The sequence below is a fragment of the Salinispora vitiensis genome, assembly GCF_000378825.1.
Classification (GTDB): Bacteria; Actinomycetota; Actinomycetes; order Mycobacteriales; family Micromonosporaceae; genus Micromonospora; species Micromonospora vitiensis.
This window is the reverse complement of record NZ_KB900388.1, coordinates 4,959,465-5,007,264: the sequence shown is the minus strand read 5'-3', so window position 1 is coordinate 5,007,264 and position 47,800 is coordinate 4,959,465. Positions and strand designations below refer to the sequence as shown.

At 71.0% G+C, this 47,800-nt stretch carries 38 protein-coding genes (1 of these 38 running past the window's edge); 13 read left to right on the top strand and 25 right to left on the bottom strand.

What is annotated here, in order from left to right:
• Positions 1-101 precede the first annotated feature (101 nt).
• From SALPAC2_RS0123630 to sigB, 3 genes are all read left to right on the top strand, one after another.
• The gene (locus SALPAC2_RS0123630) at positions 102-3,875 is read left to right on the top strand and encodes a S8 family peptidase (protein WP_033775321.1); all 3,774 of its coding nucleotides are present in this window, start codon (positions 102-104) and stop codon (positions 3,873-3,875) included.
• A gap of 137 nt (positions 3,876-4,012) precedes the next feature.
• Positions 4,013-4,987 (top strand): hypothetical protein, encoded by a 975-nt coding sequence (locus SALPAC2_RS0123625; RefSeq protein ID WP_018219099.1) that lies wholly within the window; start codon positions 4,013-4,015, stop codon positions 4,985-4,987.
• A gap of 133 nt (positions 4,988-5,120) precedes the next feature.
• Positions 5,121-6,119 (top strand): RNA polymerase sigma factor SigB, encoded by a 999-nt coding sequence (sigB, locus tag SALPAC2_RS0123620; RefSeq protein ID WP_018219098.1) that lies wholly within the window; start codon positions 5,121-5,123, stop codon positions 6,117-6,119.
• Between the two features lie 50 nt (positions 6,120-6,169).
• Here the strand turns inward: sigB and SALPAC2_RS0123615 are convergent, their stop codons facing one another.
• The 3 genes from SALPAC2_RS0123615 to SALPAC2_RS0123605 form a co-directional block, all read right to left on the bottom strand.
• On the bottom strand, positions 6,170-8,761 hold the full coding sequence (locus tag SALPAC2_RS0123615) for a bifunctional acetate--CoA ligase family protein/GNAT family N-acetyltransferase (protein ID WP_080637021.1): 2,592 nt from the start codon (positions 8,759-8,761) through the stop codon (positions 6,170-6,172).
• Between the two features lie 56 nt (positions 8,762-8,817).
• Positions 8,818-9,999 carry an acetoin utilization protein AcuC gene (locus SALPAC2_RS0123610; RefSeq protein WP_018219096.1) on the bottom strand — a complete coding sequence of 394 codons (1,182 nt, stop codon included), beginning with the start codon at positions 9,997-9,999 and terminating at the stop codon, positions 8,818-8,820.
• Between the two features lie 147 nt (positions 10,000-10,146).
• Entirely contained in the window at positions 10,147-11,013 is an 867-nt protein-coding gene (locus tag SALPAC2_RS0123605; protein WP_018219095.1) for a sulfurtransferase, read from the bottom strand.
• A 40-nt stretch (positions 11,014-11,053) separates the two neighbouring features.
• Here SALPAC2_RS0123605 and SALPAC2_RS0123600 point away from each other — a divergent pair, with 40 nt between their 5' ends.
• Positions 11,054-11,986, top strand: coding sequence for a LysR family transcriptional regulator (locus SALPAC2_RS0123600; protein ID WP_018219094.1), 933 nt, complete (start codon positions 11,054-11,056; stop codon positions 11,984-11,986).
• Positions 11,983-12,903 (top strand): serine hydrolase, encoded by a 921-nt coding sequence (locus tag SALPAC2_RS0123595; RefSeq protein ID WP_018219093.1) that lies wholly within the window; start codon positions 11,983-11,985, stop codon positions 12,901-12,903. Before SALPAC2_RS0123600 ends, SALPAC2_RS0123595 begins: the two co-directional genes overlap by 4 nt.
• Here the strand turns inward: SALPAC2_RS0123595 and bla are convergent.
• A complete protein-coding gene (bla, locus tag SALPAC2_RS0123590) occupies positions 12,900-13,820 on the bottom strand; it encodes a class A beta-lactamase (protein ID WP_018219092.1) in 921 nt (306 codons plus the stop codon). The genes SALPAC2_RS0123595 and bla overlap by 4 nt on opposite strands.
• 351 nt (positions 13,821-14,171) lie before the next feature.
• Between bla and SALPAC2_RS0123580 the strand changes: the two genes are divergently transcribed.
• On the top strand, positions 14,172-14,870 hold the full coding sequence (locus SALPAC2_RS0123580; protein WP_018219090.1) for a metal-dependent transcriptional regulator: 699 nt from the start codon (positions 14,172-14,174) through the stop codon (positions 14,868-14,870).
• A gap of 41 nt (positions 14,871-14,911) precedes the next feature.
• Here the strand turns inward: SALPAC2_RS0123580 and SALPAC2_RS0123575 are convergent, their stop codons facing one another.
• The 4 genes from SALPAC2_RS0123575 to nrdR all read right to left on the bottom strand — a co-directional run bounded on the left by SALPAC2_RS0123575 (position 14,912) and on the right by nrdR (position 19,770).
• On the bottom strand, positions 14,912-15,151 hold the full coding sequence (locus SALPAC2_RS0123575; protein ID WP_033661977.1) for a DUF5522 domain-containing protein: 240 nt from the start codon (positions 15,149-15,151) through the stop codon (positions 14,912-14,914).
• Positions 15,152-15,201: 50 nt separating this feature from the next.
• Entirely contained in the window at positions 15,202-16,140 is a 939-nt protein-coding gene (locus SALPAC2_RS0123570) for a DUF2332 domain-containing protein (protein WP_026185079.1), read from the bottom strand.
• A 102-nt stretch (positions 16,141-16,242) separates the two neighbouring features.
• Positions 16,243-19,134, bottom strand: coding sequence for a vitamin B12-dependent ribonucleotide reductase (locus tag SALPAC2_RS0123565; protein ID WP_018219087.1), 2,892 nt, complete (start codon positions 19,132-19,134; stop codon positions 16,243-16,245).
• A gap of 171 nt (positions 19,135-19,305) precedes the next feature.
• Entirely contained in the window at positions 19,306-19,770 is a 465-nt protein-coding gene (gene nrdR, locus SALPAC2_RS0123560; RefSeq protein ID WP_018219086.1) for a transcriptional regulator NrdR, read from the bottom strand.
• A 568-nt stretch (positions 19,771-20,338) separates the two neighbouring features.
• Here nrdR and lexA point away from each other — a divergent pair.
• Positions 20,339-21,124, top strand: coding sequence for a transcriptional repressor LexA (lexA, locus tag SALPAC2_RS0123555; protein WP_018219085.1), 786 nt, complete (start codon positions 20,339-20,341; stop codon positions 21,122-21,124).
• Positions 21,125-21,149: 25 nt separating this feature from the next.
• Here lexA and SALPAC2_RS0123550 read toward each other — a convergent pair whose 3' ends face one another.
• Together SALPAC2_RS0123550 and hflX are read right to left on the bottom strand one after the other, a co-directional pair.
• On the bottom strand, positions 21,150-22,754 hold the full coding sequence (locus SALPAC2_RS0123550; RefSeq protein WP_018219084.1) for an SMP-30/gluconolactonase/LRE family protein: 1,605 nt from the start codon (positions 22,752-22,754) through the stop codon (positions 21,150-21,152).
• A gap of 48 nt (positions 22,755-22,802) precedes the next feature.
• Entirely contained in the window at positions 22,803-24,272 is a 1,470-nt protein-coding gene (hflX, locus tag SALPAC2_RS0123545; protein WP_018219083.1) for a GTPase HflX, read from the bottom strand.
• A 174-nt stretch (positions 24,273-24,446) separates the two neighbouring features.
• On the opposite strand from hflX, the gene SALPAC2_RS0123540 reads away from it, so the two are divergent.
• A complete protein-coding gene (locus tag SALPAC2_RS0123540) occupies positions 24,447-25,958 on the top strand; it encodes an NAD-dependent malic enzyme (RefSeq protein WP_026185077.1) in 1,512 nt (503 codons plus the stop codon).
• 126 nt (positions 25,959-26,084) lie between these two features.
• Here SALPAC2_RS0123540 and SALPAC2_RS0123535 read toward each other — a convergent pair whose 3' ends face one another.
• The 4 genes from SALPAC2_RS0123535 to SALPAC2_RS0123520 form a co-directional block, all read right to left on the bottom strand.
• Positions 26,085-27,218 (bottom strand): FAD-dependent monooxygenase, encoded by a 1,134-nt coding sequence (locus SALPAC2_RS0123535; protein ID WP_018219081.1) that lies wholly within the window; start codon positions 27,216-27,218, stop codon positions 26,085-26,087.
• A gap of 98 nt (positions 27,219-27,316) precedes the next feature.
• Positions 27,317-28,159, bottom strand: a complete 843-nt coding sequence (gene dapF / locus SALPAC2_RS0123530) for a diaminopimelate epimerase (protein ID WP_018219080.1) — start codon at positions 28,157-28,159, stop codon at positions 27,317-27,319.
• 7 nt (positions 28,160-28,166) lie between these two features.
• Positions 28,167-29,150, bottom strand: a complete 984-nt coding sequence (gene miaA, locus SALPAC2_RS0123525; RefSeq protein ID WP_026185076.1) for a tRNA (adenosine(37)-N6)-dimethylallyltransferase MiaA — start codon at positions 29,148-29,150, stop codon at positions 28,167-28,169.
• Positions 29,123-29,959 carry a class III extradiol dioxygenase subunit B-like domain-containing protein gene (locus SALPAC2_RS0123520; protein ID WP_018219078.1) on the bottom strand — a complete coding sequence of 279 codons (837 nt, stop codon included), beginning with the start codon at positions 29,957-29,959 and terminating at the stop codon, positions 29,123-29,125. Before SALPAC2_RS0123520 ends, miaA begins: the two co-directional genes overlap by 28 nt.
• 271 nt (positions 29,960-30,230) lie before the next feature.
• On the opposite strand from SALPAC2_RS0123520, the gene SALPAC2_RS0123515 reads away from it, so the two are divergent.
• Positions 30,231-31,439 (top strand): DUF349 domain-containing protein, encoded by a 1,209-nt coding sequence (locus tag SALPAC2_RS0123515; RefSeq protein WP_018219077.1) that lies wholly within the window; start codon positions 30,231-30,233, stop codon positions 31,437-31,439.
• Positions 31,440-31,603: 164 nt separating this feature from the next.
• Here SALPAC2_RS0123515 and miaB read toward each other — a convergent pair whose 3' ends face one another.
• From miaB to SALPAC2_RS0123500, 3 genes are all read right to left on the bottom strand, one after another.
• Entirely contained in the window at positions 31,604-33,103 is a 1,500-nt protein-coding gene (gene miaB, locus SALPAC2_RS0123510) for a tRNA (N6-isopentenyl adenosine(37)-C2)-methylthiotransferase MiaB (protein WP_018219076.1), read from the bottom strand.
• 53 nt (positions 33,104-33,156) lie between these two features.
• On the bottom strand, positions 33,157-34,038 hold the full coding sequence (locus tag SALPAC2_RS0123505) for an LLM class flavin-dependent oxidoreductase (protein WP_018219075.1): 882 nt from the start codon (positions 34,036-34,038) through the stop codon (positions 33,157-33,159).
• Positions 34,039-34,295: 257 nt separating this feature from the next.
• Positions 34,296-34,775: a hypothetical protein gene (locus SALPAC2_RS0123500; RefSeq protein ID WP_018219074.1), complete on the bottom strand. Its 480-nt coding sequence runs from the start codon at positions 34,773-34,775 to the stop codon at positions 34,296-34,298.
• A 365-nt stretch (positions 34,776-35,140) separates the two neighbouring features.
• Here SALPAC2_RS0123500 and SALPAC2_RS0123495 point away from each other — a divergent pair, with 365 nt between their 5' ends.
• The 4 genes from SALPAC2_RS0123495 (at position 35,141) to SALPAC2_RS0123480 (ending at position 38,452) form a co-directional block, all read left to right on the top strand.
• Entirely contained in the window at positions 35,141-35,896 is a 756-nt protein-coding gene (locus tag SALPAC2_RS0123495; RefSeq protein ID WP_018219073.1) for an amino acid ABC transporter ATP-binding protein, read from the top strand.
• 55 nt (positions 35,897-35,951) lie between these two features.
• Positions 35,952-36,800, top strand: a complete 849-nt coding sequence (locus SALPAC2_RS0123490; RefSeq protein ID WP_018219072.1) for a glutamate ABC transporter substrate-binding protein — start codon at positions 35,952-35,954, stop codon at positions 36,798-36,800.
• Between the two features lie 81 nt (positions 36,801-36,881).
• The gene (locus SALPAC2_RS0123485) at positions 36,882-37,556 is read left to right on the top strand and encodes an amino acid ABC transporter permease (protein ID WP_018219071.1); all 675 of its coding nucleotides are present in this window, start codon (positions 36,882-36,884) and stop codon (positions 37,554-37,556) included.
• A complete protein-coding gene (locus SALPAC2_RS0123480; RefSeq protein ID WP_018219070.1) occupies positions 37,556-38,452 on the top strand; it encodes an amino acid ABC transporter permease in 897 nt (298 codons plus the stop codon). The genes SALPAC2_RS0123485 and SALPAC2_RS0123480 overlap by 1 nt, the downstream gene beginning before the upstream one ends.
• A 261-nt stretch (positions 38,453-38,713) precedes the next feature.
• Here SALPAC2_RS0123480 and rny read toward each other — a convergent pair whose 3' ends face one another.
• The 8 genes from rny to SALPAC2_RS0123440 all read right to left on the bottom strand — a co-directional run.
• Positions 38,714-40,480, bottom strand: coding sequence for a ribonuclease Y (gene rny, locus SALPAC2_RS0123475; RefSeq protein ID WP_018219069.1), 1,767 nt, complete (start codon positions 40,478-40,480; stop codon positions 38,714-38,716).
• Between the two features lie 488 nt (positions 40,481-40,968).
• Positions 40,969-41,628 carry a regulatory protein RecX gene (locus SALPAC2_RS0123470; protein ID WP_018219068.1) on the bottom strand — a complete coding sequence of 220 codons (660 nt, stop codon included), beginning with the start codon at positions 41,626-41,628 and terminating at the stop codon, positions 40,969-40,971.
• Positions 41,629-41,638: 10 nt separating this feature from the next.
• Positions 41,639-42,685: a recombinase RecA gene (gene recA / locus SALPAC2_RS0123465; RefSeq protein WP_033661976.1), complete on the bottom strand. Its 1,047-nt coding sequence runs from the start codon at positions 42,683-42,685 to the stop codon at positions 41,639-41,641.
• Between the two features lie 181 nt (positions 42,686-42,866).
• Complete coding sequence (locus SALPAC2_RS0123460) at positions 42,867-43,067, bottom strand: DUF3046 domain-containing protein (RefSeq protein WP_018219066.1); 201 nt, start codon at positions 43,065-43,067, stop codon at positions 42,867-42,869.
• A complete protein-coding gene (locus SALPAC2_RS0123455; protein ID WP_018219065.1) occupies positions 43,058-44,506 on the bottom strand; it encodes an MFS transporter in 1,449 nt (482 codons plus the stop codon). Before SALPAC2_RS0123455 ends, SALPAC2_RS0123460 begins: the two co-directional genes overlap by 10 nt.
• 90 nt (positions 44,507-44,596) lie before the next feature.
• On the bottom strand, positions 44,597-44,866 hold the full coding sequence (locus tag SALPAC2_RS0123450) for a type II toxin-antitoxin system prevent-host-death family antitoxin (protein ID WP_018219064.1): 270 nt from the start codon (positions 44,864-44,866) through the stop codon (positions 44,597-44,599).
• A gap of 93 nt (positions 44,867-44,959) precedes the next feature.
• Entirely contained in the window at positions 44,960-47,221 is a 2,262-nt protein-coding gene (locus SALPAC2_RS0123445; protein ID WP_018219063.1) for an MMPL family transporter, read from the bottom strand.
• Positions 47,222-47,272: 51 nt separating this feature from the next.
• A protein-coding gene (locus tag SALPAC2_RS0123440) for an LmeA family phospholipid-binding protein (protein ID WP_018219062.1) crosses the window boundary here: on the bottom strand, positions 47,273-47,800 show its 3' portion. 261 nt of this gene lie beyond the right edge of the window; 528 of the gene's 789 nt are visible here — the last part of the coding sequence; the start codon falls outside the window, past its right edge; it ends in the stop codon at positions 47,273-47,275.

Below are 47,800 nucleotides of genomic sequence, written 5' to 3'. Positions count from 1 at the left end.
CCCCCATCGACTACGAACGATCAGAGACCCGCGCCCTGAAGGCCCAGGCCGCATAACGGAGCCCTCCACGATTCCAGGGGATTGACAGTGGAGGTACGCACATGTCTTATTCTTCAACCCCTTTCGCTGCTGGCGGATCACCGCGACGACTACTCGCCGCAGCCCTGGCCGCCGGGATGATCGCAACCGCAATCACCACGATCGATCCGAACGCCGCAACCGCCGACTCACCCTCGTCAGCCGCAGACCCGGGCACGAACATCGACACGCACCCGGTCGCCACACCGGGCGTCGCCCCGGAGGCGCACACCGTCACCCTGGTCACCGGCGACGTCGTCACCGTCCGCACCTTCCCCGACGGCAGAACCATCGCCGAGGTCGACCAGCCCGACGACACCACCGGCGGCTTCAGCATCCGAGAACACGGCGACGACCTCTACGTCCTACCCGACGAAGCCAAACCACTGCTCGCCGACGACCGACTCGACCAGCGACTGTTCAACGTCACCGACCTCATCGACATGGGCTACGACGACGCCCACACCAGTGAACTACCGCTGATCGCCACCTACCCCGACACCAGCACCCGCACCACCGCCGCACCGGCCGGCGCCACCCTCACCCACGACCTACCCGCCATCAACGGCCACGCCCTCACCACCAACAAGAAAGACACCCGCACCCTCTGGACCACCCTCACCACCAAGGCCACCACCTCCGGCTCCGGGTCCGGTTCCGACGCGATCCGCGAAAGCACCAACGCCGCGAAAATCTGGCTCGACGGCCAAGTCCACGCCGACCTCGCCGACAGCGTCCCCCAAATCGGCGCCCCCGAAGCCTGGGACGCCGGCTACGACGGCGACGGCACCACCGTCGCCGTCCTCGACACCGGTATCGACCCCACCCACCCCGACCTCGTGGATCAAATCCAAGACAGCGTCAGCTTCGTCCCCGACGAAGACACCACCGACGTCAACGGACACGGCACCCACGTCGCCTCCACCATCGCCGGCACCGGCGCAGCCTCCAACGGCGACAACACCGGCGTCGCACCCGCAGCCGACCTGATCATCGGCAAAGTCCTCAACAACAACGGGTACGGCTACGACTCCTGGATCATCGCCGGCATGCAGTGGGCTGCCGAATCCGGCGCCGACATCATCAACATGAGCCTCGGCGGTGGCCAAGCCGACGGACTCGACCCGATGGCCCTCGCGGTGGAAAGCCTCTCCGCGCAGCACGACACCCTCTTCGTCGTCGCCGCCGGCAACAACTCCGGCCTGATCGGCTCGCCTGGCACCGCCGAAAGTGCCCTCACTGTCGGCGCCGTCGACAAACAGGACCAACTCGCCGGCTTCTCCAGCGTCGGACCCCTCGCCCGCACCGGCGCACTCAAGCCCGACCTCACCGCCCCGGGCGTCGCCATCAACGCCGCCCGCTCCCAACACAGCACTGGCGACGGCATGTACCACAGCCTCGACGGCACCTCCATGGCCACCCCACACGTCGCCGGAGCCGCCGCCATCCTCGCCCAACAACACCCCAACTGGACCGGCCAACAACTCAAAACCGCCCTCACGAGCAGCACCGAGGGCCTAGCCGACACCTACAGCGCATACCAGGTCGGCACCGGCCGCCTCGACATCGCCGCCGCAGTCAACACCACCGTACGAGCCACCGGCTCCGTCTACTTCGGCTACTTCGACTGGCCACACCAACCCACCGACACCCCCGTCACCAAGTCGGTCACCCTCACCAACACCAGCACCACACCCGTCACCCTCAACCTCACCACCACCGGCAACGAGGCATTCACCACCGACACCCCCACCGTCACCGTCCCCGCCGAAGGCCAAATAGACGTCCCGGTAACCGGCGACCCAACGGCAGCCGATGTCGGCGAACACACCGGCTACCTCATCGGCACCAACCCCAGCACCGGTGAAACCATCACCCGCACCAGCCTCGGCCTCATCAAAGAAGACGAACGCTACGACCTCACCATCAAACTCCGCGACCACAACGGCGAACCCACCAGCGCTACCGTTTTCGTAAAGACGACAGATTATCCATTCCCTGGATACACCGACGTGGATGGCGAGCGGACGCTACGGCTTCCGCCGGGTTTCTACACTATTTACGCCGAGCTGGAGGTCGCCGGAGAGCGGAGTGACTCGTTGGGCCTCGCCCTGCTGGTCGCCCCCGAGACCGTCCTCGACAAGCCGGCCGAGGTGATACTGGACGCGAGCCAGGCCCAGCTACTCGACACCCAGACCCCGCATGCCACGGAAGACCGGCAGCGCCAACTCAGCTTCACCCTTGAGCACCCCGACTACAAACCCTTCCACTATGGCTACGAGGTTCCGCCTCGGTACGACGACCTGTACGTCCTGCCAACTGAGAAGGGCAGCGAAAGCTCATTCGACCTGGGGGCCCGCTGGCGCAAGGGTGAGCCGGTCCTGAGCCTGCGCGCCCTCGGCCTGCTCCCCATCGACGCCGTCGTCCAACCCGGCAGCACGATCACCACCGGCAATCAGTGGCTCCGCCCCGTCTACGCCGGCACCGGCACCCCCGAGGACTACACCGACCTCGACGCCGAAGGCAAAATCGCCGTCATCAAACGCAGCGACGACATCAGCCCGGCCGACCAGGCCGCTGCCGCGGTAGCCGCCGGAGTCGCACTCCTCCTGATCGTCAACGACAACCCGGGAATCCTCTACGAGTGGGTCGGCGAATCACCCATTCCTGTTAAAGCACCCATTCCCGTTGCCAGCATCCACCGTGACATCGGAAACATCCTGATCAAATTGGCCGAACACGGCGTGCCGCCGCTGAAGGTTAGCCAGGAGCAGTACCCCGACACCATCTACGACCTGGTCCAGGTCTGGCGGGACCAGGTGCCGGACCAGCCGCTCACCTACCACCCGAGGCACAGCGACCTCGCCCGCATCGATGCCCGATACCACGCCGTTCAGGAGACCGAAGGTTACGGCTACCGCAACGACCTGACCTTCGCCATCTCCTATGGGAGCCCCGAGCCGGAGTGGTACCCCGGCACCCGCACCGAATGGGTCACCCCGGGAATCGAGTGGCGCGAAACCCATCAGCAACGCTTCTGGACCGACGCCTCCCACCGCAACTCGTACGAGTTGGGGTCAACCACCACGGTGGACTGGTTCGCACCCGCTGTCCGGCCAGCCTTTGGCCGGACCGACGGCAGTGCGCAGAACAATCGAGCCGGCGACACCATGAGCGTCGAGGTGCAGACGTGGAGCCCGTCGGGCTCCGTGCTTGAACACGGTGGTTTCTACCCGTACCGCGTGGTGCCGACGCACCTGAAGCTCTACCAGGGCGACAACCTCCTGTTCGAGAACACCCGGCACGCTTCGCTGGGGTTGAGGAAGGTGCCGGCCGGCACGCTGCCCTACCGGCTGGTGCTGGACGCGTCCCGCCCGGCCGACGAGTGGCGGCTGTCGACCCGTACCCACACCGAGTGGGACTTCATCTCCAGCACCAACTCGGCTCCCCCAGCCGACCCGGTCCCCATCCCGCTGCTCCAACTCGACTACGAGCTGGAAACCGACCTGCGGGGCGACGTCGAGGCCGGCAGCCACCAAGAAATCAGCATCACCGCCGGACCACGACCCGGTACTACCGGTGCCGGCACCATCACCTCGGTGGAGCTTGAGGTCTCCTACGACGACGGCACCACCTGGCAACCCATCACCCTCAAACAGGGCGACAACGACCGCCACACCGCAACCCTGAAACTGCCGGAACAACCCGACGGCTTCATTTCCGTACGCGCCGCCGCCGAAACCGACGCCGGCTTCGCCATCCGGCAAGAACTCATCCGCGCCTACGGGCTGCGGTGAGGTGGCCGGTGGGGCCCCCGGACCGGTATCGTCCGGGGACCCCGCCGGGGCCTCCGGCCAGCGCGGACGACCGTTCCAGGTGGATCCGGGTGGCGCATGCCCGCCATGCCGCAGCGGGCCGAGGGAGGAAGCCACTCATGCTGGGCGTGTTGGGATTCAGCCCCGACGACGAGGCGATCTACCGCCTGCTGGTCCGGCAGGGTCAGGCCGGACCGGTCGAGCTCGCCGACGCCCTGCGGATGCCCGTCTCGGGCGTGGCGGCGGCGCTGTCCCGCCTCACCGACCGCGGCCTGACCAAGCAGGCATCGGAGGAAGCGTTCTCAGTGGCACCGCCCGCGGTCGCGCTCGGGGCGCTGATCGGCGAGCAGCAGTCCGCGCTGCGCGCCGCGGAGTTGGCCCTCGTCACGCTCGCCGAGGAGTACCGCGGCGCGAGCGCGGAACGCTCCCTCGGCGAACTGATCGAGGTGATCACCGGGGTTGACGCCATCCGGCACCGGTTCGCCCAGGTGCAACACGCCGCCCGGCGGGAGGTTCGCAGCTTCGTCACCCCTCCCTTCGTCGCGGTACCACCGGGTGCCAACACCGTGGAGTCGGTGGCAGCACGACAGGGCGTACGGTTCCGGGTGGTGATCGACCGCCCGGCGCTGGCCGAGCCCGGCGTGGTCGCGGAGACCCTGGAGTCCCTGCGCGACGGTGTGCAGATCCGGGTGACGGAGGCACTACCGATCAAGCTGATCATCGCTGACGCCGCGCTGGCACTGGTCCCGTTGACCGCCACAACCGAGGGCGAGCCCGGTGCGGTGCTGCTACATCGCACCGGACTGCTGGCCGCGATGGACGCGCTGTTCGAAGCCGTGTGGCGATGTGCCCACCCGTTGACCCTGTCGGTGGACGGCACGTTGAGCGAAGACTCCGACGCCGACGGCCCAACCGACCTGGACCGCCAGATCCTGACCCTGCTCCTGGCCGGGCTCACCGACCCGGTCGTGGCCAGCCAGCTCGGTCTGTCGCTGCGCACCCTGCAGCGGCGGCTGCGCCACCTGATGGACCTCGCCGGGGCGGCGTCCCGGATGCAGCTCGGTTGGTACGCCGCCCGAGAAGGTTGGGTGTGACCACGAGCACTCCGGATCCGGCCCCGCCGGGGATCGCACCTCACCCCCGTTTCACGCCCCACGCACCAAGCTGATTGTCAACCGGCGGAACGCGCCGGCTCACGGCACAGACGTGGATACGGGGAGACGAAAGATGGCTCTGCAGATGATGGATCACGGGATACGCCCCACCAGCGGCGCCGACACCCTCACCGATCTGGATGCCACTGACGAACGCGGTGTCTCCACCGATCTGGTCCGGGCCTACCTTCAGGGAATCGGTCGGACGAAGCTGCTGACCGCCGCCCAGGAGGTCGAACTGTCCCGCCGGATCGAGGCCGGGCTCTTCGCCGCGACCAAGCTGGCCACCTGCACACCGGTCTCCGTCGTACTCCGTGCTGACCTGGAGCTCGTCGCCGCCGAGGGGCGCGCGGCGAAGGACCATCTGCTGGAGGCGAACCTCCGCCTAGTCGTCAGCATCGCCAAGCGCTACACCGGCCGCGGGATGGCCTTCCTCGACCTGATCCAGGAAGGCAACCTCGGCCTGATCCGCGCCGTCGAGAAGTTCGACTACACCAAGGGCTACAAGTTCTCCACCTACGCCACCTGGTGGATCCGCCAGGCCATCACCCGCGCCATGGCCGACCAGGCCCGCGCCATCCGCATCCCGGTACACATGGTCGAGCAGGTCAACCGCATGGTGCGGACCCGGCGCGAGCTGTCGGTCGCGTTGGGTCGCGAACCCACGGTCGCGGAGGTGGCGCGGGCGTTGGACATCCCGGAGATCCAGGTGATCGAGCTGATCTCCTACGACCGGGAGCCGGTGAGCCTGGACCAGACCGTCGGCGAGGACGGCGAGAGCCCGCTCGGCGACTTCGTCGCCGCGGTGGACCCGACGGCCAGGACCGAGGACGCCGCCAGCTGCGGCGAGTTGCGCCAGGAGATGCGGGGGGTGCTCGCCACCCTCTCCCAGCGGGAGCAGGCGGTGATCCGGCTCCGGTTCGGGCTGGACGACGGGCGGCAGCGCACCCTGGACGAGGTCGGTCGGGAATTCGGCCTCTCCCGGGAGCGGATCCGCCAGATCGAGAAGGGGACCCTGCACAAGCTCCGTTCCCCGGAGCGGGCCCAGCGCCTGGAGGCGTACGCCTGCTGACCCGCGCGACCAGCTCCGGAAGCGTCAAGGCCACGCCGCGCGGCGGCGCGTCACAGCCGGCGGGGGCCGGTGTCGGGGCGAACGGTAGCGGAACCGAGCCGTACGGTGGCGTGCAGCACCGACAGGCCGTCCGGCCGGGCCAGCACCGGGTTCAGCGTCAGGGTGCGGGCCCGCGGCTGCTCGTCGGCGAGCCGCCCGACCCGCAGTAGCAACTGGGCCAGGGCGCTCCGGTCCACCGGCGCCGCTCCACGATGGCCGCGCAGCAGTGGGGCCGCGCGGGGCTCGTCCACCAACTCCGCGGCGTCGCGGTCGGTCAACGGCACCGCCCGCCAGGCCCGGTCGCCGAGCAGCTCGGTGGCGACACCCCCCACACCGAAGCCCACCACCGGCCCGAACGCCGGGTCCTCCACCAGCTCCACCACACAGGCCACTCCGGGCGGAACCATCGGCTGGACCAGGACGTCCGCCCCAAACTCCGCCGCCATTTTGGCGTACGCGCGTCGTACCCGCGCCTTGTCGGGCAGGTCAAGGCGGACCGCGCCAAGGTCCAGTCGGTGCCGCAGACCGGGGGCGGCGGCCTTGATCGCCACCGGGTATCCCAGCTTTCGCGCCGCCGCGACGGCCTCCTGCTCCGACGCCACCAGCACCGAATCGACCACGTTGATTCCGTACGCCGCGAGTAGCCCGGCCGGGTCGAACGCCTCCGGCCGCAGTGCCGCCTGGGCCGCGTTCCGGTCCACGTCCACCAGTTCCGGGTGCGTGCCGGTGGGGCGACGTAGCCACCCGGCGTACGCGGTGACCTGCCCCAGGGCACGCACCGCCTCCTCCACGCTCGGGTACGCGGGCACCCCGGACGGGGCGCGTCCGGCCAGGAACGTCGCCACGGTGGGCTTGCCGCCGGCAAGCACCGCGGGCAGCGCCGAGGTGAAGTCAGTCTCGGTGTCGGGCAGCTGACCCGGCAGCGGCGGGGCGAAGACCGCCACCAACGCGTCCACCCCGTCGTCGGCCACGGCGGCGCCGAGGGCGCTGGCGAAGTCGGCCGCCCCGGCGTCTGGCCCGACATCGCGCGGGTAGCTGTCGGCGACGGTGAGGCCCATGGCGGTGGCGGCGGAGGCGGCCAACCCGGTCAACGCCGAGGAGTTACCGACGATCCCCACCCGATCGCCGGCGGGCAGCGGCTGGTTGGCCAGCAGCACGCCGACATCGAGCAGTTCGGCGACGGTGGCCACCCGGATCACCCCGGACTGGGCGAAGAGAGCGCTGACCGCGGCCTCGTCCGGACCCGGCGCGGCGGGGCCGGATACGTGGGTCGACGGCGCCAGCGCGACGATCGGTTTCTCCCGTCCGATCCCCCGGGCCAGTCGGGCGAACTTGCGGGGATTACCGAAGGTCTCCAGGTACAGCAGGATCACATCGGTGTTCGGGTCGTCCTGCCAGTACTGCAACAGGTCGTTGCCGGAGACGTCGGCCCGGTTCCCGGCCGACACGAAGCTGGACAGCCCCAGTCCCCGCCGCTCCACCTCGGCCAGCAGCGCCACTCCGAACGCACCGGACTGGCTGAACAGCCCAACTCGACCGGGGACCGGCAACCGCGGGGCCAGCGTGGCGTTCAGGCGTACCTCGGCGCTGGTGTTCGCCATCCCCAAGCAGTTCGGGCCGATGATCCGCATGCCCACCGCGTGCGCCGCCCGAACCAGCCGGCGCTGGGCGACCGCGCCGTCCGCACCGGCCTCGGCGAAACCCGCGCTGATCACGACTAGGCCGTGCGCTCCAGCGGCGGCCGCATCGGCGACGACCGTCTCCACCGCCGCCGGCGGCACCGCCACCACCGCCAGGTCGATCGGCAGGCCTGCCTCGGCGGCCGACGGGTATGCGGGGAGCCCGGCCACCATTCGCGCGCTCGGATGCACCGGCACCACCGCACCGGTGAACCCGTAGTCGCGCAGGTGCCCGAGGACCGCCGCCCCGACTCCCTGCCCGGTGGCGCTGGCGCCGTAGCAGGCGATTCCCCGGGGTGCGAGCAGCCGGGCGACCGACCGGGCCTCGGTACGGTGCTCGCGGCCCCGCTGCACCTCAAGGGTCGCCTCGGTCGGCGCGATCGGGAAGCTCAGGTGCACGACGCCGTCGGCGAACTGACGCCGCACCTGATAGCCGAAGTCGGCGAAGACCCGGAGCATCGCGTTGTTGGCCGGCAGCACCTCCGCCACGAAGGTCGGGATGCCGACCCGCCGGGCCGCGTCGGCGAGGTGCTCCAACAGCACCGATCCGATGCCCCGGCCCTGGTAGGCGTCCTCGACCACGAAGGCGACCTCGGCTTCGGTGGCGGCTGGCCCCAGCCGCTCGTACCGGCCGACCGCGACGATCTGGTCGCTGACCAGCACGACGAACGCCTCCCGGTCGTGGTGGTCGACGTTGACGAACCGCCGCAGGTCGCGCTCGGGAATCCGGGGGTACGGCGAGAAGTAGCGCAGGTAGCGGGTGCGCTCGGAGAAACGCGAGTGCATGGCGACGATGCCCGGTGCGTCCGCTGGCCGGATCGGCCGCAGCTGGACGGTGGTGCCGTCGCTGAGCAGCACGTCCGCCGGCTGTTCACCTGTTTTCACGTCACCTGTGGTCACGCGAGCGTCCTTCCTCCCGGCCACGTTCGCTCCGGTGTCGTCGAAGGTCGGCGCGACCGGCGGGTGACTCGACACGGGCCCTAGTCGCGCGGGTCGTACGGGTCGAGCCCGAGCAGCGGGAACACCGCCTTGCGGGCGGCCACGATGGCCCGGTCCACCGAGTTCGGCTCCCCGGAGGGCTGCCACGACTCGTACGACGGGTTGACGTCGTCGGTCATCCGCAACGGCACCTCCTGCCCCGGACGGCGGACCTGAGCGAGCTCACGCCAGGCGGGCGGACAGAGGGTCGCCGGCGCGAGCGGTTCACCGGTGGCCACCGCGAGCAGGTGGGTCCAGGCCCGGGGCACGACCTCGACCAACGCGTATCCCCCGCCACCGGTGGCGACCCAGCGGCCCGCGCAGAGCTCGTCGGCGAGCGCCCGTAAAGCGAGGTAGGTGGCACGCTGCCCGTCCACCGACAGGCGCAGGTCAGCCAGGGGGTCGAGCCGGTGCGCGTCCGCGCCGCACTGGGTGACCAGGATCTCCGGCTGGAACGCGCGCAGCACCGACGGCACGATCGCGTGGAACGCCCGCTGCCAGCCGGCGTCCTCGACCCCCGGTGGCAGCGGCACGTTGACCGCGGTGCCCTGGGCCTGCGCACCGCCGGTCTCGTCGGGAAACCCGGTGCCCGGGAAGAGCGCGAGTGGAGTCTCGTGCAGGCTCACCGTGAGCACCCGGGGGTCGTCCCAGAAGACCTGTTGCACCCCGTCGCCGTGGTGCACGTCCACATCGACGTAGGCGATCCGGCGCGCGCCTAGGTCGAGCAGGTGGGCGATGGCCACGGCGGGATCGTTGTAGACGCAGAAGCCGGCGGCGCGGTCGGGCATCGCGTGGTGCAGCCCGCCCGCCACGTTGACCGCCCGACGCGCTGTGCCCCGCCAGACCGCCTCTGCCGCCGCGACGGTGGCCCCGGTGACCAACGCGCTGGCCTCGTGCATCTGCGCAAAGACCGGATTATCCGGGGTGCCCAGCCCGAACCCGGTGCCGAGCGGATCCTGCGGGGCAGCTCGCACGGCTGCCAGGTAGGCCGGGTCGTGCACCCGGGTCAGCAGTTCGTCGTCGGCGGGCTTCGGCTCGACCAGCCGTACCCCGGGACGCCCGAGCACACCCAGCTCTCGGGCGAGCGCGACGGTCAGCTCGACCCGTACCGGGTCGAGGGGGTGGTCGCCGAGGTCGTAGGAGAGCAGCGTCTCGTCCCACACCACCACTGTGTCGTCCGACATGGGCCTATCGTCGCACGGGGACTCCGCCGGCCCGTCGTACGCGCTGCCCACGCCGCCGGTGTCGCGCGGCATGGGCAGCCAGTACCCGAAAAATGTGAGCGGCCAGCCGCGACCTGGGTCGCCGCGCCGGCGCCTTGGGGACCGCGGTCAGGCCGGGGTGGTTCCGGGTTCCTGCCCGACCGCGACGGGACGGGACGGGTCGGCGACCCAGTTGCTCCAGGACCCGACGTAGAGGGCGACATCCGGGCGACCGGCAAGGTGCAGGGCGAAAGCCGCCTGCGCGGCGGTAACGCCGGAGCCACAGTAGACGCCGACCGGCTCGGCGGTGTCCACTCCGGCGGCGGCGAACCGCTCCCGCAGCACGTCGGCCGCCGGGAAACGGCCCTCGGTCACGTACTCCGGTGCCGGCAGGTTGACCGCACCCGGCACGTGCCCGGCAACCGGATCGACCGGCTCGGTCTCCCCCCGGTAGCGCGGTGCGGCGCGGACGTCCACCAGCGTCCCCGTCTCGGCCGCGGCCAGCCGGGCGGCCTCGGCCGCGACCAGCACCGGCAGCGCGCCGGGGTGCACCGCAACGTCGCCGGGGCTCGGGGTGGGTGTCTCCGTGGAGGTGGGCAGCCCCGCCGCCACCCAGGCGGGGTGGCCGCCGTGCAGCAGGCGTACGGACCGGTGACCGGCCCAGCGCAGCGTCCACCAGGCGCGGGCGGCGGCCATGCCGTCCCCACCGTCGTAGACCACGACCGGGTGCCCGGTCCGGACGCCGGCGGCCCGCAGCGCGGCCTGGAGGGCGGCGGGTTCGGGTAGCGGGTGCCGGCCGGCGGCGCCGGGCGGGCCGCACAGTTCGGTGTCCAGGTCGACGAAGACCGCCCCGGGCAGGTGCCCGGCGGCGTAGTCGGCGCGCCCGGGTGGGCCGGTCAGGCGCCAGCGGACGTCGAGCAGGGTCGGCGGGTCGTCACCGCGCATCTCGGCGGCGAGCTGGTCTACCTCGACCAGCAGGTTTTCGGTACCGGACATGACGCCCAGTCAACACCATCCACATGCATAGAATCGGCGGGTGGATGTGGTGGCGGCCTGCCGGGCCTTCGTGGCCGTCAGCGGCCACGGCAGCTTCACCTCCGGTGCCGCCGCGGCGGGAATTCCCCAGTCGGTGGCCAGCCGGCGCATCGCCGCCCTGGAGGAGCACTTCGGTGCCCGGCTCTTCGACCGGTCGTCCCGGGCGGTCCGGTTGACGCCGTTCGGGCAGGACATGCTGCGCACGGCACGCCGCCTGGTCGACCTCGCCGACGCGATGACCGAGGACGCCGAGCAGGCTCGGTTGCGCCCACTGCGACTCGCCGTACCCGACAGTTGCCCACCGCACCGCCTAGCCGCCCTGGTGGCCGCCGGGCGGCGGCAACGGACCCAGCTGGAGGTACGGCCGGCCGACCCAGCAGGGCGCGAACAGCTCTGCCGGACCTTGGAGGTCAGCGCCGGGATCGTCGCCGTGCCGGCCGAGGCGGCGGTGTGGCGGGTGCCGCTCGGGCTGGCCTCCCGGACCGCCTTCCCCACCCGGATGGTGTTCCTGGAGACCCTGCGCGCCGGCCGAACCGGCGCTGCGGCGCGACGACGGATCCTCATCCAACCCGAGGACGACGTCGCGCACCTGCGGGACCCGCTGACCCGTACCGGCCAGGCCGTCGGTCTGGCACCGACCCAGGTGGCGGTCACGCCATCCCTGGTCGATGCCGCCGCCCACGCCCTCAGCTCGCCTGACCTGCTGCTCTGTTCGCCACAGCAGGCCGAGGAGTTCGGGCTGCACTGGTGCATCCTGGCTGATCCCCGGCTCCAACGCGGCTACGACATCGCCGCCGGCGCACACCAGGACCTCGAACAGCTGCGTACCGCCCTGCACTCGGACATCGCCCGCTGCCTGGGCGCCCCGGCCGGCCCTCGGGAACCCGCCGGGGACCAGGTGCCGGCCAAGCCGTCGACCGGGGAGCCGAGATGAGTGTCTCCGCCGTGCTGCGCAACGCGCGCGAACTCCTCGAGGAGGCGGGGCTGCACGGCGCTTTCCTCGTCCGCAACCTCGACACCGGCGACGAGATCGGCCTCGACGCGGATGTCCCCTTTCCGGCGGCATCGCTGGTGAAGGTGCCGCTGGCAGTAGCTGTCCTGGAACGGGTGGCGCGCGGGGAGCTCGACCCGGCGATGCCGGTCGACGTCGCACCCGGACTGGTCACCACACCGGGCACCACCGGGCTGAGCCGGTTTCGCCACCCGGCCCGGATCGCCCTGGACGACCTGCTCTACCTGAGCATCGCCATCAGCGACGGGATCGCCGCCGATGCACTGTTCGACCGCACCCCACCGGCCGCGGTCGCCGCCGAGCTGCGGCGACTCCGCATCGAGGGCATCGCCGTACGACACCGGATCAGTGACCTCACCGACACGCCGCGGGAACGGCTCCGCCCCGATGAGGCGCACCTGGCCCAGGCTCTCGCCATCGGCGCCGCGACCGCCGGGAGCGGCCACCCGGTCGCCCAACTCGACGTCACCCGCGCCAACGCCGGGTCGGCCCGGGCCTTCGTTGACCTGCTACACGCCCTCTGGCGGCCCACGGCGATCGGCGAGACCACCGCCGCCCGGGTCCGCGAGCTGATGGCCGACAACGTGCTCCGGCATCGACTCGCACCCGACTTCACCTCCGACGCCGCGCGCTGGTCCTCGAAGACCGGCACCCTGCTGCATCTGCGCCACGAGGTGGGGGTGGTGGACCACGCCGACGGGCAGTCGTACGCGGTCGCCGCATTGACCGCCTCCCGGGTACCCGCCGTCGCGCAGCCGGGGAGCGAGGCGACCATGGCGCATGTCGCGCGGGTGCTGCACGGCTACCTGCGCACGGGCGCCCCGCCCTGGTGGGGTTAGGTTCCCAGCTGGGCGATGACCTCCTCGGCGGCTTCGACGATGAGAGCGTTGTCGAAGCTGGCGTCCGGCTCGTCCCGGGTGGACAGCACGGCGAGGACGATCGGCGCGCGGTCCGGCGGCCAGATCACCGCGATGTCGTTGCGGGTGCCGTACCCGGCCGCTCCGGTCTTGTCCCCAACCACCCAACCGTCGGGGACGGCGGCGCGGATCAGCTCCCCACCGGTGGTGTTGCCCCGCAACCAGGCGTTGAGGATGTCGCGGTCGGTGGGTTCGAGGGCGTCGTCAACGGCGTACTCCCGCAGGTCCTCGGTCAGGGCTCGGGCGGTGCTGGTGTCTCGTGGGTCGCCCGGGGTCGCCTCGTTGAGTTCGGTCTCGTAGCGAGCCGCGTCGGTGACGTTGTCGCCGATCCCCTTCAGTTCCTGCTCGAACCGCTCTGGCCCACCGAGGTGCTCCAGCAGCAGGTTGCCGGCGGTGTTGTCGCTGTAGCGAACGGCGGCGTCGGCGATGGCCCGCAACGTCATGCCCTCGGCGACGTGTTGCTTAGTGATCGGCGAGTAGTCCACCAGATCGTCCGCCGAGTACCGCACCACCTGGTCCAGTTCGGCGTCGGTGGTCGCGTCGAGGACCTCGGCGGCGGCCAGTGCCTTGTAGGTCGAGCCGTAGGCGAACCGCTCGTTGGCCTGGTAGCGGACCGTCCGACCGGTGCCGGTGTCGACCGCGTAGATCCCTAGCCGAGCGTCGAACCTCTCTTCCAGCTGCCGGAACTCGTGGCTCAGGTCCGCAGCGGCTGAGGTACCGACGGTCACCGCGCCGGGCGGCCGCTCCTCGGTCGGGTCCGCGGTGGCGCAGGCGGACAGCGGGATGAGTGCCGTCGCCCCGGCGAGGGCGGCGATCACCCGCCGTGTCGAAATCGTCATCGTGACTCCCTAATTATCGTAAACCCGAACACGGAGAGTGCCCTCGGGCCGGACTTGACCTTGACAGCAGGTTGGGGATGCCGTCGAAGACGGAACGGGTGAAGTTCATGCTGATCTGGCATACGTGTCCCTGCGTCCAGCTCACGCCCACGGGTTGGGCCTCGGCGACCGGCGCCTTCGGTGTGGGTAACATCGACGTACCTCACGCCGAACCTGAGGGCCGGGCGACCGCGTAACCCCAGATCGGATCGGGAACTGCCATGGTCAACCACAACCTGCGGTAGCGGGTCACGTGGATGAGTGGGGGTCCTGCGTGAGACACTTGCCGTCCGATTTGTTTCTCGTTAACGGGTGATTGAGATCATCGCGCACTCACTGGTCGACACGACCGAGATGTACCTACGGACCATCCTCGAGCTCGAGGAGGAGGGTGTGCCGCCGCTGCGTGCCCGCATCGCCGAGCGGCTGCGCCAGAGCGGTCCCACGGTCAGCCAGACCGTCGCCCGGATGGAGCGGGACGGCCTGCTCACCGTTGAGGGCGACCGCCACCTCACGCTCACCGACACCGGCCGCGACGCGGCCGTCTCCGTGATGCGCAAACACCGACTGGCGGAGCTGCTGCTGGTCAACGTGATCGGCATGCCCTACGAGGAGGCCCACGAGGAGGCCTGCCGCTGGGAGCACGTCATGAGCGACGCTGTCGAGCAGCGGGTCTACGACCTGCTCAACCGCCCGACCCGCTCGCCGTACGGCAACCCGATTCCCGGGTTGGAGGCGCTGGGATCGGCGGACCCCTCCGCCACGGAGCCCGCCGAGGGGGAGCGCAACCTGGCGTTCCCCGGTCTCTCCGGCGCGGTCGTGGTCCGGCGGATCTGCGAGAGCCTCCAAAGCAACGCGGACGTGCTGCGCCAGCTGCACGCCGCCGGGGTTGACCCAGGCGCCACGGTGAACGTCGCCCAGGAGCGGGACGGCGTCTCGGTCGACCGCTACGGCGACCGCGTCCGCCTCCCCCGAGAGGTGGCCTCCCGCGTTTTCGTCGCCGCCGGTTGACGCGACTTCGGCAGCCCCGCCCGCACCGGCCAGCTGAGGGTTCAGTCGACGTACGGGCAGTGGCGGCAACCGCGACCGCAGCAGGTACCCCGGCGGGCGAGAAAACCGGCGGTCAGCACGAACAGACCGGTGGTTGGGTCGGGGTAGCCGGCCTCCCCGGCCGCCAGGGCAGCAGCGTGGGCGGCGCAGATCCGCTCGCGTTGCGGGTCCCCGGGCGGCAACCGGGACGGGTGCGGCTCGGTCAACGGCCGATTCGCCAACGGTTTTCGCTCCCCACCCACGCCGGGCAGTGTAGGACCCGACGGTCAGGACCCCGCCGCGGGCCGGGTGGCTAACCGAACCAGGCCGCGGCCTGCCCGTGCGCCTGGGCCCAGGCAAGTGGCTTACCGTCGAGCGCGAGCACATTGTTGAACCCGGCACCGGGCGGCTCGGGCAATCCGTCGTAGGACAGCGCTCGCGGAGACTCCGCGGCGATCCAGTTACCGGGCAGCCCACGAACCACCTCGACGAAGGCGCGGCGTCGGGGCTCCGGCACCAGGTACAGCACCGTGGTGTGGAACACCACCAGGGTCGCCTCGGGTGGGGCCAGTGCGGCCACCGCCGGCAGGTCGTCCACCAGATCGCCGCGGACAAGCAGTGGCGGATCGGCTGCGACCAGGTTCGCCGCCGCCCGCAGCCGCGCCCGCCGGTGGGCATGCTCCGGCCAGATGAGAGCGTCCAACCAGGCGAGATCGTCCGGGTCGGTCACGTCCAGCGGATTGAGGTCCAGCCCGGCCCGCCACACCACGGTGGGGAGCCGACTCGGCGGCAGGGCGCCGGTGAGCGTGCAGTCGAGGAGCGGGCGGCCGGCGCCGCCTAGGAGCTGGCGGTCGTAGCGGTACGCGTACCGGTCGGGATAGAGGCAGAGCCCCGCCGACGCGCCGACCTCCAACAGTGCCAGTGGTTGGGGTAGCGCGGCGAGCAACGGCAGCAGGACGGCGCACCGCCCCGCCTCGTTCGTCTGGGTCGCCCGGCGCTGGATCTCCACCTCGATCGCCGGCCAGTTCGCGACGACGTAGGCGTGGAAGGCCGCCGGGTCCTCGACCGGGCCACCGAGCAGCCGCACCACACCGAAGAGCAGGTTCGGTTGCCGCTTGGGCGGGGGAAGCCGCTCGATCAACGCGAGCAGTTCGGCGTCACCGGAGACCGCCAGAGCCAAGCGCTCGTACGCCGGTGACACGCCACACGCTTCCCGGGTGGCAAAGGTGCGATAGGTATCGGCTGCCGTCATGCCCACAGGATCGCACCACAAAGGAGAGTTCAGGGCCCCACACCGGCTACCGCCCCGTGTGACCTCGGGCACCTCCGCCCGAGGTCACACGGGGCACGTACGTCAGCTACAACCGCTGGTGGAGCCGCAGCCCTCGCAGACGTAGCAGCTGCCGGCCGGGCGCATCTTCGTACCGCAGGTGAAGCAGAGCGGCGCGTCGGCGGCCTTACCGATCACCGCTTCCAGCAGCTCGGTGCTCGACCCCACCGGCGGCGCCGGCTGCGCTGCCGCGACGTCGGCCAGCTCCTGCGCCGGCTGGGCGACCGGGCCGACCTTCGGCTCCTCCGGCCGGGTCTCGACCGGGGCCGACGAGGCCATCGCGGTGAGGTCGGCCGTGTTCGCCTCCGCCTCCGCCTCGGCCGCGAGCTGGGCGGCCCGCTCCTTGGCGGTGAAGATGCCCAGCTCCGCGCGGCGCTCGTACGGCAGGAAGTCCAGGGCCAGGCGACGGAAGATGTAGTCCATCACCGAGGCCGCCATCCGCACGTCCGGGTCGTCGGTCATACCGGCCGGCTCGAAGCGCATGTTGGTGAACTTGCTGACGTACGTCTCCAGCGGAACACCGTGCTGGAGACCGATGGAGATGGCCACCGAGAAGGCATCCATCACGCCGGCCAGGGTCGAGCCCTGCTTCGACATCTTGAGGAAGACCTCGCCGAGGCCGTCGTCCGGGTAGGAGGACGAGGTGAGGTAACCTTCCGCGCCGCCGACCGAGAAGGAGATCGTCTCCGAGGGACGCTTCTTCGGCAGCCGCTTCCGCACCGGCCGGTACTCGATGACCTTCTCCACGACCTTCTCGACCGCGGCCGGCGTCGCCGCCACCGGGGCGGGGGCGGTGGCCTTCTCCTTCTTCGCCACCGAGAGCGGCTGGCCGACCTTGCAGTTGTCGCGGTAGATCGCCAGCGCCTTGAGGCCGAGTCGCCAGCCCTCGAAATAGATCTTCTCGACGTCCTCGACGGTGGCCTGTTCCGGCATGTTGACCGTCTTGGAGATGGCGCCGGAGATGAACGGCTGGACGGCCGCCATCATCCGCACGTGACCCATCGGGGCGATGGAACGCTCGCCCATCGCGCAGTCGAAGACCGGGTAGTGCTCCGGCTTGAGCCCCGGGGCGTCCACCACGTGACCGTGCTCGGCGATGTGCTCGACGATCGCCTCGACCTGTTCCTCCTGGTAGCCGAGGCTGCGCAGGGCGCGCGGCACGGTCTGGTTGACGATCTGCATCGAGCCGCCACCGACCAGCTTCTTGAACTTGACCAACGCCAGGTCCGGCTCGACGCCGGTGGTGTCGCAGTCCATCATCAGGCCGATGGTGCCGGTGGGCGCCAGGACGCTGGCCTGCGAGTTACGCCAGCCGTTCCGGTCGCCGACCTTGTTGCCGAGGGTCCACTGCCGGGTCGCCTCCCGCTGCACCGCCGTGGCAACGGTGCCGGTGGGCTTGATCTCGTCGTTCGCGGCGGCGTGCTTGCGCATGACCCGCTTGTGCGGTTCGGCGTTACGGGCGTAGCCGTCGTACGCGCCGACGATGCCGGCCAGCTCGGCGGAGCGCCGGTACGCGGTGCCGGTCATCAGCGAGGTGATCGCCGCGGCCAGCGTACGACCCTGGTCCGAGCCGTACGGCAATCCGGAGGCCATCAGCAGCGCACCGAGGTTGGCGTACCCGATGCCGAGCTGCCGGTACGCCCGGGTGGTCTCGCCGATCTTCTCGGTGGGGAAGTCGGCGAAGCAGATCGAGATGTCCATCGCGGTGATGACCAGTTCCACCGACCGGACGAACTTCTCCACCTCGAAGCCGCCGTCGGAGCGGAGGAACCGCATCAGGTTGAGTGAGGCCAGGTTGCACGAGGAGTTGTCCAGGTGCAGGTACTCCGAGCAGGGGTTCGAGGCGGTGATCCGCCCGGTCTCCGGGCAGGTGTGCCAGTCGTTGATGGTGTCGTCGTACTGGAGCCCCGGGTCGGCGCACTCCCAGGCCGCCTGCGAGATGGTCCGGAACAGCGGCTTCGCGTCGATCGTGTCGATCACCGTACCGTCGAGCCGGGCCCGCAGGTCGAAGGTGCCGCCGTCCTGCACCGCCGTCATGAACTCGTCGCTGACCCGGACCGAGTTGTTGGCGTTCTGGTACTGCACGCTGACGATGTCCGTGCCGCCCAGGTCCATGTCGAAGCCGGCGTCGCGCAGGGCACGGACCTTGTCCTCCTCGCGCGCCTTGGTGACCACGAACTCTTCGATGTCCGGGTGGTCGACGTCGAGGATGACCATCTTGGCCGCCCGCCGGGTCGCGCCGCCGGACTTGATGGTGCCCGCTGACGCGTCGGCGCCGCGCATGAAGCTGACCGGTCCGGAGGCGGTGCCGCCGGAGGAGAGCAACTCCTTCGAGGAGCGGATCCGGGAGAGGTTGACTCCGGAGCCGGAGCCACCCTTGAAGATCAGCCCCTCCTCCTTGTACCAGTCCAGGATGGAGTCCATCGAGTCGTCAACGGCGAGGATGAAGCACGCGCTGACCTGCTGCGGCGAGGACGTGCCGACGTTGAACCAGACCGGTGAGTTGAAGCTGAACACCTGGTGCAGCAGCATCCAGGTCAGCTCGTGGGCGAAGATCTCGGCGTCGGCCGGGGTGGCGAAGTAGCCGTACTCCTCACCGGCGGTGCGGTAGGTGGCCACCACCCGGTCGATCAGCTGCCGAAGCGACCACTCCCGCTCCGGGGTACCCACCGCACCCCGGAAGTACTTGGTGGTCACGATGTTGGCCGCGTTGACGCTCCACTCCTGTGGGAACTCCACGCCGCGCTGCTCGAAGTTGATCGAGCCGTCCCGCCAGTTCGTCATGATGACGTCCCGACGCTCCCAGGTCACCTCGTCGTACGGGTGGATCCCCTCGGTGGTCCACACCCGCTCGACCTTCAGACCCGCTGCCGCCTTGCTCCGTGACTTGCTCGTTGTCACACCGTCCCCCGGCATCTCATCGCCCCTCGTCCGCGCCCCACGCGCGGCCCTACCGTCAAACCTGTCCGCGTCTCACCCGCGGCCCTGCCCTCTAACCGGTCCGCGGCCCCACGCGCGGCCCGACTGTCTAACCCGTCCGCGTCTCACCCGCGGCACGCTCTGGTGCGGCCAGCTACCCCGACCGCCTCAGCCCTCCTCGCGGACCTGCGCCGCGGTCCGCAGCGTCTCGATCTCCCGCTCGAAGTCGGCGAGCGACTCGAACGACCGGTAGACACTGGCGAACCGGAGGTAGGCCACCTCGTCCAGGTCCTGCAGCGGCCCCAGGATGGCCAGACCGACCTCATGGCTGGGAAGCTCGGCGGCGCCCTTGGCCCGCACGGTCTCCTCGACCTTCTGCGCCAGCAGGGCGATGGAGTCGTCGTCAACCGGACGGCCCTGGCACGCCTTGCGCACCCCGCCGATGATCTTCGTACGGCTGAAGGGTTCGGTGACCCCGCTGCGTTTGACGACCGCGAGGACCGCCTCCTCCACCGTGGTGAACCGCTTGCCGCACTCCGGGCAGGAACGCCGGCGCCGGATCAGCTGACCGTCGTCGGCTTCCCGTGAGTCAACGACCCGGGAGTCGGGGTGCCGGCAGTACGGACACCGCATGGAGCCCGACCTCCTTCGTCGGCCGTGGGCCGAGCCGGGCCGCACCCCGGACACGCCTCACCACGGCGGAGCCGTTCTTAGACGGTCTTCGCCGTGCTGGCGGATGAAGTGCGGTCCGTAGTCGAACCCAACCTATAGGCAACTAAGACCCGATGCCTACTACATCTAGGGGTCGACCGTATGCCGCCGGAGAACCGGGGTCAAGTTGGCGAGCCTGTCCGGCGCGTCACCAAGCGACCTGGATCACCCCGTCCGCGCGGCCCGCCGGACCCGGCTCAGCGCCACCGAGAATTTCAACCCCCTTCGGCCCCGAATCGCTACGGGCATCCAGCGCAACCATCCCCTGCAGCCCACAATTAGCACACAAGTACGACCCGTCGTACTATTTACCAGAACAGGAGTACGACCCAGGCGAGAACCACCCCGACACGCCGACCAACGTCGTACAGATGTTTGAAGAAGGCTGATCTCGCCTATACGGTCAGGGACGACCGGCCCACGACGGCTTCCGGCGCGGGCCAACACCACGAGCGACGGGGCATCCCGGCGCCGACCAGGGAGGACGGACGTGACCGAGGACCGGACCAACCGGCCGAACAGCCCGCAGCAGATCACCGAAGCGGGGCCGGCGAGCACCCGCCGTCGACGTGCCGCGCGGGGCCGCACCGGTTCGCCCGCTGTGCGTCCGGTCACCCCCGTCGTCAGCGCCTACCCCGAACCGGCGACCGTCGACCTCACCGCCCGGCAGCGGCGGATCCTGGAGTTCATTCGCACCTGGGTCGAGCGGCACGGCTACCCGCCAAGCGTGCGCGAGATCGGCGAGGCGGTCGGGCTGGTCTCCCCGTCCAGCGTCGCCTACCAGCTCAAGGAGCTGGAGAAGAAGGGCTTTCTGCGCCGCGACCCAAACCGCCCGCGCGCGGTTGACGTCCGGCCGCCCAGCGATGCCCTCGACGACGAGGCGGCTATCGCACAGCGGCCAGCCCCGGCCTATGTGCCGATGCTGGGCCGGATTGCCGCCGGCGGTCCGATCCTCGCCGAACAGGCGATCGAGGACATCTTCCCGCTCCCCCGCGAGTTGGTCGGCGAGGGAGAGGTCTTCATGCTCCAAGTCAAGGGCGACTCGATGCTGGACGCGGCGATCTGCGACGGCGACTGGGTCGTCGTCCGACAGCAACCCACCGCCGAGTCCGGCGACATCGTGGCTGCCATGCTGGACGGCGAGGCGACGGTGAAGACCTACCGGCGGCGGGACGGACACGTCTGGCTGATGCCGCAGAACCCGGCCTTCGACCCGATTCCGGGCGACGACGCCACCATCATGGGCCGGGTCGTCACCGTGCTCCGCCGCATCTGACGGAGGTAGCCGCCGTACAGCCGGATCAGTAACGGCCGTGCCCACCGCCGTCACGGCGCGGTGGCTGGGCCCGACCACCACCGCCGTGCCCTGGACCACCGGCTCGCCCGCCGTTCACTCCCCCGCCGTGCCCTGGAGCACCGGCTCCCCCGCCATGCCCTGGACCACCGGCTCGCCCGCCGTTCACCCCACCACCGGCTCCCCCGCCGTACACACTGCCGCCACGACCCCCGCCGGCCGGACGACCGCCATCGGCGCCCGGACCGCCGCCCGCGGCGGGACGGGGGCCACCAGCACCACCGGCGGGCCGCCGGCCGTAGACACCAGCGGCGGGACGGCCCCCCTCCGCCGGACGGCCCCCGCCGTGCTCGCGCTTGTCGACCGGAGCCGTCGCCCGGCCCGGCTCCCGACGCACCCCGTGCCCCCCGGCGGGCGGCGCGCCGCCGTACACCGCACCGCGAGGGCGGTCGGTGGCGTCACGTGAACCACTGTCATCGGCCTTCCCACCGGCACCCGTGGTCGCGGCCGGTCGCCGCCGCGCCCGTACGACGCCGGTCAGGCCCGCTGCGACCAGCCCCACACCGATCAGGCCCACGGCGGCGACGGCCAGGTACACCTTCTCCTGCAGGTCGAGGCTGCCGAACCAGGAGGCCGTCGACTCCTCCGCCCCGTCGGCGTTCGTCTCCGGGCCGGACTCCGGCTTCGCCGCTGGCGCGTACGACAGGATGTCGATCGGCTCGCCGTCGTCGAGCTGGGCGCCGTCGGAGACGGTCAGGAAGGTCTTGCCATCCGGGGTATAGGTGATCGCCTCACCAAACGGATCCGCGAGCGGAGTCACCCGCGGTTCCGTCGTCGTCAGCGCCGTCACGAGGTCACCGTCGGCGACGTCGTACTCGAAGGCGTCCGCATAGGTGCGCAGCACCACCCGCGCGCCATCCGGGGAACGCGCGGCCCCGGTGATCGCCGTGCGCCCGAGCCCCCCGAGCGCGTTCTCGGTCTCGGTCGTCGGCAACTCCACCTCGCCGAGCTTCTTCATCTTCCCCGGTGCGGTGTCACCGCTGGGTAGCTCCCCATCAACGGTGAAGATCTCGGCCTTGCCGGAGACGACCTTGGTGATGATCACCGGAACGCCGTCATCGTCGATGACCAGGGCCTCTGCGTCCCGCGGCTCGTTGTCCGGGTAGGCGAGGCGGTGCAGCGTCAGTTTTTCGTCACCGCTTACCGGCATGCTCCACACCGCCACCCGCTCCCGGCGGTTGCTGCTGGTCACGTTGTCGCCGGTGTCGGCGACCCAGAGGGTCTTTCCGTCCGGCGACAACGCCAAGTCCTCGGTGTCCAGGGGACCGCCGACCGAGTAGCGGACCGGATCCCCGGTGACCTCGCAGTCGGCGTCCAGGAAGAAGACCCGCTTGTGGCTCTCCACCTCAGTGCTGTCGTTGATCACGATGTAGCCGCTCTCGGTGGCCACCAGCCCGGACAACTCCCGCAGCCGATCGTCGGTGACGGTGCAACGCTTCTGCCCCTCTGCCACGGCCGGCGACGGCACCATGGCCAGGCTTACACCGATGGCGACGACGGCTGCCCCCAGCAGACTGAGGGAACGCGTGGTCAGGGTGAGGAAGCGACGCATCAGCACAGTGTCGCATGGCGGTGGTTCACCGCCATGCGACAGCAAGGGCTACGAACGCGCCCCGACGACCGCCGCCGGCTCGGAACCGGCCGCCCCGGTCGACTGAAAGGGCGCCAACTCGGCGGCCAGCGCCGCATCGACCCGGGCCTGGAGCAGGGTGCCCTCGGGCAGGTGCACCGTGCTGAGCACCTCACCCTGCTGGTGCGCCCGGGCCACCAGGTCACCCCGCTCGTACGGCAGGACCGCGCGGACCTCCACGGCCGGACGGGGCAGTCGGGCCTCGACCGCACCACGCAGGTCGGCGATGCCCTGCCCGGAATGCGCAGAGACGAAGATCGCCTCCGGCCAGCGCCGCTTGAGCCGGAGCAGGGTCTCCTCGCCGGCAGCGTCGGTCTTGTTGACCACCAACAGCTCCGGCAGCCGGTCGGCGCCAACCTCGGCGAGGACCGCCCGGACGGCACGAACCTGCTCTTCCGGGTCCGGGTGGGTGCCGTCAACGACATGCACCACCAGGTCGGCCTCCGCCACCTCCTCAAGGGTGGAGCGGAACGCCTCGACGATCTGGTGTGGCAGATGCCGCACGAAGCCCACCGTGTCGGAGAAGGTGAAGTGCCGCCCTTCCGCGGTGGTCGCCTTCCGGATCGTGGGGTCCAGCGTGGCGAAGAGGGCGTTCTCCACCAGCACCCCGGCTCCGGTCAGCTGGTTCAGCAGGCTGGACTTGCCGGCGTTCGTGTAGCCCGCGATGGCCACCGCCGGCACCGCGTTGCGATAGCGACGGGCACGCTTGGTCTCGCGTACCGTCCGCATGGCTTTGATCTCCCGGCGCAGCCGGGCGATGCGGTGCCGGATCCGCCGGCGGTCGGTCTCCAGCTTGGTTTCACCCGGGCCGCGCAGGCCCACGCCGCCGCCGGCGCCACCGCCGCGGCCTGATCCACCGCTCTGCCGGGAAAGGGTGTCACCCCAACCCCGCAGCCGGGGTAGCAGGTACTCCAGCTGGGCCAACTCGACCTGCGCCTTGCCCTCCCGGCTCTTCGCGTGCTGGGCGAAGATATCCAGGATGAGGGCGGTGCGGTCGACGACCTTCACCTTGGTGCGCTGCTCCAGGTTGCGTAGCTGGGACGGGCTCAGCTCACCGTCACAGATCACCGTGTCGGCGCCGCTGGCGAGCACGGCCGCCCCCAGGTCATCCACCTTGCCCCGGCCAACGTAGGTGGCCGGGTCGGGCCGTTGCCGGCGTTGGATCAGCCCCTCGAGCACCTGCGAACCGGCCGTCTCGGCCAGCGCCGCCAGCTCGGTGAGGGAGTTCTCGGCGTCCTGCTGCGAACCCTCGGTCCACACCCCGACCAAGACGACCCGCTCCAGTCGGAGCTGGCGATACTCGACCTCGGTGACGTCGGTCAGCTCGGTGGAGAGGCCGGGGACCCGCCGCAGCGCCTGCCGCTCCGACAGCTCGAACTCACCGGTGGTGGCGTCGAACGCGTCGCCCTCTTCGGGAAGGAAGGTCTCCTGTTCTCGCAAACCGCGCCCCCTGTCTGGTTACCGCCGGCCGGCTGTTTGCCCACCGTGCTGCCGGAAATTGCGACCGGCTCCCACAATCCTGACATGTGACAACGCGACCCGCATCGGCAATATGCCCGGGCTACCCGCTGGTAACGGGGTCGGCTGTGGTGCCGATACCGGGGGCGAGTAGAAATGCGGGGCGAGTCGTTCAGCGTCATCGGAAGGAAATGTGTGGCCACCACCCGACTGCCGAGTGCCGGATTCTCGATCACGGTCCGGATCGCAGTAACCGCGGATGCCTCCTCCATCGGGGTGTTGACCACCACGGTCGGCGAGGCCGGGGCAATCGTCACCGCGCTCGACGTGGTCGACTCCGACCACACCCACGTCACGGTCGACCTGACCTGCGACACCGCCGACGCCAACCACGCCGACCAGGTGGTTGACGCGCTCACCGCGCTCGACGGGGTTGACGTGCGTAAGGTCTCCGACCGCACGTTCCTGCTGCACCTCGGCGGCAAGATCGAGGTCAGCCCGAAGGTCGCGCTACGCACCCGGGACGAACTGTCCCGGGCGTACACCCCGGGGGTGGCCCGGGTCTGCCAGGCCATCGCGGAGAACCCGGCGGACGCGCGGCGCCTGACCATCAAACGCAACACGGTGGCGGTGGTCAGCGACGGCTCCGCGGTGCTCGGCCTGGGTAACCTGGGGCCGGCGGCGTCGCTGCCGGTGATGGAGGGCAAGGCGGCGCTGTTCAAGCGCTTCGGCGGGGTGGACGCCTGGCCGGTGGTGCTCGACACCCAGGACACCGACGAGATCGTGTCGATCGTCAAGGCGATCGCACCCGCGTACGGCGGGATCAACCTGGAGGACATCGCCGCGCCGCGCTGCTTCGAGATCGAGGCACAGCTGCGTGCGGCGCTGGACATTCCGGTCTTCCACGACGACCAGCACGGCACGGCGATCTGCGTGCTGGCCGCGCTGACCAACGCGCTCCGCGTCGTCGGTAAGGAACTCGCGCAGGTACGGGTGGTGGTCTCCGGCGCGGGCGCCGCCGGCACCGCGATCATGAAGCTGCTGCTGCGCCAGGGCGTGGGCGACATCGTCGCGTACGACCGGCAGGGTGCGCTGCACCGTGGGATGACCGGGCTGAACCCGGCCTGGCAGTGGCTGGCCGAGCACACGAACCGGGAGAACTACTCCGGCGACCTGGCCGGGGCGGTACGGGACGCGGACGTCTTCATCGGCGTGAGCGCCCCCAACCTGCTCACCGGGGACGACATCGCCGCCATGGCCAAGGACGCGATCGTGTTCGCGCTGGCGAACCCGGACCCGGAGGTGGACCCGCGGGAGGCGCGCAAGCACGCCGCCGTGGTCGCCACCGGCCGCTCCGACCAGCCCAACCAGATCAACAACGTGCTGGCCTTCCCCGGCGTGTTCCGGGGGATGCTGGACGCGCACGCGGAGGGCTTCACCGAGGAGATGGCGATCGCCGCGGCCCAAGCCATCGCCGACGTCGTCGGCGAGGAGAAGATCAACCCGACGGTCATCGTCCCCAGCGTCTTCGACTCCCGGGTGGCACCGGCCGTCGCCGCGGCCGTCCGCGCGGCCGCGCAGAACCCGGCAACCACCCCGCCGCCCGCTGCCGACCCCGGCCCGGTCGACCTGCCCGAGATCGCCGCCAACGCCAGCGCCACCCCCTAGGCCGCCGTCTTCCACCGCGCCGGATCACCTCGACGAGCAGGTGATCCGGGTGGTGTGGGCCGCACCGCAGCAAGAGCGACAACCGCATCGGCACTGACCTCCGGACCACGCCGAAGCCACCGAGGGTCAGTCGAGCGCCGTCGTTGCTGCCACCGGTGTGCGCAGCAGGCCGTACGCCGACCGGTAGCTGCGCTGGCCGATCGCCGGCAGCAGGAGGTTCCGCAGCCACGCAGGCTTGGCGACGGCCCGGGAGAGCTGGTCAGTCGCTGTCTGCACATGGGTTACCCGCCCACGCCGCAGCCGTTCCCACTGCCCACCGACCGTTTCCCAGTCCCGGCTGCTGAGGAGTTCGGCCAGCACCAGCGCATCCTCTACGGCGAGCGAGGCGCCCTGCGCCCAGACCGGCGCGGTGGCGTGCGCGGCGTCGCCGATCAGGACAACCCGGCCCTGATGCCACCGGGGGATTCGCACCTCCTCGATCGGGGAGTGGTACATCGACTCCGGGCGGACGAGGGCCGCGGCGATTGCGGTCCGTACCGGTTCGGGGAACCCGGCGAAGGTCGCCGACAGCCAGCCGGGTTCGGACCCGATCGGGCCGCCCCTGGTCGCGGAGGCAAAGCCGTACACCTCACCGTCACCCGCCGGGAGCAGCAGGGCCGTGCCGCTGTCGCCGGACCACACCGTCCAGCAGGCAACGCCGGGGTTGGGTGCCATGAACCGCCAACTCGCGGCGGACAGCAGCGCGGCTTCAAGGCGGGCGTCGCCGAACAGGGACGTGCGAACCGTCGAGTGCACTCCGTCGGCCCCGACCACGAACCCGTACCGGTCGGTGCTGCCATCGGAGAGGGTCACATCGACGCCACCGGCGGTGGCGCGGACCATGCGCACCGCCACCCCGCGCCGCACCGAACCCGGGGGCAGGTCACGTTCCAGCAGTTCGAGAAGGTCCCGACGACGCACGCACCGGGGCTGGTGCGCCGCGCCCCAGAACTCGTCCTCGGCAACGGAGAAAAGTAGCCGTCCCCGCCGGGTGCGATATTCGCGTCTCGACACCGGTACGCCGATGTCGCGCAAGCCGTCGGCGACGCCGAGTGCCGCGAGCGCCCGCACGCCGTTGCCCGGAATGTTGATCGCCAGCCCCGACTCCGTCAGGGCGGGCCGCTGCTCCACTGCCGTCGCCGGGATACCGTGCCGCCGCAGCGCCCGAACCATCGACAAACCCGCGATCCCGGCACCAGCTACCAGAACTCCGTCGTTCATATTGGAAAGCTTAGATGCCGCCCACCTCGTCGGCACGCCGCCGGTCCGGCACCGCGGTGAAGTTTCGGCGGCCCGCCCGCCGTCGGTCAGGAAGCGGGTCAGGCCAGCGCCGCGCGCGTCACCGCACCACTCGCCACCAGTACGGCGGGCCCCGCCAACCAGCAGCTCTGGGCGGTCTGGGTCACCACCAGCCGACCGCCGGGCACGTCCACGGCGACCACGCCGGTGTCCCGGCCCGCATCCCGCAGGACGACCGCGGCCACCGCGCACGCACCGGTGCCGCAGGAACGCGTCTCCGCGCTACCCCGCTCGTAGACCCGCATCCGAACGTGGCCGTCGAGGCCGTCCGTCGGGCTCCCGGGGCTGATGAACTCGACATTGACCCCCGCCGGGAAGATCGCGGGGTCGAACTCCGGTGCCCGGGTCAGGTCGAGAGCCGCCAGCTCCAGCCCGGCCGGAACCGGGCAGACCAGGTGCGGGTTGCCGACATCAACCGCCGTGCCAGGTAGGGCCAGCCCGCCGAGCACCGCGAACGAGGAGTCGGCCAACCGGGGCCGCCGCATCTCGACCGCCAGCTCCTCCCCCGCCACCCGCGCCCGGACGAGACCGGCGCGGGTGGCCAGCGGTAGCGCCGCCTCCGACGGCACCGCCAACCCGGTTTCCAGCAGGTAGCGGAGGAAGACCCGGGCGCCGTTGCCACACATCTCGGCCACCGAGCCATCGGAGTTCCAGTAGTCCATGAACCACTCGGCCGCACCGGCTAGGGCCGCCCCGTCGGGGTGCCGTGCGGCGCGGACCACCCGCAGTACGCCGTCCCCACCGATCCCCTCTCGCCGATCGCACAAGGCCGCGACCAGGTCCGGGGTCAGCTCGAGGGTGCCGTCGGGATCGGGCAGGATCACGAAGTCGTTGCCGGTGCCATGCCCCTTGGTGAACTCCACGACCCCATCATCGCGCAGCGGGCCGGACCACTCGCAGCGCCTCTGCCACCAGCCCGGCTCCGGCCGAGTCGAGCCAGGTGATCCGCGGGTCCCGGCGGAACCAGGACCGCTGGCGACGGACAAACCGGCGGGTGGCGCGGATCGTCTCCTGGTACGCCTCGGACTCGGTCAGCTCTCCGGCCAGGAACCGCAGGACCTGCTGGTAACCGAGGGCCCGGCTGGCGGTACGGCCCGTGGCCAACCCCTGGTCGGCCAGCACCCGGGTCTCGGCCACTAGGCCGTCGGCCCACATCCGGTCCACCCGCAGTGCGATCCGCTCGTCGAGCCGTGCGGTGTCCAGGTCGACGCCCACCTGCACCGACCGGTAGTACGGACGGGGGTCGGGCAGCGCGGCGGCGAAGGGCGCACCGGTCAGCTCGATCACCTCCAACGCCCGGACGATCCGCCGGCCGTTGCCGGGCAGGATGTTCGCCGCCGCGTCGGGGTCAACCGCGCGCAGCCGCTCGTACAGGGCAGCCGGGCCGGCCTGCGTCAGCTCCGCCTCCAGCCGTTGCCGGAGCACCGGGTCGGTGCCGGGGAACTCGAAGCGTTCCAGTACGGCGCGGAGGTAGAGTCCCGACCCGCCGACCAGCAGCGGCACCCGCCCCCGGGCCAAAATGTCGTCGATCGCCGCGCGGGCGAGCCGCTGGTACTCGGCGACGCTGGCCGGCTCGGTCACCGGCCAGATGTCCAGCAGGTGGTGCGGCACTCCCGCACGTTCGCCGATGGTCAGTTTGGCGGTGCCGATATCCATGCCCCGGTAGAGCTGCATCGAGTCGGCGTTGACCACCTCACCGTCGAGCTCGTGGGCGAGGGCGATACTCAACGCCGACTTCCCGGCCGCGGTCGGACCGACCACGCCTACCACCGTGCCCGCTGCTGGCGGGGCATCGCCGGCCGGCACCGCGCCGCTCCCGTCGGCGCTCACCGGGCCGCTCCCGTCGGCGTCCAGGAGGCGACGAGGTAGGTCACCCCGTAGGGTGCCGCGGCGTAGGCCAACTCACCACGCCACGGGCCGCCGGCTGCCCGTACCGCGCCGGCCAGCACCTGCCAGGGCGCCCGGCCGGTGGCTTTGAGCCCCGCCGACAGCTCCGCGTCCAACGCACCGAGGGCAGCCGGGTCCGCACCGGCCAGGGCCCGCGCCACCGCCTGGTCGTACGGCTCGGCGCGCGGATCGTCGTAGCCGGGTGACCACTCCACCCGGCAGGCCGACCCGTCGCCGAGGACGAGCAGCCCGAGCCGGCCGGACGTATCACCACCCGACGCGTTCCCGGTCACCGATCCGGGCCGGTCCGCGTTGAGCAGGTCTGGGTTGAGCCGGTCTGGGTTGAGCAGGCCGGCGCCGAGGGCGGCGCAGCGGGCGGCGGGCTCGTCGGCCGCTACCGCCACCGCGGACCGGGGCAGCGCCGTACCAGCGCGATCGAGCAGCCACGCCCCGATCGTCAAACTCAACGGCAGCCGCGCCGGCCCGACAGCGGCCGCGTCAGTGCGGTTCCCGGTGTCTGCTGGCGACAGCGGCACCCGCCGGTGGATCCCGTACCGATGCAGCGAGCCGTGCTCTGCGGCGCCGAAGGTCGCGGTCGCTGGCCCACACCCGATCAGCACGATCTGATCCGGCTCGGCGGCGAGTAGCCGGGCCACCGCCCCGTCACAGGCGGCACGCAGCTCGTCCAGCTCGGCGGAGGCGGCGCCCGCCAGCTCGGGGACGAGCAGCGGCGGATGCGGGCAGACGGCGGCGGCGACCAGGGGCACGAGGGTCACGGTAGCGGCTGTTCCGGACGCACCGCCGCGCGCCTTCCCACCGGCCGGAGCCCGGAATTTCGGTTACTGACGAGTACGCCCGAACGGAGGTTTCCGACACTCGCCCCATCCCGGCCCGCCGGGGCGCTAGGACACCGTATGGTCACGGTCGGCGATAGGCGCTCGACGGGGGCGGGGGCACACCTGTGACAATGCCGTGGAGAACGTTGGGCTGCGCCGTGGCGGCGCTCGCGGGACTGACCCGTGACGCCGGGAGAACGAGGATGGGCACATGAGCGACTGGACTGCCTTCGGACGGGTGGACGCGGACGGCACCGTCTACGTGAAAACCGCTGAGGGCGAGCGGGTGGTCGGTTCCTGGCAGGCGGGTGCACCGGAGGAGGGGCTGGCGCACTTCGCCCGCCGGTTCGCCGATCTGATCACCGAGGTGGGGCTGGCCGAGGCGAGACTCAACTCGGGCGCGGCAGATGCGAACCACTCGCTCAGCACAATCCGCCGGCTGCGCGCCTCGCTGGCCGAGGCGCACGTCGTCGGCGACATCGACGGCCTCGCCAACCGGCTGGATCGGCTCGCCACCCTCGCGGAGGAGAAGGCCACCGAGGCGCGGGCCGCCCGCGATGCCGCCCGAAGCGAGGCCCTCGCCCGCAAGACCGCACTGGTTGAGGAGGCCGAGAAGCTGGCCGCCGAGTCGACCGGCTGGAAGACCGCCGGCGACCGGTTCAAGGAGATCCTCACGGAGTGGAAGTCGATCCGCGGGGTGGACCGGAAGACCGACGGTGAGCTGTGGAAGCGGTTCGCGGCGGCCCGGGACGGCTTCACCCGCCGCCGGGGCGCCCACTTCGCCTCGCTGGACGCGCAACGGAAGCAGGCGCAGGCGGTCAAGGAGGAGTTGGTCCTCGAGGCCGAGAAGCTCCAGGATTCGACCGAGTGGGCCCACACCGCCAGCCAGCTCAAGGAGCTGATGAGCCAGTGGCGCGTCGCGCCCCGGGCGTCGAAGGAGGCCGAGCAGCGGCTCTGGGAGAAGTTCCGGGCCGCGCAGGACGCGTTCTTCACCCGGCGCAGCGAGGTCTTCTCCGCCCGGGACAACGAGCAGCGCGCCAACCTGGAGCGTAAGCAGGCGCTCCTGGCCGAGGCCGAGGCGCTGGATGTCGACGGCGACCCGAAGGGTGCGCAGGCGAAACTCCGGGAGATCCAGGCGCAGTGGCACGAAGCCGGACGGGTGCCCCGGGAGGCGGCGGGGGGCCTGGAGCGCCGACTGCGCACGGTCGACGACAAGGTTCGCGAGGTGATGGACTCCGCGTGGCGGCGCACCGCTCCGCAGGACAACCCCCTGCTCGCGCAGATGCGGGCGCAGGTCGCCGAGGCCGAGGAGCGACTGGCCCGGGCGAAGGCCGCCGGGGATTCCCGGCGGGTCCGGGACGCCGAGCAGGCCCTCAGCTCCAAGCGTCAGTTCCTCAGCTTGGCCGAACAGTCCAGCTGATCCGTTAGGCCGTCTCCGGGGCCCCGGTTCCTCGTGAACCGGGGCCCCCGCCGTGTTCAGGCCCCGGGGCGGGTTCAGGCCCGCGCCGGGTTCAGGCCCGCGCCAGGTTCAGGCCCCGGGTGGCGGGAGGCGCAGGCGTCAACCGCGCAGCATCGGCCCCGGTGTCAGCAGGAGCAGGCCGACGAGGCCGCGGGGGGCATCGGCGGCGGGGCGCCGACCGTGGGCAGCCCGAGCGACACCCCGGCCGTACGGGGTCGGTGCCCCGCCTCGGCCGCATCGCCGGCCCGGGTACGCCGGTGCGCGAGCGGCTCACCGTCGGCGTTGAGGTGGTGTGGGGCGGCGTAGGTGACCACGGTCTGCACGATGTCGCCGGGGCGGATCTGCCCGGTGCGGCTGCCGGCGTCGAAGTGCACCAGTCGGCCGTCCCGGGCCCGCCCGGAGAGCCGGCCGGTGCGCTCGTCCTTGCGCCCCTCACCGACGGCCACCAGCACCTCGACGGTCTTCCCCAGCAGCCGCCGGTTCTCCGCCCAGGTGATCTCCTCGACGCAGTCGATCAGCCGCTCGTAGCGCTCCTGCACCACCGCCTTCGGCAGCTGGTCGGCCATCGTCGCGGCGGGGGTGCCGGGGCGCTTGGAGTACTGGAAGGTGAAGGCCGAGGAGAACCGGGCCGCGCGGACCATGTCGAGGGTGCGTTCGAAGTCGGCCTCGGTCTCGCCGGGGAAGCCGACGATGATGTCCGTGGTGATCGCCGCGTCCGGCATCGCCGCCCGCACCTTCTCGATGATGCCCAGGAACCGCTCCGACCGGTACGACCGTCGCATGGCCCGCAGCACGTCGTCGGAGCCGGACTGCAGCGGCATGTGCAGCGAGGGGCAGACGTTCGGTGTCTCGGCCATCGCGGCGATCACGTCGTCGGTGAAGTCCTTCGGATGCGGGCTGGTGAACCGCACCCGCTCCAGACCGTCGATGTCACCGCAGGCGCGCAGCAGCTTGCCGAACGCGTACCGGTCGCCGAACTCGATGCCGTAGGAGTTGACGTTCTGCCCGAGCAGGGTCACCTCCAACACACCCTCGTCGACCAGGGCGCGTACCTCGGAGAGGATGTCGCCGGGGCGGCGGTCCCGCTCCTTGCCGCGCAGCGCCGGCACGATGCAGAACGTGCAGGTGTTGTTACAGCCAACCGAGATCGACACCCACCCGGCGTAGGTTGACTCCCGACGGGTCGGCAGGGTGCTCGGAAAGACCTCGAGGGACTCGAGGATCTCCACCTCGGCGGCGGCGTTGTGCCGGGCCCGCTCCAGCAGCACCGGCAGCGACCCGATGTTGTGCGTGCCGAAGACCACGTCCACCCAGGGCGCCCGGCGGACGATCTCGCTGCGGTCCTTCTGCGCCAGGCAGCCACCCACCGCGATCTGCATCTCCGGGTGCTGGGTCTTGCGGGGACGCAGCTGACCGAGGTTGCCGTAGAGCCGGTTGTCGGCGTTCTCCCGCACGGCGCAGGTGTTGAAGACCACCACGTCCGGGGTGTCGTCGGCGGCCCCGGCCCGCAGGTAGCCGGCCTGCTCGAGGAGGCCGGAGATGCGCTCGGAGTCGTGCACGTTCATCTGGCAGCCGTAGGTGCGCACCTGGTAGGTGCGGGGGCTGCTCGCCGCTGCGGTAGTCATGACCTCGACAGCCTATCCGGGCGGCCCGGATGGACCGGAGTCGAGCTACCGCCTCACAGGTCGGAGAGGATCCCGGCTACCTGTTCGAGCACCGCCATGCTGGTGTCGAAGGGCGCCTGCCCGGGAAACGGCACCACCAGGTCCGTGATCCCGACCTGGCGGTACGTGTCAACGGTCTCCCGGAACACGTCGAGGGAGGCGAGCGCCGTTGGCTCCCGGTTCACGTACATCAGCAGCCGGCGCTGGGTTGCCGGGTCGCGGCCGGCCTTCTCACAGATACCGGCCAGCTGGCGGACCTGTCCCGCGACGTCGTCGGGCCGGGCCACCGGGGGGACGACCCCGTTACGTGGGGACCGGCCGTTGGTCACCCAGATGTCGCCGTGGCGCGCGGCCAGGGCCATGCCACGGGGACCGTTGGCGGCGATCGCCAACGGGATGTGGGTGGGCGAGGAGTCCACCGGCCAGATGGGTGCCTGTCGCGCCTGGTAGTACTTGCCGTCGGCATCGGTGACGGGGTTGGACAGCAGCTCCGCCGTCAGCTCCACGAACTCGGCGAACCGCTCGGCACGTTCGACGGGCGTCCATTCCGGGTCCTGACCGCGGGCGGTGGCGTCGATTCCACTGCCGCCGGCGCCGAGGCCCAGGATGAAGCGCCTGCCGCTGAGCTCATCGAGGGTGACGACCTCCTTGGCGTACGGCACCGGGTGTCGAAAGTTCGGCGACGAGACGAGGGTGCCGAGCTTGATCCGTCGGGTGATGACCGACGCGGCGGCCAGGGTCGGCACCGCCGCGTACCACTCCTTACCGACCATGTCCTGCCAGCCGATGTGATCGCTCGTCCAGGCGTGGGCGAACCCCATCTCGTCAGCCTTCCGCCACATCCGCTGGGCCTGGTCCCAGGGCGCGGAGGGCAGGATGAGCACGCCGATCCGCATGGTCAATCACCCGCCTCGGCGGTCTCCGCCGTCGGCGTCGGTGCCGTCGGGCGGCCCCGCCGGCCCGGGTGGGAGCGGCGGGTACGGCTTCCAGGTCGTGGCAGCTGCACGACCTCAGCCTAACGATTTCGCCCTATTTCCGGGCTGCGCCAGCAGAAACTGACGACCCCGCCGGCGCCGGCCTAACCCGCCGTCGAGACCAGCGGGTCGTGGTCGGCGATCCGCCCGGCGCCGGAACACCTCGCGCTTCCCGCGGGTCAGGCGGCGGCGAGGGCCGGCAGCACCGAGTCGGGGGCCCAGCGGGAGCGGTGGCACCGGGACCAGCCGCGACAGCCCGGGTTGGCTTCGGTGCAGAGCCGTTGGCGGCTGAGCACCTCACCGTCGTCGGTCTCCCGGACGTCGAAGTGCACCGGGCGGATCGTCCCGTCCGGGGCCACCAGCAGGTGCCGGGTCTCGTCGAGGGTGTCGTCGCGCAGCACGCAGTTGCGCTCCAGCAGCCGGGCCAGGTTCGCGATGCTGGGCAGCTCGGCGAGGGTGTCCGGCACGCCGTAACAGTCGACGATGGTGGCGAACTCCCCCGGTGCCTGCCAGATGTCGCAGACCACGGCGTATCTCGGCAGGCGTGCCGGGTCGGCGACGGCCAGCGGCATCACCACCCGGCCGAGCGCCTCGGCCAGCGCCGGCCAGACCTCCGTCGGCCGTACCTGGTCGATTCTCCAGTTCCACAGCTCGGTCATGCCGCCTCCTCGCTGCGATCGTCCCACCGGCCCCGGATCGGGCCTTACTGACGATGGTGGGGGGCATTTGGGCCCAGCCGGGGGCAAGTTACCGGTCTGTGACCATTCCGGGCAAAATTCCCTCGAGTGATGGTGCGGCAACCAGCCGGAAGATGACACTTTATCGGGTATAAGGCAGCGCCACACCGCACGACACGAGTCAACCCGTCCCACGGGAGCACCGCGCGGCCCGAAAAGACGGCTCCCCAGCTCATCGGGGAAGGGTGTTACGGCTCCGTGACCATCTAGGGCCACCCCACCCCACATCTCCCCGCCTAGAGTTTGCCAACCGGAGGTCATTCGGCCTCCATCGGTGACGAGGGACGGTGGACGACGTGACGACGAGCGAACCGCTCATCGTGCTGGAATCGGTCAACAAGTGGTTCGGGCCGTTGCACGTACTGGACAACGTCTCGCTGTCGGTCGGGCGCGGCGAGGTCGTCGTGGTGATCGGGCCGTCCGGCTCCGGCAAGTCGACGCTCTGCCGCACCATCAACCGGCTGGAGCCGATCACCTCCGGCAGCATCACCTTCGACGGTCAACCGCTGCCGGCCGAGGGCCGCGCCCTGGCCAAGCTGCGCAGCGAGGTCGGGATGGTGTTCCAGTCGTTCAACCTCTTCGCGCACAAGACCATTCTGGAGAACGTGACCCTCGGGCCGATCAAGGTCCGCCGGGAGAAGCCGGCGGCGGCCCGCGAACGCGGCCTGGCCCTGCTGGACCGGGTCGGCATCGCCAACCAGGCCGACAAGTTCCCGGCCCAGCTCTCCGGCGGTCAGCAGCAGCGGGTGGCGATCGCCCGGGCGTTGGCGATGCAGCCCAAGGCGATGCTCTTCGACGAGCCGACCAGCGCCCTGGACCCGGAGATGGTCGGCGAGGTGCTGGACGTGATGACCTCCCTGGCCGGCGAGGGCATGACGATGGTCGTGGTCACCCATGAGATGGGTTTCGCCCGCCACGCGGCCAACCGGGTGGTCTTCATGGCCGACGGGCAACTCGTCGAGGACGCACCCCCGACGGAGTTCTTCGCCAACCCGCGCAGCGAGCGGGCCAGGGACTTCCTATCCAAGATCCTCACGCACTAGGCGTCCGTTGTGGGCGTGCCGCCCCCGGCCCGCCCCGTCGAAGAAGGAGACAGATATGCGTACCAAGCGCGCGGTGACGGTCGCCGCGGTCGCCGCCCTCTCATTCGCCATGGCCGCGTGCGGCGGCGATGATGACTCCGCCGACGGCATCGTCGGCAAGGCCGAGAGCCAGGAGAAGCTCGTGATCGGCGTCAAGGCCGACCAGCCGGGCCTCGGCCTGCAGACCGGCACCGAGTACGAGGGCTTCGACATCGAGATCGGCAAGATCATCGCCAAGGGTCTCGGGGTTGACGAGAGCAACATCGAGTGGAAGACCACCGTGTCGTCCAACCGTGAGCCCTTCATCCAGCAGGGCACCGTCGACCTGGTGGTGGCGACCTACACCATCAACGACGAGCGGAAAGAGAAGGTCAACTTCGCCGGCCCGTACTTCGTCGCCGGGCAGGACCTGTTGGTCCAGGCCGACTCGACGATCACCGGCCCGAACCAGCTCGACGGCAAGAAGGTCTGCTCGGTGACCGGCTCCACGCCGGCCAAGCGGATCCAGACCGACTATCCGAACGCCGAGCTGCAGCAGTTCGACTCGTACTCGAAGTGCCTGCCGGAGCTGGAGAAGGGCCAGGTTGACGCGGTAACCACCGACGACATCATCCTCGCCGGTTACGCCGCTCAGGACCAGTGGACCGGCAAGTTCAAGGTGGTCGGCAGCACCTTCTCCGACGAGCCGTACGGCATCGGCCTCAAGAAGGACGACACCACCGGCTGCGAGAAGGTCAACGAGATCCTCACCGAGGCCGCGTCCGACGGCAGCTACCAGGCGGCGTGGGACAAGACCCTGGGCAAGAGCGGCACCGCCGCGCCCGAGCTGGACACCACCAAGCTGACCCACTGCGGCAGCGTCTGATCCGTTCCGGGGCCGGCATCCGTACCGGGATGCCGGCCCCGGCCGGTCGTCCCCGCCTCGACGTGCCACGGGAGCACAAGCATGCACGTATTCACCGACCCGAAGAATTTCGACGCGTACCTGTCGGGTTTTCTCTGGATCCTGAAGCTGACCGGTGCGTCGGCGGTCCTCGCGCTGCTACTCGGAGTGCTGCTGGCCGCGATGCGGGTCTCCCCCGTGCCCGTGCTGCGCGGCGTCGGCGCCGCCTGGGTCAACATCTTCCGCAACACCCCGCTCACCCTGATCGTGCTCTTCTGCTACTTCGGCCTCTACTCGACGCTGGGCCTGAATCTCGCCGACAGCCTCGACCTGAACAACTACTGGCTGGGCGTGGTGGGGCTCTCCGCCTACACCGCCGCGTTCGTCTGTGAGGCCGTGCGGTCCGGGGTCAACACCGTCCCGGCCGGCCAGGCCGAGGCGGCCCGCGCCATCGGGCTCACCTTCACCCAGACGCTCCGGATCGTGATCCTGCCGCAGGCCACCCGCTCGGTGGTCGCGCCGTTCGGCAGCATCCTCATCGCGTTGTGCAAGAACGCCACGATCGTCGGCACCATCGGGGTGATTGAGGCCTCGAGCGTCATGAAGGATCTGCTGAACGAGAACGGCGACGCGGTGATCCCGATCTTCCTAGTCTTCGCCGGCACCTTCGCCGCGCTCCTCATCCCCACCGGCTACCTCTTCGGCTGGCTGGCCAATCGCCTGGCGGTGAAGCGCTGATGAGCTCTAGCTCCGTCCTCTACGACCACCCGGGCCCCCGGGCCCGGCTCCGCAGCCACGTTCTCGGCGTCGTCTTCGCCGTCGGGCTGGTGGCGCTGCTCTGGTGGATCTACTCGAAGTTCGACGCCGCCGGCCAGTGGGAATCCTCGCTCTGGACCCCGTTCACCGAAGCGAAGACCTGGACCCAGTTCATCCTCCCCGGCCTCCAGGCCACGCTGGAGGCGGCGGCGGTCGGCATGGTTCTCTCGCTCGCCTTCGGCCTCCTCTTCGCGGTCGGCCGGCTCTCTGAGCACTGGTGGATCAGCGTTCCGGCGGGCGCGATCGTGGAGTTCTTCCGCGCGGTCCCGCTCCTGCTGATGATCTTCTTCATCTTCTACGGTGTGCCGTTCCTCATCCAGGGTCCAGTGCCGGCGTTCTGGGCCGTGGTGATCGGCCTGACCCTCTACAACGGGTCGGTGCTGGCCGAGGCGTTCCGGGCCGGCATCCGCTCCCTGCCGGGCGGCCAGTCCGAGGCCGCCTACGCGATCGGCATGCGCAAGAGCCAGGTCATGCAGCTCATCCTGATGCCACAGGCCGCCCGCGCGATGCTCCCGATCATCGTCAGCCAGCTCGTGGTGCTGCTCAAGGACACCGCCCTCGGCTACATCGTGGCCTACCCGGAGCTGCTGCAGCGCGGCGTCAACGACCTCGCGGCCAACTACGGCAACATCCTGGCGGCAGCGATGGTCGTGGCCGTCATCTACATCGTGATCAACTCGCTGCTCACCGCCCTCGCCGGCTGGCTCGATCGGCGCACCGGCACCCGTGGTGCTCGGTCCGCCAAACGACCACGGCTGGCCGCTACCGCCGGCTCCGCCCCGGAGGGCGGCACGACGGCCACCAACCCGCAGGGCTGAACAAGCTCATCGGGCCGGCCCGGGACGACAGATCCGGCACGGCTCCGGGCTCGACCCGGGTGACCAGCCCCGACCCTGCCCCCTCGGCGTTGCATCGACCGAGGGGGCGCTGAGGGTCCCACCGACGCAGACCAGCTCCGGTAGTCGGCGTCAACCAGCTCCCCCGCTGGACGACACCTGGTCGGACCGGCGCCGCGACCGGCTTCCGCCGCCACGCCGTGGCGCACCCGGCACAACGCTGGCGCGGCCGGCACAACGCAGTCAGCGGGCGATCTCGGTGACCCGGGACTCCCGGACCACGGTGACCCGGATCTGCCCCGGATAGGTCAGCTCCTCCTCGATCTGCTTGGCCACGTCGCGGGCCAGCACGGAGGCGCTGATGTCGTCAACGTCATCCGGCCGCACCATCACCCGGACCTCCCGGCCCGCCTGCATCGCGAAGACCCGCTCCACGCCGAGCTTGCCCCCCGCGATCTCCTCGATCCGCTCCAGCCGCCGCACGTACGCCTCCAGGCTCTCCCGGCGCGCCCCCGGCCGCCCCCCGGAGCAGGCATCCGAGGCCTGGGTGAGCACCGCCTCGACGGTCTGCGGCGGCACCTCGTTGTGGTGCGCCTCGATGGCGTGCACGACGTCCTCGCTCTCGCCGTACCGGCGGGCGACATCAGCACCGACGATGGCGTGGCTGCCCTCGACCTCGTGGGTGAGCGCCTTGCCGATGTCGTGCAGGAACGCGCACCGTTTGATCGTTGGCACGTCCAGCTGCAGCTCAGCGGCCATGATCCCGGCGATGTGAGCGCTCTCAACGAGGTGCTTGAGCACGTTCTGCCCGTACGAGGTGCGGTAGCGCAGCCGGCCCAGCAGGCCGACCAGCTCGGGGTGGATCTCGGTGATGCCGACCTCGACCAGGGCATCCTCGGCGGCACGCTGGCAGAGCTGCGCCACCTCCTGCCGGGCCAGGTCGTACACCTCCTCGATGCGGTGCGGATGGATCCGCCCGTCCAGGACGAGCTTCTCCAGGGTGAGCCGGCCGACCTCCCGACGCACCGGGTCGAAGCAGGAGAGCAACACCGCCTCCGGGGTGTCGTCGATGATCAGGTTGACTCCGGTGACCGATTCGAAGGTGCGGATGTTGCGCCCCTCCCGACCGATGATCCGACCCTTCATCTCGTCGCCGGGCAGGTGCAGGACGCTGACCACGCTCTCCGCGGTCTGCTCACTGGCCACCCGCTGAATGGCGTCGACCACGATGTGCCGGGCGCGCTCCTCGCCCGTGCTGCGCGCCTCAGCCTCGATGTCCCGTACGAGCAGCGCGGCCTCCCGCTTGGCCTGCGCCTCGATCGCCTCGACCAGCTCGCCGCGGGCCGCCTCCGCGGTGAGCCCCGCGACCCGCTCCAGCTCGCGGCGGCGCTGCTGCTCGGCCTGTTCCAGCTCCTGGTCCCGCTCGGCGAGTGCCAACTCCCGGGCCTCCAGAGCGGCGTTGGCGGCGCCGAGCTGGCGGTCCCGCTCGGCGAGCCGCTCGACCTCCTCGGTGTGCAGCCGCTCCCGGTCGTCCATCCGGGCGGCCCGCCGCTCCACCTCGGCCGCCTGTTCCCGGGTGGTCGCGGCGAGGACGGCGGCTTCCCGTTCTCCGCCGCGCCGGGCAGCGGTCCGGAGCTGTTCGGCTTCGGCCTCGGCCTGCTTGTGTACCCGTTCCAGGATGGTGTCGGCTTCGGCGCGGGCACCGTCGAGCACCCGCCGGGCTTCGGCACGGGCGGCCTTGGCCTCGGCGCGGGCGGCGGCGGCTTCGGTGCGGGCCGCGGCGGCGGCGGACTTCGCCGCGTCGATGGTGCTGTTCGCCTCGTCAGCGGCCGACCGCAGCGCGGCGAGGGACTGCTCCTGGCGGTCTTTCTCCGCGATGAAGGCCGGGTCCTCGGGGCGCGAGGTGCCGGCGATGCCGCGGACGGCCCGGATGCCGATCAGCACCGCACCGACCACGACGACGGTGAGCAGCAGGACGGCCACCAGGAGGACCGCGTCGAGCCCGCTCATGGGGAATTTCCTGTCGACCCCTGCCGCCTCGCCATCGCGCGCCTCCCCTTGACCGTCGCGCCGCCAGCAAACGTGCGGTGGGCGCGCTCCCGCGGCTCTGGACGCCCGACCGGAGCGGCTGACCGAAAGGGGAGCCCTCCCGTCGACGGTGCCGCGGCGGCACTGCCGACGGCAGCTGCAGTTGTCGCGTCGACTCCGGACCGGCCGGGTCCGGAGCTGACACAGGGCCAACGAATCGGCCAAAGTGATGCGGTTCTGTTACGCGATCTATGTTGTGCGCTTTGCCTGCGCTGGTCGGGCAATGTGAGCCTTATGGCGAGGCTAGGTCCCCGGAGCCGGTCCGGTCAAGGAAACCATGATCATTACATCCGAACGGAGAGAATTTACAGCGTTACGCAGCGCTAGTGGGTGATCGGATAAAACCACTAAAAGGGACGCGATTGCCTTTGGTTGGCGTGACTGCGACAAGCAGCCACGTAAGCCCTCGGTCAGGGATCGACCTCGACGTCGCTGAGCGCCTCGGCGTCGATCTGCTCCGCGAACTCGGCCGCCTCGGCGCTCTGCGCCGCGAGCGCCTCCTTCACCGCCCGAATCGCCACCCCCGGCGAGTAGCCCTTGCGGGCCAGCATGCCGACCAGTCGCCGAAACACCGCGTCCGGCTCGCCCCGGGTGGCGCGCAGCTTCCGCTCCGCCAGGGCACGGGCCGTCTCCGCCTCGGTCTCGTCGTCCAGCTCGCCGAGCGCGGCCTTCGCCACGTCACCATCGACGCCACGTTGACGCAGCTCGGTGGCGAGGGCACGGCGGGCGAGGCCACGGCCGGCGTGCCGGCTGGAGACCCAGGCCCGCGCGAAGGCCGCGTCATCGATCATGCCGACCTCGTCGTAGCGGTCGAGGACCGCGGTGGCGACCTCCGCCGAGATGCCTCGCCGGGTCAGCGCCCGGGCCAGCTCGGCCCGGGTACGCGGACGCACGGCGAGCTGCCGCAGGCAGAGCTCCCGCGCCAGCTCGGCCTCGTCCGTGGGCGAGGCCGAGCTGGTCGCGGCGTCGGCGTTACGTCGGCCGCGGCGGGGGGCCGCCGCGGCGGCGTCACCCGTGCGCGGTGGGCTGGCGTCCCACCCCCGCCCCGCACGGGCTCGTCGTGACGTCACCGGCCGTTACTCAGAAGTCGACCGGCGGCAACTCCGGACCGCCAGCGGCGTCACCCGCGCCGGCACCGACGCCGAGCTTCTCCAGGATCTTCTTCTCGATCTCGGCGGCCACGTCCGGGTTCTCCCGAAGGAACTCGCGGGCCTTCTCCTTGCCCTGGCCGAGCTGATCGCCCTCGTAGGTGTACCACGCGCCGGACTTCCGGATGATCGCCTGCTCGACGCCGACGTCGATCAGCGACCCCTCGCGGGAGATCCCCTTGCCGTACATGATGTCGAACTCGGCCTGCTTGAACGGCGCGGCCACCTTGTTCTTCACGACCTTGACCCGGGTGCGGTTACCGACCACGTCGGTGCCGTCCTTGAGGCTCTCGATGCGGCGCACGTCGAGCCGGACCGAGGCGTAGAACTTCAGCGCCCGCCCACCGGTGGTGGTCTCGGGGCTGCCGAACATGACGCCGATCTTCTCGCGGAGCTGGTTGATGAAGACCGCCGTCGTGCCGGTGTGACTGAGCACACCGGTCATCTTGCGCAGGGCCTGGCTCATCAGCCGGGCCTGGAGACCCACGTGGCTGTCGCCCATCTCACCCTCGATCTCGGCGCGCGGCACCAGCGCGGCCACCGAGTCGATCACGATAATGTCGAGCGCACCGGAGCGGACCAGCATGTCCGCGATCTCCAGCGCCTGCTCGCCGGTGTCCGGCTGGGAGACCAGCAGGGCGTCGGTGTCGACGCCGAGGGCCCGGGCGTATTCCGGGTCGAGGGCGTGCTCGGCGTCAACGAAGGCGGCGATGCCGCCGGCCCGCTGGGCGTTGGCCACCGCGTGCAGCGCCACCGTCGTCTTACCGCTGCTCTCCGGGCCGTAGACCTCGATGACCCGCCCCCGGGGCAGGCCACCCACGCCGAGGGCCACATCCAACGCGATGGACCCGGTCGGAACCACCGCGGTCTGCACGACCGGGCGCTCCCCCAGTCGCATCACCGAACCCTTGCCGAACTGTTTGTCGATCTGAGCGAGAGCAAGGTCGAGTGCCCTCTCCCGATCAGGCACTGCCGCCATCGTCGCTACCCCTGCCTTCGCCGACTTCGCTGAGCTTCGCGTCACGCGGACACGCTAGGCGCATGGTCCGACAGAACACCAGCGACCATGCCGTGAGCTGTGGACGAGCGCCTCGCTGTGGACAATAGCCGAACAGGTGTACGAGCGGTGGCACGACCCGCGAGCGTAACGAAATGACTGCTCAACGGAGCCGCGCCGGCACCCGGTCCGGGTAGGCGGCGACCACCGCACGCCACACGACGTGGGTCTCCTCCCCCGCCGCGAGTGCCTGCTCGATGGTCCGCTCGCCGAGGGGCGCCAGGACCTGGTCGCTGGCGATGCTGGCCGCGTAGCCCGGCCCGAACGTCTCCTCCAGCCGCGTCCAAAAGTCGGTCAGCCGCACGTGTCATCCTCCCGGTCGGGCACCCCGGCGGGCCCCCGACGTAACGCTAACGCCACCAACGGCACCACCACGATCGCCGCCAGCAGGGTGAGCACCGGATAGCCGGCCGCCCGCATGACGAACCCGCTGACCGCGGCGGCGCTGGCGCCAGCAAGCCCCATGGTCAGATCGGAGAAGCCCTGCACACTCGGCCGCACCGCCGCCGGCACCGACTCCGACAGCAGGGTGGAGCCGCCCACCATCGTGCCGGACCAGCCCAGCCCGAGCAGGACCAGACCCACCGTGAGCAGCGGCGTGTGGTGGCCGGCGGTGCCGGCGACGGCGCAGGCAGCGAGCAGCAGTCCCACCCCGCCGAGGATGACCGCCGGCCGACCGAGCCGGTCGGCGAGCCAGCCCACCAGCGGGGCCAGCGCGTACATGCCGGCGATGTGCAGGCTCAGCACGATCCCGACCACCCGTAGGACGTCCGCGTCGCCGTGCGACTCGCCGAGCCGTACCGGGGTCATCGACATCACCGCCACCATCACCGCGTGCCCCACCGCCACCGCCGCGACGCCGAGCCGGGCCGCCGGGCGGTCGCGGACCACCCGCCAAGCCGCCCGCATCCCCGCGCCCCGCCGGACCACCGGTCCCGGGGGCGACGTGGGTGCGGCCACCGGACTCGGGGGCGATGTGGGCTCGGCCGCCGGGAGCCCAGCGGTCGAGGGGGCGGCGGTGACCGGAGCGGCCACGGGCGGCGGGGCGACCGCCGGCTCGGCTGCCGCCAGCCGGCGCGCGGTGCGCAGCGGGTCGGGCCGCAGCAGTGCGAAGAGCACGCCGGCGGCCAGCACGAAGGCGGCGGCGCTGAACGCGAACGGGCCGGCCAGTGGGGGCAGCCCCCACCCGCCGGTGACCGTGTCGGCGAGCGCCGCGAAGTTCGGCGCGGCCACCGCCCCGATGGTGGTGGCCCAGACGATCAGGGCGAGCTGCCGGCCTCGACGGGCCGGCTCGGCGAGGTCCACCGCGGCGTACCGGGCTTGGAGGTTCGCGGCGGTGCCGCCTCCGAACAGCAGACTGCCGAGGAAGAGCAGCGGCACGATCCGGGTGACCGCGGCGAGCACCACCAAAACCGCGCCGGCCGCGCCGACCAGGTAGGCGACGACCAGTCCCGGACGACGCCCGTACCCGTTCATGATCCGGGTGATCGGGATGGCGAGCAGCGCGGCGCCCACCACGGCGGCGCTCTGGGTCAGACCGGCGACCGCGGTGCCGGCGATCCGGACGGCGAGCAGCGCCCCCACCGCGATCCCGATGGTGACGCCGATGCCACCGATGATCTGGGTGCCGAACAGCAGACCCAGGGTGCGCCGCTGGATCGGCGCCACATCCGACCGGATTCGGGCCGGAGCGGTCAGGTCGGTAGCCACAGACGACTCCCGCGGGTAAGGGGTGAACGGCATACCTATCCTTGCGCATCCCGCCCAACCGGGGCACCGCCGGGATGCCGGCAGCGGCACCCGCTGGCGACCAACCCGGCTAGGCCGGGGTGATCACAGGCCGAGCTCGTCGCGTAGCTGGGTGAGCGGGATCGGGGCCTCGGCGGCGTCGATGCGGGCGAGGGCTTCCCGGGCAGCGGCGACGTCCGCGGCGTCCTCGGCTCGTTCGATCGCTTCGGCCACCTCGGCAGGGACCACGGCGGCGAGGCGCTGCCCGCGGCGGGTGACATAGGTGATTCGTCCGGCATGGTGGGCGCGGGAGACCACATCCGCAAGGCTGTCGCGGGCGTCAGATATCGGGAGTTCGGCGGCGGGCTCACCCATGACCCGAGCGTACGACTCGTACAAGTCGTACGGGTCAATCAGTGAGCCCGCCGCTCCGCCGGCAGCGGCGCTGCCGGCAACCCTCCACCTCGTCTACCGCACGCCGCCCGGGTCAGCTGCCCCGACAGCGGCCTGGGCGTCGGCCGGCGGGAGCCGGTCGGGCGTCTCGTCGGGCGTCTCGTCAGTCACGGGGGACGCCTCCAGGTCGACCCGGGGCATGAGCCGGTCCAACCAGCGGGGGAACCACCAGTTGGCGCGGCCGAGCAGCACCATGATCCCCGGCACCAGGAACCCACGGACGACCACCGCGTCGAGCAGCACCGCCACGCCGAGCCCCACCCCGAACATCTTGATCAGCGGGTTGTCCTGGCCGGCGAAGCTGATGAAGACGCTGAACATGATCAACGCCGCCGCGGTGACGACCCGTCCCGCCGAGCCGAGCCCGGTCACCACCGCCCGCCGGTTGTCCCGGACCGCGTGCCACCGCTCGGCGATCGACGAGACCAGGAAGACCTCGTAGTCCATCGACAGCCCGAACAGGATCGCGAAGAGGATCAGCGGGATGTAACTCTCGATCGGCACCGGCCCGTCCAGCCCGAGCAGCCCCGTGAGGTGGCCCTCGGCGAAGGCGAAGGTGAGGATGCCGTACGCGGCACCGACGGAGAGCAGGTTCATCAGCGCGGCGGTCAGCGGGATCACGAAGGAGCGGAACAGGACGACCAGCAGCAGGAAGCTCAGCGCGATCACCACCGCCAACACCAGCGGCAGCCGCTCCGCCACCTGGTCGGTGAAGTCGATCTTCGCGGCGGTCTGGCCGCCGACGTGCAGCTGCGTACCGTCGGTTGCCAGCGGCGGCAGGATCTCCGCACGCAACTCGGTGACGAGGTCACCGGTGGCCGGGTCGCTGGGCGCGGTCGTCGGCACCACCTGCCAGAGCGCACCACTGCCGTCGGTGGAGACCCGCGGCCCCTGCACCGACTGCACACCGGGCACGTCCGCCAGGGCGGAGCCGAGAGCGACGGCCTGCCGCTGCACCGTGGCCGGGTCGGTCTGGGCGGTGTCACCCAGGTCGGCGACGACCAGCAGCGGCCCGTTCACGCCCGGGCCGAACGCCGACTCCAGCAGGTCGTAACTCTGTCGGGTGGGCGTACCGACCGGGTCGTGGCCGCCGTCCTGCTGGCCGAGCTCCAGGTCCGCCACCGGCGCGATGAAGACCGCCAGCACCATTAGCGAGCCGACCACCGCCAGCCACGGCCGCCGGGCCGTCCGCTCGCCGATCCGGTGCCACCAGCCCGCCTTCGGCGCCTTCTTCGAGCGACGCCGCGGCAGCGCCCCGGCGTCCAGCCGCGAGCCGACAACCCCGAGGACGGCCGGCAGCACGCCGACCGCGGCCACCACCGACAGTCCGACCGCTACGGCGGCGGTCCACCCCAGCGAGGTCAGCAGCGGCAGCCCGGCCAGCAGCAGGCCACCGAGGCCGACAGCGACGGTCGCGCCGGCGAAGAGCACCGCCGCGCCAGCGGTGGCCACCGCGACCCCCAACGCCCGCTCGTGTGGTTGCCCCTCCTGCCGGGCCGTGCGGTACCGCACGACAATGAAGAGTGCGTAGTCGATGCCGACGCCGAGCGAGATCATGCTCGCCACCGTCGTCGCGATGTCCGGGATCGCTCCTACCTGGCTAAGCAGCCCGATGGCGGCGAGCCCAAGCACCAGGCCGACCAGTGCGGAGAGCAGGGGTAGGGCCATCGCCGCGGCCGCGCCGAGGGCCACCAGCAGGACGACGGCGGCCACGGCCAGACCGATCAACTCGCTGCGGTGCCCCGGGTCCCCGGCCGCAGCCTGGGCGAGCTGACCACCGGGGAGCACCTCCAGCCCGGCGTCCACCGCCGGGGTGGCGGCGGCCAACACGCGGTCGGCATCCTGCTCACCGAGGGCGGCGGGTGGCACGTCGAAGTAGACCTGCGCGTACGCGGTGTGCCCGTCGGCGCTGATCCGCGGCGCGGGTTGGCCGGGCTGCTGCGGGAATGGGGGCACCACCTGGGTCACCCCTTCCACGTCCCGCACCGCCAGCAGCGAAGCCTCGATCGCCGCCCGCCCCTCGGGCGCGGTGACCGAGGAGTCCGGGTCGTGGAACACCAGGGTGCCGTTGCCGAGGGCGGAGGCGGGGAACACCGCGTTCTGGATCTCCTGCGCACGGCTGCTGTCGCTGCCCGGGATGGTGATGCCGTCGTCGATGCTGGTGCCCACCGTCACCCACGCGCCCACGACCGCCGCGGCCACTAGGAGCCAGGCCGTGAGCAGCTGCCAGGGCCGGCGGGCGGCCAGCCGGCCGTACGAGTACAGGGCGTTACGCACCGAAACCTCCGAAGGGAGTGGGGTGGATCTGGGTCACTGGATCGAGGGCCGTCACGCGCGGCAGTCACCCGCGGCGGCGAGGTCGTTGGTGTCGAGGCCGGCCTGCAGGGTCAGGCCGTCGGCGTCGACGGCGACGCGGTCGGGCGTCAGACCGTTCGGGAGGCCCGGCAGGGCGACGTGGCGCGGCTCCAGCTGCCCCGCGAGCTCCGGGTCGCGTCCGCCGAGCAGCGGGGCGACCAGGTCCACTGGCAGCTGTTGCCCGGCCACCTCCACCGTGGCCGGGGTGAGCACCAGCTCCTCGCCGGCCAACGCGAGATCCATGAGTACGCGCATCTCGCCGCCCAGGACCACGCCCGGCCGGACCACGGCGAGTTGGTCACCGGCGTTCTCGAACCACTGCTGGCCCGCTTCGGTGCCGGGCAGTTGGTCGTACGGCAGGGTGATTGTCGCCTCGGCGCCGGCCACGTCAACCGGTTCGTCCGAGAACGGCCGGGCGTGCACGTCACGCAGGGAGAGCTGGAGGTGGGTCGGCCCGGCCTCGGTGTCGACGATGCCCTGCACGGTCACGTCGCCCAGGTC

Bases quoted from the DNA above. Each gene is read 5' to 3' on its own strand.
- miaB (WP_018219076.1), bottom strand. From the start codon at position 33,103: ATGACTACCGCAGCGGCGAGCAGCCCCCGCACCTACCAGGTGCGCACC.
- SALPAC2_RS0123480 (WP_018219070.1), top strand. From the start codon at position 37,556: ATGAGCTCTAGCTCCGTCCTCTACGACCACCCGGGCCCCCGGGCCCGG.
- SALPAC2_RS0123570 (WP_026185079.1), bottom strand. From the start codon at position 16,140: ATGACGGCAGCCGATACCTATCGCACCTTTGCCACCCGGGAAGCGTGT.
- bla (WP_018219092.1), bottom strand. From the start codon at position 13,820: ATGACGATTTCGACACGGCGGGTGATCGCCGCCCTCGCCGGGGCGACG.
- SALPAC2_RS0123515 (WP_018219077.1), top strand. From the start codon at position 30,231: ATGAGCGACTGGACTGCCTTCGGACGGGTGGACGCGGACGGCACCGTC.
- SALPAC2_RS0123625 (WP_018219099.1), top strand. From the start codon at position 4,013: ATGCTGGGCGTGTTGGGATTCAGCCCCGACGACGAGGCGATCTACCGC.
- SALPAC2_RS0123550 (WP_018219084.1), bottom strand. From the start codon at position 22,754: ATGCGTCGCTTCCTCACCCTGACCACGCGTTCCCTCAGTCTGCTGGGG.
- SALPAC2_RS0123490 (WP_018219072.1), top strand. From the start codon at position 35,952: ATGCGTACCAAGCGCGCGGTGACGGTCGCCGCGGTCGCCGCCCTCTCA.
- SALPAC2_RS0123485 (WP_018219071.1), top strand. From the start codon at position 36,882: ATGCACGTATTCACCGACCCGAAGAATTTCGACGCGTACCTGTCGGGT.
- sigB (WP_018219098.1), top strand. From the start codon at position 5,121: ATGGCTCTGCAGATGATGGATCACGGGATACGCCCCACCAGCGGCGCC.
- SALPAC2_RS0123455 (WP_018219065.1), bottom strand. From the start codon at position 44,506: ATGCCGTTCACCCCTTACCCGCGGGAGTCGTCTGTGGCTACCGACCTG.
- SALPAC2_RS0123450 (WP_018219064.1), bottom strand. From the start codon at position 44,866: ATGGGTGAGCCCGCCGCCGAACTCCCGATATCTGACGCCCGCGACAGC.
- SALPAC2_RS0123505 (WP_018219075.1), bottom strand. From the start codon at position 34,038: ATGCGGATCGGCGTGCTCATCCTGCCCTCCGCGCCCTGGGACCAGGCC.
- SALPAC2_RS0123540 (WP_026185077.1), top strand. From the start codon at position 24,447: ATGCGGGGCGAGTCGTTCAGCGTCATCGGAAGGAAATGTGTGGCCACC.
- SALPAC2_RS0123565 (WP_018219087.1), bottom strand. From the start codon at position 19,134: ATGCCGGGGGACGGTGTGACAACGAGCAAGTCACGGAGCAAGGCGGCA.
- SALPAC2_RS0123500 (WP_018219074.1), bottom strand. From the start codon at position 34,775: ATGACCGAGCTGTGGAACTGGAGAATCGACCAGGTACGGCCGACGGAG.
- SALPAC2_RS0123595 (WP_018219093.1), top strand. From the start codon at position 11,983: ATGAGTGTCTCCGCCGTGCTGCGCAACGCGCGCGAACTCCTCGAGGAG.
- SALPAC2_RS0123610 (WP_018219096.1), bottom strand. From the start codon at position 9,999: ATGTCGGACGACACAGTGGTGGTGTGGGACGAGACGCTGCTCTCCTAC.
- nrdR (WP_018219086.1), bottom strand. From the start codon at position 19,770: ATGCGGTGTCCGTACTGCCGGCACCCCGACTCCCGGGTCGTTGACTCA.
- recA (WP_033661976.1), bottom strand. From the start codon at position 42,685: ATGGCGGCAGTGCCTGATCGGGAGAGGGCACTCGACCTTGCTCTCGCT.
- SALPAC2_RS0123535 (WP_018219081.1), bottom strand. From the start codon at position 27,218: ATGAACGACGGAGTTCTGGTAGCTGGTGCCGGGATCGCGGGTTTGTCG.
- SALPAC2_RS0123630 (WP_033775321.1), top strand. From the start codon at position 102: ATGTCTTATTCTTCAACCCCTTTCGCTGCTGGCGGATCACCGCGACGA.
- rny (WP_018219069.1), bottom strand. From the start codon at position 40,480: ATGAGCGGGCTCGACGCGGTCCTCCTGGTGGCCGTCCTGCTGCTCACC.
- SALPAC2_RS0123605 (WP_018219095.1), bottom strand. From the start codon at position 11,013: ATGTCCGGTACCGAAAACCTGCTGGTCGAGGTAGACCAGCTCGCCGCC.